The organism is Cupriavidus sp. 05N40 (genome assembly GCF_056397305.1).
Map to the genome: position 1 here is coordinate 1 of NZ_JBFTND010000029.1, position 42525 is coordinate 42525.

General features: G+C 68.6%; 43 protein-coding genes. 23 read left to right on the forward strand and 20 right to left on the reverse strand.

Annotation, left to right across the window (positions count from 1 at the left end):
* Positions 1-477: 477 nt before the first annotated feature.
* The 3 genes from AC1DO7_RS09085 to AC1DO7_RS09095 are packed head-to-tail and all read right to left on the reverse strand — an operon-like array spanning position 478 to position 2213.
* A complete protein-coding gene (locus AC1DO7_RS09085; protein ID WP_441618155.1) occupies positions 478-1134 on the reverse strand; it encodes a DUF799 domain-containing protein in 657 nt (218 codons plus the stop codon).
* Entirely contained in the window at positions 1131-1517 is a 387-nt protein-coding gene (locus tag AC1DO7_RS09090) for a DUF4810 domain-containing protein (RefSeq protein ID WP_441618153.1), read from the reverse strand. The genes AC1DO7_RS09085 and AC1DO7_RS09090 overlap by 4 nt, the downstream gene beginning before the upstream one ends.
* A gap of 33 nt (positions 1518-1550) precedes the next feature.
* Positions 1551-2213, reverse strand: coding sequence for a CsgG/HfaB family protein (locus AC1DO7_RS09095; RefSeq protein ID WP_441618184.1), 663 nt, complete (start codon positions 2211-2213; stop codon positions 1551-1553).
* A gap of 426 nt (positions 2214-2639) precedes the next feature.
* Between AC1DO7_RS09095 and AC1DO7_RS09100 the strand changes: the two genes are divergently transcribed.
* Positions 2640-2837, forward strand: coding sequence for a DUF3311 domain-containing protein (locus tag AC1DO7_RS09100; RefSeq protein WP_441618151.1), 198 nt, complete (start codon positions 2640-2642; stop codon positions 2835-2837).
* Positions 2834-4315, forward strand: a complete 1482-nt coding sequence (mctP, locus tag AC1DO7_RS09105; protein ID WP_441618150.1) for a monocarboxylate uptake permease MctP — start codon at positions 2834-2836, stop codon at positions 4313-4315. The genes AC1DO7_RS09100 and mctP overlap by 4 nt, the downstream gene beginning before the upstream one ends.
* On the opposite strand, the gene AC1DO7_RS09110 is transcribed toward mctP, so the two are convergent.
* The 3 genes from AC1DO7_RS09110 to AC1DO7_RS09120 are packed head-to-tail and all read right to left on the reverse strand — an operon-like array spanning position 4310 to position 6956.
* Positions 4310-4813 (reverse strand): GDYXXLXY domain-containing protein, encoded by a 504-nt coding sequence (locus tag AC1DO7_RS09110; RefSeq protein ID WP_441618148.1) that lies wholly within the window; start codon positions 4811-4813, stop codon positions 4310-4312. The two genes, mctP and AC1DO7_RS09110, sit on opposite strands and share 6 nt — an antisense overlap.
* Positions 4810-5928 (reverse strand): DUF4401 domain-containing protein, encoded by a 1119-nt coding sequence (locus tag AC1DO7_RS09115; RefSeq protein WP_477116017.1) that lies wholly within the window; start codon positions 5926-5928, stop codon positions 4810-4812. Before AC1DO7_RS09115 ends, AC1DO7_RS09110 begins: the two co-directional genes overlap by 4 nt.
* On the reverse strand, positions 5925-6956 hold the full coding sequence (locus AC1DO7_RS09120; RefSeq protein ID WP_441618144.1) for a DUF2157 domain-containing protein: 1032 nt from the start codon (positions 6954-6956) through the stop codon (positions 5925-5927). The genes AC1DO7_RS09115 and AC1DO7_RS09120 overlap by 4 nt, the downstream gene beginning before the upstream one ends.
* Positions 6957-7126: 170 nt before the next feature.
* Here AC1DO7_RS09120 and AC1DO7_RS09125 point away from each other — a divergent pair, with 170 nt between their 5' ends.
* Positions 7127-7912: a 5'-methylthioadenosine/adenosylhomocysteine nucleosidase gene (locus AC1DO7_RS09125; protein ID WP_441618142.1), complete on the forward strand. Its 786-nt coding sequence runs from the start codon at positions 7127-7129 to the stop codon at positions 7910-7912.
* A gap of 75 nt (positions 7913-7987) precedes the next feature.
* Here the strand turns inward: AC1DO7_RS09125 and AC1DO7_RS09130 are convergent, their stop codons facing one another.
* On the reverse strand, positions 7988-8224 hold the full coding sequence (locus AC1DO7_RS09130) for a hypothetical protein (protein ID WP_441618140.1): 237 nt from the start codon (positions 8222-8224) through the stop codon (positions 7988-7990).
* A gap of 284 nt (positions 8225-8508) precedes the next feature.
* On the opposite strand from AC1DO7_RS09130, the gene hemA reads away from it, so the two are divergent.
* The 6 genes from hemA to AC1DO7_RS09160 all read left to right on the forward strand — a co-directional run bounded on the left by hemA (position 8509) and on the right by AC1DO7_RS09160 (position 13757).
* Positions 8509-9813: a glutamyl-tRNA reductase gene (hemA, locus tag AC1DO7_RS09135; RefSeq protein WP_441618182.1), complete on the forward strand. Its 1305-nt coding sequence runs from the start codon at positions 8509-8511 to the stop codon at positions 9811-9813.
* A 153-nt stretch (positions 9814-9966) separates the two neighbouring features.
* Complete coding sequence (gene prfA / locus AC1DO7_RS09140; RefSeq protein WP_477116018.1) at positions 9967-11049, forward strand: peptide chain release factor 1; 1083 nt, start codon at positions 9967-9969, stop codon at positions 11047-11049.
* Between the two features lie 256 nt (positions 11050-11305).
* Positions 11306-11632, forward strand: coding sequence for a hypothetical protein (locus AC1DO7_RS09145; protein WP_441618136.1), 327 nt, complete (start codon positions 11306-11308; stop codon positions 11630-11632).
* Positions 11633-11779: 147 nt separating this feature from the next.
* Positions 11780-12685 (forward strand): peptide chain release factor N(5)-glutamine methyltransferase, encoded by a 906-nt coding sequence (gene prmC, locus AC1DO7_RS09150; RefSeq protein WP_441618134.1) that lies wholly within the window; start codon positions 11780-11782, stop codon positions 12683-12685.
* Between the two features lie 117 nt (positions 12686-12802).
* Positions 12803-13114: a Grx4 family monothiol glutaredoxin gene (gene grxD / locus AC1DO7_RS09155; RefSeq protein ID WP_441618132.1), complete on the forward strand. Its 312-nt coding sequence runs from the start codon at positions 12803-12805 to the stop codon at positions 13112-13114.
* A gap of 7 nt (positions 13115-13121) precedes the next feature.
* Positions 13122-13757 carry a UbiX family flavin prenyltransferase gene (locus AC1DO7_RS09160; protein ID WP_441618130.1) on the forward strand — a complete coding sequence of 212 codons (636 nt, stop codon included), beginning with the start codon at positions 13122-13124 and terminating at the stop codon, positions 13755-13757.
* Between the two features lie 29 nt (positions 13758-13786).
* Here the strand turns inward: AC1DO7_RS09160 and AC1DO7_RS09165 are convergent, their stop codons facing one another.
* The 3 genes from AC1DO7_RS09165 to AC1DO7_RS09175 form a co-directional block, all read right to left on the reverse strand.
* On the reverse strand, positions 13787-13999 hold the full coding sequence (locus AC1DO7_RS09165; protein WP_441618128.1) for a hypothetical protein: 213 nt from the start codon (positions 13997-13999) through the stop codon (positions 13787-13789).
* A 202-nt stretch (positions 14000-14201) separates the two neighbouring features.
* Entirely contained in the window at positions 14202-15722 is a 1521-nt protein-coding gene (gene amaB, locus AC1DO7_RS09170) for an L-piperidine-6-carboxylate dehydrogenase (RefSeq protein WP_441618126.1), read from the reverse strand.
* Complete coding sequence (locus AC1DO7_RS09175; RefSeq protein WP_477116019.1) at positions 15719-16912, reverse strand: saccharopine dehydrogenase family protein; 1194 nt, start codon at positions 16910-16912, stop codon at positions 15719-15721. The genes amaB and AC1DO7_RS09175 overlap by 4 nt, the downstream gene beginning before the upstream one ends.
* A gap of 218 nt (positions 16913-17130) precedes the next feature.
* Here AC1DO7_RS09175 and AC1DO7_RS09180 point away from each other — a divergent pair, with 218 nt between their 5' ends.
* Both AC1DO7_RS09180 and dapB read left to right on the forward strand, forming a co-directional pair.
* Complete coding sequence (locus AC1DO7_RS09180; protein ID WP_441618122.1) at positions 17131-17580, forward strand: Lrp/AsnC family transcriptional regulator; 450 nt, start codon at positions 17131-17133, stop codon at positions 17578-17580.
* 67 nt (positions 17581-17647) lie between these two features.
* Positions 17648-18457, forward strand: a complete 810-nt coding sequence (dapB, locus tag AC1DO7_RS09185) for a 4-hydroxy-tetrahydrodipicolinate reductase (protein ID WP_441618120.1) — start codon at positions 17648-17650, stop codon at positions 18455-18457.
* Between the two features lie 18 nt (positions 18458-18475).
* On the opposite strand, the gene AC1DO7_RS09190 is transcribed toward dapB, so the two are convergent.
* From AC1DO7_RS09190 to AC1DO7_RS09215, 6 genes are all read right to left on the reverse strand, one after another.
* A complete protein-coding gene (locus AC1DO7_RS09190) occupies positions 18476-19129 on the reverse strand; it encodes a hypothetical protein (protein ID WP_441618118.1) in 654 nt (217 codons plus the stop codon).
* Positions 19130-19190: 61 nt separating this feature from the next.
* Positions 19191-19526, reverse strand: coding sequence for a hypothetical protein (locus AC1DO7_RS09195; RefSeq protein WP_441618116.1), 336 nt, complete (start codon positions 19524-19526; stop codon positions 19191-19193).
* Positions 19527-19653: 127 nt separating this feature from the next.
* Complete coding sequence (locus AC1DO7_RS09200) at positions 19654-21198, reverse strand: chloride channel protein (protein ID WP_441618114.1); 1545 nt, start codon at positions 21196-21198, stop codon at positions 19654-19656.
* A gap of 95 nt (positions 21199-21293) precedes the next feature.
* Positions 21294-22274, reverse strand: a complete 981-nt coding sequence (locus AC1DO7_RS09205) for a Bug family tripartite tricarboxylate transporter substrate binding protein (RefSeq protein WP_441618112.1) — start codon at positions 22272-22274, stop codon at positions 21294-21296.
* A gap of 51 nt (positions 22275-22325) precedes the next feature.
* Positions 22326-23831, reverse strand: coding sequence for an acyl-CoA synthetase (locus AC1DO7_RS09210; protein WP_477116020.1), 1506 nt, complete (start codon positions 23829-23831; stop codon positions 22326-22328).
* The gene (locus AC1DO7_RS09215; RefSeq protein ID WP_441618108.1) at positions 23831-24742 is read right to left on the reverse strand and encodes an SDR family oxidoreductase; all 912 of its coding nucleotides are present in this window, start codon (positions 24740-24742) and stop codon (positions 23831-23833) included. The genes AC1DO7_RS09210 and AC1DO7_RS09215 overlap by 1 nt, the downstream gene beginning before the upstream one ends.
* Positions 24743-24878: 136 nt before the next feature.
* Between AC1DO7_RS09215 and AC1DO7_RS09220 the strand changes: the two genes are divergently transcribed.
* The 4 genes from AC1DO7_RS09220 (at position 24879) to AC1DO7_RS09235 (ending at position 29325) form a co-directional block, all read left to right on the forward strand.
* Positions 24879-25805 (forward strand): LysR family transcriptional regulator, encoded by a 927-nt coding sequence (locus AC1DO7_RS09220; RefSeq protein ID WP_441618106.1) that lies wholly within the window; start codon positions 24879-24881, stop codon positions 25803-25805.
* A gap of 154 nt (positions 25806-25959) precedes the next feature.
* Entirely contained in the window at positions 25960-26490 is a 531-nt protein-coding gene (locus AC1DO7_RS09225) for a winged helix-turn-helix transcriptional regulator (RefSeq protein WP_441618104.1), read from the forward strand.
* Positions 26483-27898 (forward strand): MATE family efflux transporter, encoded by a 1416-nt coding sequence (locus AC1DO7_RS09230; RefSeq protein WP_441618102.1) that lies wholly within the window; start codon positions 26483-26485, stop codon positions 27896-27898. Before AC1DO7_RS09225 ends, AC1DO7_RS09230 begins: the two co-directional genes overlap by 8 nt.
* Positions 27899-28191: 293 nt before the next feature.
* Complete coding sequence (locus AC1DO7_RS09235; protein ID WP_441618100.1) at positions 28192-29325, forward strand: metallophosphoesterase; 1134 nt, start codon at positions 28192-28194, stop codon at positions 29323-29325.
* Between the two features lie 144 nt (positions 29326-29469).
* Here AC1DO7_RS09235 and ettA read toward each other — a convergent pair whose 3' ends face one another.
* From ettA to AC1DO7_RS09255, 4 genes are all read right to left on the reverse strand, one after another.
* Complete coding sequence (ettA, locus tag AC1DO7_RS09240) at positions 29470-31137, reverse strand: energy-dependent translational throttle protein EttA (RefSeq protein ID WP_477116021.1); 1668 nt, start codon at positions 31135-31137, stop codon at positions 29470-29472.
* A 117-nt stretch (positions 31138-31254) separates the two neighbouring features.
* A complete protein-coding gene (locus tag AC1DO7_RS09245) occupies positions 31255-31980 on the reverse strand; it encodes a FadR/GntR family transcriptional regulator (RefSeq protein WP_441618096.1) in 726 nt (241 codons plus the stop codon).
* Between the two features lie 79 nt (positions 31981-32059).
* Entirely contained in the window at positions 32060-33133 is a 1074-nt protein-coding gene (locus AC1DO7_RS09250; RefSeq protein ID WP_441649733.1) for an Ldh family oxidoreductase, read from the reverse strand.
* A complete protein-coding gene (locus tag AC1DO7_RS09255) occupies positions 33133-33891 on the reverse strand; it encodes an SDR family NAD(P)-dependent oxidoreductase (RefSeq protein ID WP_477116022.1) in 759 nt (252 codons plus the stop codon). Before AC1DO7_RS09255 ends, AC1DO7_RS09250 begins: the two co-directional genes overlap by 1 nt.
* A 401-nt stretch (positions 33892-34292) precedes the next feature.
* Here AC1DO7_RS09255 and AC1DO7_RS09260 point away from each other — a divergent pair, with 401 nt between their 5' ends.
* From AC1DO7_RS09260 to AC1DO7_RS09295, 8 genes are all read left to right on the forward strand, one after another.
* Complete coding sequence (locus AC1DO7_RS09260; RefSeq protein WP_441618180.1) at positions 34293-35999, forward strand: IlvD/Edd family dehydratase; 1707 nt, start codon at positions 34293-34295, stop codon at positions 35997-35999.
* 33 nt (positions 36000-36032) lie between these two features.
* Positions 36033-36983 carry a C-terminal binding protein gene (locus tag AC1DO7_RS09265; RefSeq protein WP_441618091.1) on the forward strand — a complete coding sequence of 317 codons (951 nt, stop codon included), beginning with the start codon at positions 36033-36035 and terminating at the stop codon, positions 36981-36983.
* Positions 36984-37032: 49 nt separating this feature from the next.
* Positions 37033-38205, forward strand: coding sequence for an ABC transporter ATP-binding protein (locus AC1DO7_RS09270; RefSeq protein ID WP_441618089.1), 1173 nt, complete (start codon positions 37033-37035; stop codon positions 38203-38205).
* Positions 38202-39524 (forward strand): ABC transporter substrate-binding protein, encoded by a 1323-nt coding sequence (locus tag AC1DO7_RS09275; protein WP_441618087.1) that lies wholly within the window; start codon positions 38202-38204, stop codon positions 39522-39524. Before AC1DO7_RS09270 ends, AC1DO7_RS09275 begins: the two co-directional genes overlap by 4 nt.
* Positions 39525-39729: 205 nt before the next feature.
* Positions 39730-40629 carry a carbohydrate ABC transporter permease gene (locus AC1DO7_RS09280; protein ID WP_441618178.1) on the forward strand — a complete coding sequence of 300 codons (900 nt, stop codon included), beginning with the start codon at positions 39730-39732 and terminating at the stop codon, positions 40627-40629.
* Positions 40626-41501: a carbohydrate ABC transporter permease gene (locus AC1DO7_RS09285; protein WP_477116023.1), complete on the forward strand. Its 876-nt coding sequence runs from the start codon at positions 40626-40628 to the stop codon at positions 41499-41501. The genes AC1DO7_RS09280 and AC1DO7_RS09285 overlap by 4 nt, the downstream gene beginning before the upstream one ends.
* Positions 41502-41642: 141 nt before the next feature.
* Entirely contained in the window at positions 41643-41861 is a 219-nt protein-coding gene (locus tag AC1DO7_RS09290) for a hypothetical protein (protein WP_441618084.1), read from the forward strand.
* Between the two features lie 69 nt (positions 41862-41930).
* Positions 41931-42425: a M48 metallopeptidase family protein gene (locus AC1DO7_RS09295; protein WP_441618176.1), complete on the forward strand. Its 495-nt coding sequence runs from the start codon at positions 41931-41933 to the stop codon at positions 42423-42425.
* The last annotated feature ends 100 nt before the right edge of the window (positions 42426-42525 follow it).

The window sequence follows — 42525 nt, forward strand, 5'->3', positions numbered from 1 at the left end:
ACGTAGACCATCCCGACGGAACGACTACGTATCCCGCATGTGGTCGTTACATCGGTAACCCACCGGCCGCCGATGGCATTGTTCCGCCAGATACGCCTCAGCCATAACCAATTCTGCAAGCTCTCAGGGTAATGGGTGATATCGCGAGCCAGGAAGTGTGAGCACCGGATCGTCCTTGCTCGATGCGCCGGCTCGCGACAGCACAACCTCGCCACTAGCGTGCATGGTGTAGCGAATACAATCTCGTGCGGTGGTGGCCACGGGTCATCGAGCAGTCCGAAGGCATCAAAGGCGGTACAGCCTTCAAGGTTCCCTTCAATTTCTCGGGCAAGGGACAGTTCGAGCAGGTCAAGCTCTAGAACCGCGGCGACAAGCACCGACAGCACACCAACAAAAAGCCCCGCGGGTCCATCAACCCGCGGGGCTCCAAAGTTCAAGCGGCCTCTCGACCCAACCGCTCAAACCCAATCGCAAACCTCAATCCGTCGCATACCGGGGCGACCGAGGTCCGAACAGAATGCTCCCCGGATGCCCGGCCGACAGCAGTCGCGTGCTTGTCACGCCGGCTACCTTGTGCCCGGCTTCGGTGACGCTGTTGAGCACCTGCTTGACCGCCGCGGCCACCAGCGCGCCGATCAGCCCGCCGCCGCTGTTGCCCTGATCATCCGTCGCCGACGCGCTGCCGCTCCACAGCGTGGCGCCGGTCTTCAAGTCGACCAGCTTGGCGCTCGCGGTGACGACCGTGATGCTGTTGATGACCACGTACGAGGTGCCGTACTTCGATACCGTGACGTAGAGCGCGGCGTCGGCACCAAAGATCTCGCGCAGCTTGGCCGGTGCGACCTGGTGGATGTCGCCGGGAGTGGTGAGGCCGTTCTGCTTGAAGGTTTCGTCCACCAGCGTCACGGGCAGCACGTAGTAGCCGGACTCTGCCAGCGGGTAGGTGACCTGGGACAGCATGCTGTAGGTCGCCTTCACTTCGGGCGATTCGTTCAGCGGCGGCAGGACCACGATGGAGCGCGGGCGGCTGGCCTTGAACGCGGCGTAGTCGACGTTCTGTCGCGGCGCGGCGCAGCCGGCGGCCAGCACGGTGACCGCCGTGGCGGCAAAAAGGCGTTTGAACATGGGCTTCATTTCTTTTCTTCACCCCGCTTGACGTTCTTCATCAGGAAGTCGACATAGGTGGCCGACTCGGGGAACAGGGTCTTCTCGGTCTGGAATTCCTGCACCATCTGATCGTCTTTGCCGATGTCGGCGTACAGCAGGCCCAGGTGTGCGTGATAGCCCGGCGGCGGCGTGGCGCCGGCGGCCACGATCTTCTGCATGTCGCGCTCGAGCGCTTCGATCTGTGCCTGCTTGGGCTCGCCCTTGAAGTATTGGTAGACCTGGGGCTGGTAGCTTTCCCATTGGTACAGGGTCTTGGGCGACGCGCATCCGGCCAGCAGAACGCTTCCCGTCAAGGCCAGCGCCACCAGGCGCCACGGCCGATACTGCTTTGGCTTTTTGACTTCTTTCACTGCTTCTTCTCCTCTTCGACAATCAGACCGGCTTTACGGATTGCCGGGCTTCCACGCGCCGCTTTCGATGCCGGTGATCAGGTTGGTGACCGCTTCGCGCATGGCGAGGTCGAGCACCTTGCCGTTGAGCGTGGAGTCGTAGCTCTGCGTGCCGCCGAAGCCGATGATTTCGCGGCTGGACAGCGCGTACTCGCCGGCGCCCTGGCTGGAGAACACGACTTCCGAGGTGGTGATGTTGACCACGTTCAGTGCGACCTTGGCGTAGGCCACCTGCGACTTGCCGCGACCGAGGATGCCGAACAGTTGCTGGTCGCCGACTTCCTTGCGGCCGAATTCGGTCACGTCGCCCGTGATCACGTAGTCGGCGCCCTTCAGGCGCTGCGCCTGGCTTTTGATGGCTGCCTCGCGCCTGATCTCTTCCATGTTGTCGCGGTCGAGCACGTTGAAGCGGCTGGTCTGCTGCAGGTGCGTGATCAGCACGGTCTTGGCCTGGCCGCCGAGGCGGTCGATGCCGTCCGAGAACACGCCGCGCATGTAGCTGGAGCGGTTGTCGAACTTGCCCACGGCGATCGGGGTGCGCACGCCGGCGTATGGGCGGCTGGCGCTTTCCACCTTCGCCACGGGGAGCGCGGTCGATGTTTCCGTGGCGCAGCCACCGAGCAGAGCCAGCAGGGCCGCCGCCCCGAGCAGATGCATTGCATTCGCTTTTTTCACTAAGACTTCTCCTATCGATTGCCCCTTGAAACAAGGGATTTCCGCTTTGCGGGCCGGGTGCGGAAATCCAGTCACCCGAAAAGGGTAACGGCAATCGACAAGCAAGTACTCACCCTTCGACGGTTGGGTGTACAAGGGCAACGCGCAGCGCCTGCGGCCGCGCGGCTCTCTGCAAGCTGCGGTGAAATCTCTGCGTCGATCGCCTAGACTGAAGCAGCCATCAAGGCGCAAGCGGGCCGGGCTGCGATGCACCGGGCTCGCGGCCGGCGTGCAGCGTGGCGCCCATGTCTTGAAGACGATACCGATGATGGCCTGCTCGCATGGATGCGTTTTGTAGCAACGACGCGACACGCCGCGACGTGTCGTAAGAGCAGTCTTATGCAACGGACCAACCGAGAGAAAATACTCGTGGAACCTGCAAACCAGTCCAGCCATTCGTGGCTCTGGCTCATCCTGCTGCTCCCCTATATCGCCCTGCTGTGGCTGCCGTTCTACAACGATACGCAGCCTTCGTTCGCGGGCTTTCCGTTCTTCTACTGGTACCAGTTCCTTTGGGTGCCGCTCACCTCGCTGCTGATCTACATCGTCTACCGGTGCGTGAAATGAACGAGGTCCCGCCTGTCGATCCGGTGGCGATGACGGTCTTCGTCGCGTTCTTCGTGCTGGTCACGGTGGTCGGGTTCTTCGCGGCGCGCTGGAAGCGCGGGGACCTGACGCAGTTGCACGAGTGGGGGCTCGGCGGGCGGCAGTTCGGCACGCTGATCACGTGGTTCCTCGTGGGCGGCGATTTCTATACGGCCTACACGGTGATCGCGGTGCCGGCGCTGGTGTATTCGGTGGGCGCGTACGGCTTCTTCGCGCTGCCTTACACGATCATCGTCTACCCGTTCGTGTTCGCGGTGATGCCCAGGCTGTGGCAGATCGCGCATGCGCACAACCACATCACCGCGGCGGACTTCGTGTATGCGGAGTACGGCGGCAAGCTGCTGCCGGCCGCGGTGGCGCTCACCGGCATCGTGGCGACGATGCCGTATATCGCGCTGCAGCTCGTGGGCATGCAGGTGGTGATCAAGGGGCTGGGCGTGACGGGCGAGGCGCCGCTGATCGTGGCGTTCGTGATCCTGGCGCTCTACACGTACACGAGCGGGCTGCGCGCGCCGGCGATGATCGCCTTCGTGAAGGACATCATGATCTATATCGTGGTGATCGCGGCGGTGTGGCTGATCCCGTCCAGACTCGGCGGCTACGGTCACGTGTTCGAGGCGGCGGACCAGTTCTTCCAGGCCAAGGGCGGGGTCACGGGCATCATCCTCCAGCCGTCGCAGTACACGGCGTACGCGTCTCTGGCGCTGGGCTCGGCGCTGGCTGCCTTCATGTACCCGCACACGATGACGGCGGTGCTGTCGTCGTCGTCGGCCGCCACCGTGCGCAAGAACGCCATCCTGCTGCCGGCCTACACGCTGCTGCTGGGACTGATCGCGCTGCTTGGCTACATGGCGATCGCGGCCGGCGTGCACGTGAGCTCGCCGTCGGACGTGGTGCCCACGCTGTTCGGCAAGCTGTTCCCGGCGTGGTTCGTCGGCTTCGCGGCGGCGGCCATCGCGATCAGCGCGCTGGTGCCCGCGGCCATCATGTCGATCGGCGCGGCGAACCTGTTCACGCGCAACCTGTGGCGCCCGATGGTCTCGCCGGACATGTCGTCTTCCGCGGAGGCCTCGACGGCGAAGATCGTCTCGCTCGTGGTGAAATTCGGCGCGCTGCTGTTCATCGTGTTCCTGCCCACGCAGTACGCCATCGACCTGCAACTGCTCGGCGGCGTCTGGATCCTGCAGATCTTCCCCGCGATCGTGTTCACGCTCTACACGCAGCGGATGAACACGTGGGGGCTGCTGGCCGGCTGGGCCGTGGGCATCGTGCTGGGCACGTCGCTGGCCATGTCGCAGGGCCTCAAGCCGGTGTTCGCCATCCACCTGGGCAGCGCCACGTATCCGCTCTATATCGGCCTGATCGCACTGGTGGCCAACATCGTGGTCACGTTCGCGGTGTCGGCGGTGACGCCCGGCCAGCGTAGCGCCGAGCTATAGCGGCTGCAGGTTCTCGTCGCGCAGGCCCACCAGCAGGGCCTGGCCTTGCGGCCCCACGCGGAACTCGCCGTAGCGTGCTTTCCCGAAGCGCGCACCGTGCCCTTCCTGGAAGAAGTAAGCGTCCGTCGAGACCTGCACCTGCACGCCACCCCAGCGCGACGGCACGGTCTGGAAGCGCAGCAGTTGCTCGCCCGCGGCGAGCGGCGCGCCGGCGGTGTGCAGGCGCACCAGGCTGGCCTCGCCGTGCGCATCGCGGCGAACTACCGCGACCTGCTCGCGCTCGGCGGGCAGGCCCTGCCGCTCGCGCGCCGCGCGGATGGCATCGGCGATGGCGAAGTTGAGCGCCATGTAGTCGCCCTGCATCAGCGAGCGCGGATCGACCGGCGCCAGGCGCAGGTAGAGCGTATCGCCGCGCGCGAGCAGGTGTTCCTTGGTACCGATGGCGGCTGCCGCCACCCCGAGCGCGAGCACCCATGCGAGCAATATCCAGCGTTTCATGCCTGGCTCCTTGCGATGCCGCGCCGCAGTCCCGTGCGCAATGCCAGGACGGCGACACCGGCGGCGACCAGCGTGGCGGACTTGGCCAGCAGCGTCCAGTGCAGTGCGCTGTAGTACCAGATAAAGCCGGCGGCGAGCGTGGCCACGGCCAGGCCAAGCCAGGGCAGCGAGCCGCGGCGCAGCGCCAGGCCCAGCGCCAGCACGGCGGCCAGGACTGCCGGGGCACCGGCCAGCAAGGCGGCGAGGAGCGCCGCGCCCGYCACGGCGATCGCGCGTACCGGAGGGCGCAGGCGCAGGCGGCCGCTCTCGGCAAGCACCAAGGCGACGAGCACCACGCCGCACAGCGCGCCGGCCGTCCAGTACGGACCTGCCTGGTGCGCCGCGCCGTCATCGAACAAGAACGCATAGGGCAGGCCCAGGCCTGTCACCACCAGCGCCGCGCTCAGCGCAAACAGCAGGGTGGCATCGGCTGCCGGTTCGAGCCAGCCCTGCCGGCCCGCCGCGCTGAGCCGTCCCTCGGCCCACACGAAGCCGGTCAACAGGGCCAGCGCAAGCGGCGCCAGCCAGCCGAGCGAAAGCGCCATCGACTGCCAAAAGTGGCGCAGACCCGGCGTCATGCCAAGGTGCAGTGCCAGGGCAACGCCGGTCCATGCACCCAGCGCGGCCAGGCAACGATGCAGCCGGTTGGGCATCACGGCGTACAGCACGGCTTCGAGCATTGCCAGCGCCGCCCAGAAGGCAGGCGTCTCCAGCAGGCGGCTGCCGCCGTACGCCTGGCTCGCGCCGAACACCAGCAGCCCTTGCCCGCTGAGGCTGACCGCCAGCGCGAACTGTTCCAGCGCGGTTCCGCTGCGGCGCGCATACAGCACGGCGGCCAGCGCAATCATGGCGGCGCCGCACAGCGCCATCGCCGCGCCGTTGTCGCGCGCGGCCACGAAGACCGAGCCGAGCAGGAAAGCGAGGAAGAAGACCGCGCCCAGCCAGCCGGCCAGGCCCATCAGCAGCCGCACCGCCCAGGGCGTGCGGGCCGGGTCCTGCGCGGGCTGCCCATGCGCCAGCCCGCGCGCTGCGAGGTCTCGCCACAGGACCGTGACGACTTGCCGTTCGTCGCTCATGCCGGCTCTCCTTCGGCGCTGGCGCCGTCATGCTGGCGCCAGGCGCGCAACAGCCAGGTTGCGGCCACGGCGGCCAGGCCGATGATCAGCAGCCCCAGCAGCAGGAAGGCGCCGAATCCGCCATGGCTGACATCCAGCAGCAACCGCGCGACGGCGGCCACCACCACCACGATCAAGGTGAAGCTGGCCATGCTGAGCGCCACCACATCGAAGGCGCGCAGCCGGAACCAGGCCAGCAGCACGGCCGGCGCCAGCAGGGCAAGGCCGAACGCGGCGGCATCGACATGGTCATGCAAGATGCTGCCGAGTCCCAGCCAGCCGGCGTAAGCACAAGCCAGCGCGGCCAGGATGCGCGCGCCGGCCAACCCGCGGAAGCCCTGCGCGGGCCATGCCGCGCACAGCACGAACCACAGCGCCAGTTGTGCCAGCGTGGCGCCAAGCAGGAACAGGGGCGTGCCGCGCCCGCCCTGCATGCCGATCAGCAGTTCGAACATCCCGCCCGCGCCCAGCCGCACGCTGCAGTAGCGCAGCAACGCCACGTTGGCCAGCACGATCACCAGCCACCAGTGCGGCGCAGCGCGCGCGGCCAGCGCCCACGGCACCGCCAGCAGCGCCCACAGCGCAAACAGTTGCCAGGCGTCGGCGCCGGTCTGGTAGACCTGCCCGATCACCGCCAGCAGCACGCCAGCCACCACTTGCGCGCCGCACAGCGCGGCGCGGCCCGCCATATCGCCCGGCGGCCGCAAGAAGGCGAATGCCGCCAGCAAGGTCAGCGCGCCGGCCAGCAGGCCGAAGCGGGCGAATTTGTGCAGGTCCTGCCAGTTGAAGGCGAAGAAGACGATGACGCCGGCACAGAGCAGCGCCGCGCCCAGCGCCAGCAAGGCGCGGTCGAGCCAGTGCCGCCAGGCCGCCGCATCCGGCTCGGCGTGCGACCAGGCCGCGGCCACGCCGTCGGCAGCGATCGCGCCTTGCTCGCGCCAGTGCGCCAGCGCCTGGCGCATGGCGCGCCGGTCTTGCATGCTTTGCATCGAGGATGGCTGCATGGGTGTTCCGTGTGATGGATACGCCAGTGCACTGTAGCAAAGGCGGGGGCGCCTGCGCAGCTTTCGTGCGCATCCTCTGTGCTGCTTTGCGACGGTCCTGCGGGCCGGTATGCTGTGCGTTTTTCCGCATCCGCCCCGCCCGGCGCGCTCCAGACATGACCCTCGGTATCCTCGCCGCCATCCACGACGAAGTCGACGCCCTGGTGGCCGCCATGCGCCACGACGACGCCCGCGCCACCGTGCAGCGCATCGGCATGCGCGATTATCACGTCGGCCAACTGCACGGCCAGCGCTGCGTGCTGGTGCTGGCCCGCATGGGCAAGGTGGCGGCCGCGGCCACCACGGTGACGCTGGTGCGCGAGTTTGGCGTGGACGAGATCGTCTTCACCGGCCTGGCCGGCGGCATCGGGGCGCACACACGCGTCGGCGACGTGGTGGTGGCAGACCGCACGCTGCAGCATGACCTGGATGCCCGCCCCTTCTTCGGCCGGCACGAGGTGCCGCTGCTCGACCAGGCGGAATTCCCGGCCGACGCGGCGCTGACCGCCGAGTTGCGCGCAGCCGTGGAAGGCTATCTGCGCGAAGACCTGCCCAGGACCATCCCCGCGGACGTGCTCGCCCGCTTCGGCGTCAGCGCGCCATCGCTGCATGTCGGCATGATCGCCAGCGGCGACCAGTTCATCGGCTCGCCCGCCGCCGCGGCTGAATTGCGCGAGCGCCTGCCGGGCGTGCTGGCGGTGGAAATGGAAGGCGCCGCAGTGGCGCAGGTCTGCCACGAATATGGCGTGCGCCATGCGGTGATGCGGACCGTGTCGGACCGGGCGGACGATACCGCGCACGTGGATTTTTCCGCGTTTCTGACCAACGTGGCCAGTCATTATTCGGAAGGGGTTTTGGGCAGGTTCCTGAAGAACCGGGAAAAGGGGAATAAGCGAGATTAGGAAGGCAGATAAGGCGCCGGGATTAGTGGAGCCGCGGGTCCGGCAAGCCGGAAAATCCCGCCGCGGGAATCTCGCTCACCGCGCCCTGAACATCCCCCGGATTCCGACCAGTACGCCCGCGCCCAGAATGCCGGCAAACCAGCCGGCCATCTGGCCGTCGGCGAACCAGTGCATGGCGCGGCCGCCGTAGAAGGCAGCGAGCGCGCCGAGTGCCCCGAACACCACGGCGGCCAGCAAACCGACCCGCCCCGAGGGATGCAGCGACCGCGCCGCCAGACCGACCAACACGCCCACAACCAGCGTCCCCAGCATCACTTTTCCCCGATGATCTCGACAGTCGCGCGGTCTTCCCGGCACAAGCGCCGGCCGCGCGTGGTCCCGAGGATACGGTAAACCTGTCCGGGGACGGCCCCGGGCCCTCGCTTCGCCGGCAATTTTCGCGCCGGGCGTTATAATGTAGCCCGGTTCGGCGGCGCAATGCGCCGGAATCCGCCTCGTGGAAACCACGCCGCGGATTTGCCTTTTGAAGCCCGCGCGGCAGCCAGCCTGGAGCATGGCACCCCGCGGGGCCCGCGCCAAAAGACATGCCCTCCACCATGCAACTGCTTGCGATCGGTATCAATCACACTACGGCGCCCGTCTCGCTGCGCGAACGGGTGGCGTTTCCGCTTGAGCAGATCAAGCCGGCGCTGGGCGCCTTGCGCACCCACCTGGCGGGCCGGTCCGGCACCGAGGCCGCGATCCTCTCCACCTGCAATCGCACCGAGATCTACTGCGCCACCGACATCCTGGTCAACGGCGACGAAGGCTTCGATCACACGCTGCGCTGGCTGGCCCAGCACCACAACGTGCCGGCCGGCGAACTGGCGCCCCACCTCTACGCCCTGCCGCAGTCCGAAGCCGTGCGCCATGCCTTTCGCGTGGCCAGCGGGCTGGATTCGATGGTGCTGGGCGAGACGCAGATCCTCGGGCAGCTGAAGGACGCGGTGCGTACCGCCGGCGAGGCGGGCGCGCTTGGCACCTACCTGAACCAGCTGTTCCAGCGCACCTTCGCGGTGGCCAAGGAAGTGCGCGGCCAGACCGAGATCGGCGCGCATTCGGTGTCGATGGCCGCCGCCGCGGTGCGCCTGGCCCAGCGGATCTTCGAAAGCGTTTCGACCCAGCGCGTGCTGTTCATCGGCGCGGGCGAGATGATCGAGCTGTGCGCCACGCACTTTGCCGCGCAGACGCCGCGCCAGATCGTGGTGGCCAATCGCACCGTGGAACGCGGCGAGCGGCTGGCCGAGCAACTGGCCGGACAGGGCCTGACCACCGAGGCGATCCGCCTGTCGGACCTGGGCGCGCGCCTGCATGAATTCGACATCGTGGTGTCCTGCACCGCCAGCTCGCTGCCCATCATCGGTCTGGGCGCGGTGGAACGCGCGGTCAAGCTGCGCCGCCACCGCCCCATCATGATGGTGGACCTGGCCGTGCCGCGCGACGTGGAACCCGAAGTCGCGCGCCTGGACGACGTGTTCCTGTACACCGTGGACGACCTTGGCGCCATCGTGCGCGAGGGCAACGCCATGCGCCAGGCCGCCGTGGCCCAGGCCGAAGCCATCATCGAAAGCCGCGTGCAGAACTTCATGCACTGGCTCGAGACCCGCAGCGTGGTACCGGTCATCCGCGACCTGCAGGCGCAAGGCGAGGCCATGCGCCAGGCCGAGCTGGAACGCGCGCGCCGCATGCTGGCGCGCGGCGACGACCCAGAAGCGGTGCTCGAGGCACTGTCCGGCGCGCTCACCCGCAAGTTCCTGCACGGTCCTACCCACGCACTCAACCATACCCAGGGCGACGACCGCGAAACCCTGCTGCGCCTGGTGCCGGGCCTGTTCCGCCACAGCAGCCACTCCGAGCGCTAGCAGCGCTCTTCGTCCGGCGGTGCGCGTCCTGCGCACTGCCAGCCTTGCCTGCCGTGGCTTCTGGTCCGGGCATGCAATCCCGACGCCGCCCTAGCCGGCATCCGCCTCAACCCAGCTGCGACCCCGCATCATCGCGACCCTGCCCGGATACCCATGAAAGCCAGCATGCTAGCCAAGCTCGACCAACTGGCCGAGCGAATCGACGAAGTCAACGCCCTGCTCGGGCGCGAAGACGCCACCGCCAAGATGGACCAATACCGCAAGCTCACGCGCGAGCATGCGGAGCTGTCGCCGGTGGCCGAGCAATACGGGCAGTACCGCCAGGCGCAGGACGACCTGGCCACCGCGCAGGCGCTGCTGGACGATCCCGAGATGAAGGATTTCGCCGCCGACGAGATCGATGCCGCGCGCGCGCGCCTGGCGGCGCTGGAAATCAGCCTGCAGAAGCTGCTGCTGCCCAAGGACCCCAACGACGACCGCAACCTGCTGCTGGAAATCCGCGCCGGCGCGGGCGGCGAGGAAAGCGCGCTGTTCGCCGCCAACCTGCTGCGCATGTACACGCGCTATGCCGAGCGCCAGCGCTGGCAGGTGGAAGTCATGAGCGAATCGCCCTCCGACCTGGGCGGCTACAAGGAAGTGATCATCCGCATCGCGGGCGACGCGGCCTTCTCGCGCCTGAAGTTCGAGTCCGGCGGCCACCGCGTGCAGCGCGTGCCGGCCACCGAGGCCCAGGGACGCATCCACACGTCGGCGTGCACGGTGGCAGTGATGCCCGAGGCCGACGAAGTGGCCGAAGTCCAGATCAATCCGGCCGACCTGCGCGTCGATACCTTCCGCGCGTCCGGCGCGGGCGGCCAGCACGTGAACAAGACCGATTCGGCCGTGCGCCTGACCCACATCCCCACCGGCATCGTGGTGGAATGCCAGGACGACCGCAGCCAGCACCGCAACAAGGACAAGGCCATGAAGGTGCTGGCCGCACGGCTGATGGACGCGCAACTGCGCGCCGCGCAGGCCAAGGAAGCCAGCACCCGGCGCAACCTGATCGGCACCGGCGACCGCAGCGACCGCATCCGCACGTACAACTTCCCGCAGGGCCGGGTGACGGACCACCGCATCAACCTGACGCTCTACAAGATCGAAATGATCATGGACGGCGACCTGGAAGAACTGCTGTCCGCGCTGGCCGCGGAACACCAGGCCGATCAATTGGCGGYGCTCGGCGAAGACCATTAATGGCGTAAATCGGCAGCGAGGGAGCGGCATTATCGCGGGGCGGGATTACAGCGGCGAGGGGTAATAAACCGGCCCGCCGGAATCAAACTCATACCGCACGGCATAAATCGAGCGGGCCGAGGAAAACCTTTGTATCTGTTGTAAATGCTTGCAACAGCACTAGCGTGACATTTTTCGCTGTCTATAATCCATTTCGACTGAGCCGCCGCGCAAAGGACGGCGTGTCGACCCTCCTACCGGACAAAAGGACAAAATCATGAAAAAAATGCTCGCGCTGTTGATGATCACCGCTGCCCTGGCTGCCTGCAGCAAGAAGGAAGAAGCCCCCGCGACGCCTAGCGCCGACAGCGCCATGCAAAACGCGGCCGAATCCGCCAAGGCCGCCGCCAGCGATGCCGCAGCCGCAGCCGGCAATGCCGCCGACGCCGCCAAGGCCGCTGCCAGCGGCGCTGCCGCCGATGTCTCCGCCGCCGCTGAAAAGGCCAAGGTAGATGCCGGCAACGCAATGCAGCGCGCCAAGGAAGCCTCCAAGGACGCTGTCAACGCCGGCGCCGACAAGGCCAAGGACGCCGTCAACAAGTAATGCCATGCCGCTGCCGGCGGCGGGGCGGGAAAACCGCCCGCTCCCGCAGCGCGGACAAGCGCGTTACACTGCAAACCCCGCCCAGGCGCATGCCGGCGGGGTTTTCGCTTTTATCCCCGGCATATTTCCGCTAGCCAGCCTGCGTCCATGTCCAGCCCCTCCCCGCTAGTCCCGCCCGCCGTCCCGCCCGCCGTCCTGCCCGCAGCCGTCACGGTGCACCAGGCCCTGGCGCTAGCCACCGCAGCCGGCCTGCCGGCGCTGGAGGCGAGGATGCTGCTGACGCACGTGACCGGGCTGACGCGCACGCAACTGATCACGCGCGACGGCGACACGCTGGCGCCGTCCGACCGCGACAGCTTTGCCGGCCTGCTGACGCGCCGGCTCGCCGGCGAGCCGGTGGCCTACCTGCTCGGCGAGCGCGAGTTCTTCGGGCGCATGTTCCGCGTGACGCCGGATGTGCTGATTCCGCGGCCCGACACCGAGATCGCGGTGGAAACCGCGTTGCGGCTGCTGGCACCGCTGCGCGCGCCGCGCCTGCTCGACATGGGCACGGGTTCGGGTGCCATCGCAGTCACACTGGCCTGCGAGCGACCCGACGCCGAAGTCTGGGCCACGGATGTCTCGGCAGGCGCATTGCAGGTGGCGCAAGACAACGCGCGCGCGCTCGGCGCGGCCAATGCGCGCTTCCTGGCCTCGGACTGGTACGCCGCGCTGCCGGCCGGACTGCGCTTCGACTTGATTGTCAGCAACCCGCCTTATATCCCCGCGGGCGATCCGCACCTGACCCAGGGCGACCTGCGCTTCGAACCGGCCGATGCGCTGACGGACCACGGCGACGGCCTGTCCGACCTTGCCGCCATCGTCAGCGGCGCCGCCGGTCGGCTGCATGCGGGCGGCTGGCTGCTGATGGAACATGGCTACGACCAGGGCGAGGCGGCCCGCAGCCTGCTGGCGGCGGCCGGCCTGGGCGACATCTTCACCGCGCGCGACCTCGCCGGCCACGAGCGCTGCAGCGGCGCGCGGCTGCAGCCCGCGTCCGGTGGCGTCGCCTGAAGGCAACGGCCGATTCCGGTAAAATCCATTCCTTGATGGCGTGCACCTCGCATGCCTGCCGATTTCCCGATTGCGGCGTCCGGCGTGGACCGGCCCCGCTCAACCGAAAGAGACATCATGAGTGACGTGCAACAACGGATCGACCAGATCGTCAAGGGCAGCCCGGTAGTGCTGTTCATGAAGGGCACCGCCCAGTTCCCGATGTGCGGCTTCTCCGGCCGCGCCATCCAGATCCTGAAGGCCTGCGGCGTGGACGCGCCCACCACGGTCAACGTGCTGGAAGACGACGGCATCCGCCAGGGCATCAAGGAATACGCCAGCTGGCCGACCATTCCCCAGCTGTACGTCAACGGCGAATTCGTCGGCGGCTCGGACATCATGATGGAGATGTACCAGAACGGCGAACTGCAATCGCTGCTCAAGGCCTGAGCGCGAGATGTCCGCAGCGGGTGATGCAGGTGGCCCCGGTGGTCCGGGTAGCCCGGGGGGCGGCAAGCCGCGGCGCCTGATCGTCGCCATCACCGGCGCCACCGGCGCGGTCTACGGAGTGCGGCTGGTGCAGACGCTGCGCGCCGTGCCCGGCGTGGAGACCCACCTGCTGATCTCGGCCGCGGGCGTGATGAACCTGCAGCACGAACTGGACATGGGCAAGGCCGAAGTCGAAGCCTTCGCCCACGTCGTGCACAACGTGCGCGACATCGGCGCCACCATCGCCAGCGGCTCCTTCGCCGCGCATGCCATGGTGGTCGCGCCCTGCTCCATGCGCACGCTGGCAGCCGTGGCGCACGGCCTGTCCGACAATCTCATCACCCGCGCCGCCGATGTCACGCTCAAGGAGCGCCGCAAGCTGGTGCTGATGGTGCGCGAAACGCCGCTGAACCTCGCCCACCTGCGTAATATGACCGCCGTCACAGAGATGGGCGGYATCATCTTCCCGCCCGTGCCCGGCTTCTACCAGAAGCCCCAGAGCGTGGCCCAGCTGGTGGACCACACCGTCGGGCGCGTGCTGGACCTGATCGACATCCCGCAAACCCTGGCACCAAGCTGGGGCGGCCTCAACGGCCAGGCCTGAGGCCCCGCGCGGGCCGGGGCCCGCTGGCCTCAATGCCAGTAGCGGTAGCGGCGGCCACCGTAGTAGCCGCGATAGCCGTAGTACCCGCCGTAATAGCCCGGCGACACCACGACCGACGGCGCCGCGTACACCGGCGCCGGCGCCACGGCCACTTCGCCGCCGCCATAGCCGTAAGCCGGATAGGCCGGATAGACTGCGCACCCGCCGAGCATGGCGGCACCCGCCACTGCGATCCCAATCATCCACGTTTTCATTTTCATTGTCCTTTGCGGGCAGGTTGTTGCCTGCCCTTAAGAACGTTATACGGGGCTGTTTGGTAATACAGGGTCAATGTGCTGTAACCGTTGTTACGAATGGAAACGGGTTGGTGTCGGTATGTGGGGAATGGGACGGGGCCGGGCAAGCGGCCGCGGCCCCGGTCCGGACCCGATTCGAAGACAAAGCTCAGACCTCGAAACGAATGCCCTGCGCCAGCGGCAACGCATCCCCATAGTTGATGGTGTTGGTGGCCCGCCGCATATACCCCTTCCACGCATCGGATCCCGACTCGCGTCCGCCGCCGGTTGCTTTTTCGCCGCCGAACGCGCCGCCGATCTCCGCCCCGCTGGTGCCGATATTCACGTTGGCGATCCCGCAATCGCTGCCCGAGGCGGACAGGAAGCGTTCCGCTTCGCGCAGCGATTCGGTGAAGATGCAAGACGACAGGCCATGCGCCGCGGCGTTGTTCAGCGCGATGGCCTCCTCCAGCGTCTTGTAGGGCATCACATAGAGAATCGGCGCGAAGGTCTCGGTCAGCATGGTCTCATGCTGGCGGTCGGTCAGCACCAGCGCCGGACGCACGTACTCGGCATTCGGGTAGCGCTCCGCCAGCACGCGTTCGCCGCCGTGCACGACATTGCCATGCTGGCGGCAGCGCAGCAGCGCGCCGGCCATGGCGGCGCCGGCGGCACCGTCGATCAGCGGGCCTACCAGTGTCGACTCGGCGAGCGGATCGCCCACCGGCAGGTTGTTGAAGACTTGCATCAGCCGCGTGGTCACGGCGTCGAACAGATCGGCGTGGACGAAGGCGCGCCGCAGCGTGGTACAGCGCTGCCCGGCCGTGCCGGCGGCAGAGAACGTGATGGCGCGCACGGCCAGTTCGATATTGGCCGAAGGCGCGATGATCGCCGCATTGTTGCCGCCCAGCTCCAGGATGGCGCGCTTGAACTGCCCGGCGCAGGCGATGCCGACCTCGCGGCCCATGCGCGTGGACCCCGTGGCGCTGATCAGCCGCACATCGGCATGGCCGACCAGGTGCTGCCCCAGCGCCTGCGCACCCGCCAGCACGGTGGCGATGCCGGCGTGATGCGGCGCGGCGATCTCCAGCACGCCATCCAGCAGCCCCTGCACGGCCAGCGCGCTCAGCGGCGTCTTCTCCGACGGCTTCCACACCACGCCATTGCCGCACACCAGTGCCAGCGCCGCGTTCCAGGCCCACACCGCAACCGGGAAATTGAAGGCAGAGATCACGCCGCACAAGCCATAGGGATGCCAGGTCTCGCGCATGGCATGCTGCGGCCGTTCCGAGGCGATGGTCAGGCCGTGTAGCTGGCGCGACAGGCCGACCGCGAAATCGCAGATGTCGATCATCTCCTGCACCTCGCCCATCCCCTCCTGCAGGATCTTGCCGGACTCGAGCGCGACCAGCTGGCCGAGATGCTTCTTGTGCTCGCGCAGGACCTCGCCAAAGCGGCGCACCACCTCGCCACGTACCGGCGCCGGCACCAGGGCCCAGCTGGCCTGCGCCGCGCGCGCGCGCTCGATGCGCGCGTCGGCCTCGGCCGCGCTGCAGGCGGGCAGGTGGCCGAAGGCTTCTCCGTCGATGGGCGAGCGCACCGGCAGCGCACCCGCGGGTCCTTCACCCTCGCGCCACGGCGCGGACAAACCGAGGGCCTGCCAGCAGGCCGCGAATTCCCTGGTCTTCATGCCATTGCCTCCTGTAGCGGATGACGCGTGTAGTGTCTGCCGAAACGGTTGGCGAGGAAAGCGTCCAGCGACATCGCCTCCTGCGGCACGAAGCCCGCCTGCGGCAGCGCGCCGCCGGCCACCAGGTCCAGCGCGGTGCAAATGCCCGCGGCGGTGGTGAGCTGGATCGCGTTGACATGGCCGGCGTCGGTGTCGGCCCCGCCGATGCGCGCCGAGAACGAGGCCTGCATCAGGCGGCCGCGCGCGCCCTGGCTGCCGGCGGCATGGCCGGTGGCGTTGGCGAACACGATCACCACATCCTGCTGCGTGGCGGGAATCGYGCTGTCGAAGATCTCGCGCATCCAGTCGCGCCGCTCGCGCAGGCGCAGGTCGTTGAGCAGCAGCTTCATCACCGCGCAGTGGCCCGGATAGCGGATCGACTTGTAGTCCACGTCGCGCGCGCGGCCCGCCAGGGTCTCGGGCAAGGTGCCCAGCCCGCCGGAAGTATTGAAGGCCTCGTACTCGATGCCGTCCAGCGCAAAGCTCTCCAGCCCCTCCAGCGCCGGCACTTCCACCCGGCGCCCGTCGACGATGGCCTCGCACGGATTGCAGTATTCGTTGATCAGCCCTTCCGTGCTCCAGGTCAGGTTGTACTTGAGCGCGTTGCTGGGATAGCGCGGCAGCGCGCCGACCCGCATCTTGAGTTCGAGCAGTTCGCCGCCGTCCTTCAGGAAGCGTTGCGCCAGGTCGTTGCCGACCACGCCGATAAAGCCCGGCGCCAGCCCGCACTGCGGCATCAGCACCGAGCGCGCGCCGGCCGCCAGGCCGCGGATGGCATGCGTGGCGGCCACGTCTTCGGTCAGGTCGAAGTAGTGCACGCCCAGGCTGGCTGCCACCGTGGCCACGCCGAGCGCGGCGTGGAATGGCAGCGCGTTGAGCACCGCGTCGGCGCCTTGCAACAGGGCCGCGCAATCCTCGGCGCGGTCCGGCGCGCCCTGGCGCACGACAATGCCTTGCGGCAAGTCGTCGAGTTGCGCAGGCTCGCGGTCGACCAGGGTGACGCGGTAATCGCCGCTGTCATGGAGCATGACGGCGATGGTGCGGCCGATCTTGCCCGCGCCTAGCACCACCACGCGCAGCGGAACCTGCCGGACAGCGCCGGCGGCATACGTTGCGACGGCGGCACGGCCGGGTGGAATGGGTCTGGTCATGATGTCCCCTGGGTGGCAGTTGTTCGTTCGTCGGTCGTTCGTCGGTCGTTCGTCGGCATAAGCCCATGGCTGAAGTATGGTTGCGGGCACGGTCGGAATGAAGGGACAAGAATGACGAAAACACCGCATAATCGAGCGAATCGACAACGCCGGCAGTCGAAACGGCATCAACGCCAGACCTAGACCAGACCTAGTCCACCGCGAGGCCACCGCGCGCCATGACCGAACTCGACCAGACCGACCGCCATCTGCTCTCGCTGCTGCAGGCCAACGCGCGCGAGAACGCCGCCAACCTGGCGCGCAAGCTGGGCATCGCCCGCACCACCGTGGTGGCGCGCATCGCACGGCTCGAGCGCGACGGCGTGATCGCGGGCTACGGCGTGCGGCTCGGCCAGCAGATGGAGGACAATGCCATCCTGGCCTTCTGCGGCCTGTCGGTCATGCCCAAGACCGCGCCTGCGGTGGTGAAGGCGCTGCAGCGCTTTCCCGAGATCGAGGAGCTGAATTCCGTGAGCGGGCCGGTGGACTACATGGCGGTGATCCGCTGCGACACCCACGCCCGGCTGGACAAGCTGCTCGACGAGATCGGCGCGCTCGACGGCGTCAACCACACCACCACGTCGATCGTGCTGGCGCGCAAGATCGACCGGCGCCGCGCGGCGGGCTGACGGCAAAGGCCCTGCAAAGGCCTGAACTGCCCGGCACGCAGACCAACAACCAGAGGAGAACAGCACGATGAGCAATCGCATCCGAGTCGCCGTGGGCGGCGTGACCGGCTGGGCCGGCGGCGAACTGGCGCGTGGCGTGGCGCATGCGGACGACATGACGCTGGTGGCCGGGCTGTCGCGCGGCGCGGCCGGCCAGACCCTGGCCGAGCTGACGGCGCACAAGGGCACGCCCGGCCTGGCAGTGGCCAGCATCGACGAGCTGGCCGCCGGCAGCTTCGACGTGTATGTGGAGTACACCAAGCCCGACGTGGCCAAGCGCAACATCCTGCAGGCGCTGGCCAAGGGCGCGCATGTGGTGGTTGGCACCTCGGGCTTGTCCGACCAGGACTACGAGGAGATCGACGCCGCCGCGCGCCAGGCCGGCCGCGGCGTGCTSGCCTGCGGCAATTTCGCCATCACGGTGGTGCTGCTGCAGAAGTTCGCCGAGATGGCCGCGCGCCACCTGGAGCACTGGGAAATCATCGACTATGCCAAGGCCGGCAAGGTCGACGTGCCCTCCGGCACGGTGCGCGAGCTGGCCTATCGCCTGGGCCAGGTCCGCCAGGCCGCGCAAACGGTACCGGTCGACCAGGTAAAGGGCCCCAGGGAAACGCGCGGCGCGACCATGTCCGGCAGCCAGGTGCACGCGGTGCGCCTGCCTGGCTACCAGCTCGGCGTGGAGGTGATCTTCGGCGCCGACGGCCAGCGCCTTCACCTCAAGCACGAGGCTGGCGACGGGTCCAGGCCCTACGTCACCGGCGCGCTGCTGGCGATCCGCAAGGTCAGCGGGCTGCAAGGCCTGGTCCGTGGGCTGGACAAGGTGATGGAGGGGCTTTGAGGCCCCGTCCCCTGCCGGCTACCAGCCCTTCTTTTCCACCGGTTTTCCTGCAGGCGCCGCCTTCGGCGCGGAGGCGGCCTGCGGATTGAGCTGCTGCGCCATGGCCGCGTCCTGGCTGGCCATCAGCGCGCGTGCCTGCGGCAGCAGCAGTTCCACCGTGCCGGTGTTCGGGTCTTCGGGTATGGCGTACAGCTCCACCGTCAGCGGACGCTTGGTCCAGCCGGCGTGAATGGTCTTGACGGGCTTGCCGGCCTTGTCCTTGAGCTCCACCGCTTCAGAGCGGAAGGGCTTGCCGTAGCGCGCGGTCAGGCTCTGCACCACGGCCTGCTCGGAGCGCACGCCGTCGGTCGGCACGATCAGGCCCACCAGGGCGCTGCGGTCGACGAAGGCGACCACGTGCGGGCCGTCCATGAAGGCGGGGCGCTTGTCGCGCGGTACGCCGACCTGGCGCATCGTGCCGTCGCCGCGCACTTCCACGCACAGCGCGGTCACGTCCCGGCCGTCCGGCGTGCGCTTGTCGGCGCAATCGGGAAGCGTGGGCAGCGGGCTGCCGATTTCCAGGGTATCCAGCATTGGCGCCAGCGCGTCGGCGCTGTCCTTGGCCGCGGCGCCGGCCAGCGGCGACAGCAGCAGCAGGCTGGCGGCGGCCAGCCCGGCGAGGGGGTATTTCATCCAGACTCCTGAGAAAAGCTGCGGATTGGAGCGCCCCCCGCGCGCGTGGTTCCGCCAGGGGCTAATGCGTCATACGGAGCACCGCGTTGGCCAGCACGGCCAGCAGCAGCACCAGCAGGGTCCACAACAGCAGGCGCGGCACGCGGCTGGGCGGCAGTTGCCGCTGCGGCGAGCGGGCCGTGCGCGCGGTCGTCGTGCGCAAGCGGGTATGGCCGTGCAGGCCGCGCGTATGCCAGACGGTGTCCGGGCCAAGATCGCGCACGGCGGTGCTCTCCCGGCCGGGCGGCCTGGCCGCCTTGTGCGACATGTGCGGCCGCGGGCCCTGCGCGCCGGCCGGACGCCGGGCGCCGGTTGACGGTTGGGTGCCGCTACTGCCGTGCGGTCGTTGCGTGGCCATCTGTGCTCCCCGGTTTGTGGTGCCGGCGCGGATCATCGTGTGCCGCCGGGGCACAGCACCGGACCATGGCCCGGGCGCCGCCAATGGTAAGACAAAGCGGCACCGCGCACCATGTCCCGAACGCGCCTTATGTGGTCTGGGCCACTTTGCGCGTGGCGTCCAGCGCCTCGCGCCGGAATGCATGGGCCACATGGTGGTAGAACGGATTCGGACAGAACTGGCGGGCCACGAAGGAGGCCAATAGCGCTGCCGCCAGCAGGAACACCGTGAGATCCTGCGAACGCGTCATCTCCATCACGATCACGCTGGCGGTGATGGGGGCCTGGGTGGCGCCGGCCAGGAAGGCGGCCATCGACACCAGCGCCAGCACGCGCGGCTCGGCCAGCGGAATGGCGAGGTAGGCCACCACCTGCTCGAGCCCGGCGCCGATGCCCGCGCCGATCGCCAGGCAAGGGGTGAAGATGCCGCCCGGGATGCCGGCGAAGTAAGACACCACGGTCGCCACCAGCTTGGCCAGGCCGAACCAGAGCGTGGGCGGCACATCCCCGTTGATCAGTCCGTTGGCCTGCTCGTAGCCGGTGCCGAAGGTGGCGCCGCCGGTGGACCAGCCGATCGCCGCGGCCACCAGCCCGCACAGGAAGGCCACCAGCACCGGGTGCTCGCCCGGCCACATGCGCAGCTTGCCCGGCAGCAGCCCTTGCACGCCGCCGGTCAGCGCCTTGGCGAACACGCCGCCAAGCACGCCATTGACCAGCGCGCACAGCAGCACCGGCCCCCAGGCGTTGTGCAGGGCGAGGATCGGTGTCTTGACCGCGAAATACGGGTTGTTGCCCAGCAGCGCCAGCGAGAGGAAACCGGCGGTCAGCACGCCCGAGAGCACCAGCCGGTCCCAGCGCACGGCGGTACCGCGCCCGAGCTCCTCGATGGCGAACACCACGCCGGCCAGCGGCGTATTGAAGGCGGCCGCCAGCCCGCCTGCGGCACCCGCGGCAATCAGCGCGTTGGGATGGAAGCCGATGCGAAAGCGCAGCCGTTCCTGGCACCAGCGCCCCCAGCTCAGCATGGCCGCCGCGCCCACCTGCACCGACGGCCCTTCGCGGCCGATCGAGGCGCCGGCCAGCAGGCCGCCGGTGGTCAGCAGCACCTTCCACATCGCCTGGCGGAACGACACCAGCAGCGTCTGCGCCGGCCCGGACGGCGGCAGCGAGAAAGACGCGATGACCTGGGGGATGCCGCTGCCGCGCGCCTGCGGCGCCAGGCGCAGCGTCAGCCAGCGCAGCGCGGCCAGCCCGAACGGCAGCAGCACGAAGGCCAGCCAGGGCGTGGCCCCGGTGAGCTTGTGGTTCCAGCCCAGCGCCAGCTCGGCGACCCAGGCAAAGACCAGGGAGAACAGCGCCACGCAGCCGGCGCCGCACATGAATACGGCATAGCGCAGGGTGGTGCGGGAGATGCGCCACATCTGGCGCGACTTGCGGCCGGCGGCAAGGCGGGCGCGGCGGCGCAGCGCACGCAGGCGGTCGTGCGCCGCATTGGCGTGCGCCTCCGCCCGGGCTTCGGCCCGGGCTTCGCGCACGACGTCCTGCGGCCCGCCCGGGTCCGGGCCCGGACCGGAATCAGGCCGGGAAGGCGGCAGATCTGCTTCGGGACTCTGGTCTGGCGCGGCGTCTTTCATGAAAGCGGCGGTCGGGGCGACAAAACACCGTGAGCGGCCCGCGGGCCGGGCGCATCACGGCGTCCCGGAACTATACGCTTTTCGCCGCGCCGGCTTCAGTCGAGCGAGATATGGTTGGCCTGGATCACGCCGCCCCAGCGCGCGCGGTCCGCGTCCACATAGCGCTGCACCTCGGCGCTGTCGCGCGGGCGCTGGATCACCAGGCCGAGCGCGGCAAAGGTCTGGCGGAACTGCGCGTCGCCGGTGGCCTTGGCCGCCGCTGCCTGCAGGCGTGCGATGGCTTCGGGCGGCGTCTGCGCCGGCACCGCCAGCCCGAACCAGGTGGCCGCCTGATAGTTGGGATGTCCGCTCTCGGCCACGGTGGGCACGTCGGGCAGCACCTCCAGGCGCTCCTTGCTGGTCACCGCCAGCGCCTTGAGCTTGCCGGCCTTGATATGCGGCAGCGAGGTGCTCACCACATCGATCATCAGCTGCACGTCGTTGGCCAGCAGCGCCGCCAGCGCGGGCGCGCTGCCGTTGTAGGGCACGTGGGTGAGATTGATGCCCAGCTCGGTCTTGAGCATCTCGGTGGCCAGCTGCAGCGGGTTGCCCAGCCCGACCGAGGCATAGTTCAGCTTGCCGGCGTTGGCCTTGGCGTAGCTGGCGAACTCGCGCACGTTGGCGGCCGGCACCTGGGTATTGGTCACCACCACCAGCGGGAGCTCGGCGGCGACCGAGATCACCTTGAAATCGCGCCTGGCGTCGTAGTTGACCTTCTTGTAGAGCATCGGGTTGAGCACCATGCTGGCATTGCTGGCCAGCAGCACCGTGTAGCCGTCGGCCGCGGTGCGCGCCACGCCGGTGGCGGCGATCATGGTGTTGGCGCCCGGGCGGTTCTCCACCACCACCGGCTGCTTGAGTTCGCGGCCCATGCCATCGGCCAGCGCGCGGGCCAGCTGGTCGGCCGAGCCGCCGGGCGTGTACGGCACCACCAGCTTGACCGGCCGGTCGGGAAAGGCGCCGGCCGTGGCCAGCTGCGCGCAGGCCAGCGCGCCCGCGCCGAGCATGGCGCGCCATGCGGGAATCCAGCGTTGCATATCGTCTCCTTGATTGTTTTTTTCCTTGCCGGCGGTGCCGGCTTGTCCTTCTCAGACGCGGCGTGACCGGCCTTCCCAGTACTTGTCGCGCAGGCGGCGCTTGGCCAGCTTGCCGGTGTCGTCGCGCGGCAGCTGCGCCTCCACCACGATGGTGCGCGGCACCTTGAAGCCCGACAGGCGCTGGCGCAGCCACTCGATGATGACGCCCTCCTCCAGGCTGGCGCCCGGCACCGGCTGCACCATGGCGAGCAGGCGTTCGCCGTATTCGTCGTCGGGCACGCCGAACACCACGCAGTCGGCCACGCCGGGATAGCGCACCAGCTCATGCTCGATCTCGGCCGGGTAGATGTTCACGCCGCCGGAGATCACCATGTCGGAGGCTCGGTCGCAGATAAAGAGATAGCCATCCGCGTCCACGTAGCCCATGTCGCCCAGGCTGACCAGGCCGCCGCGGTCGATGGCGCGGCGCGCTTCGTCGTTGTTGCGGTAGCTGAAGTCGGGGTAGGCCGRCTGGCGCACGTAGACCAGGCCGATTTCGCCGGGCGCGCAAGGCTTGCCCTGCTCGTCGAGGATGCGCACCTCGGCCTGGTCGACCGCGCGGCCGGCGGTGCCGGGCCTGGCGGCGGCGTCTGCCGGCGTGGCCACGGTGATCATGCCGGCCTCGCTGGAAGCGTAGGTTTCATGGATGACCGGGCCGAACCAGTCGAGCATGGCGCGCTTGACCTCGGGCGCGCACGGCGCGCCGGTGGAGGCGACGAAGCGCAGCGACGACAGGTCATAGCGCGCGYGCAGCTCGGCCGGTACCTTGAGCATGCGCACGTACATGATGGGCACCAGATACAGCACGTCGATGCGGTGCTTTTCCACCAGCGCCAGCACCTGCTCCGGATCGAAGCGCGCGCACAGCACCAGGCGCTCGCCCATCTGCAGCACGTTCTGGATGAACACACCCGGCGCGCTGTGGTACAGCGGCGCGGCCATCAGCGCGCGGCAGCCGGGCACGATGCCCATGGTCTGCGCCACCACCGAGCGCATGCGCTCGAGCTGCGCGTCCAGCGTGCCCAGCGGCACCGGCGCGCGCAGCACGCCCTTGGGGCGGCYGGTGGTGCCGGAGGTGTAGGCCATGTGGCCGCGCGGCGCCACGCGGGGGCCGTCATAGGGTTGCTGCGCGGCGAGCCAGCCGTCGTAGTCGGTGGCGCCGGCGGGCAAGGCTGTGTCGGCTTCCGCCACCGCCAGCACCTGCACGCCTTCCGGCACCACCGCGCGCACGCCGTCCAGCAGGCCGGCATGGACGATCAGCGCGCGCGCGCCGCTGTCGGTCAGCAAAAAGCGGATTTCCTCGGCGGTGAAGTGCCAGTTGATCGGGCAGTAGTAGGTGCCGGCGATGCGGCAGGCATGCACGATATCGGCGAAGACCGGATCGTTGCGCAGCAGCACGGCGACCACGTCGCCCTCGGCCAGGCCCAGCGCGCGCAGGCCGCCGGCCAGGCGCGCGCCGCGCTCGAGCAATGCGTCGCCGCTGCGGTGGGTGTCTTCGAACCAGAGGTCTGCGGCCATCAGTCGTCTCCTGCTTGCGTGGGGGTGGGGGCGTTCACGGTGCGGTTGGCGCGGTCGGCGGCGTTCTTCGCCGCGATGCGCTCGCGCGCGGCCTGCCACTCGGCATCGCCCCAGCCCAGGTACTGCTTGAAATAGGCGCCGTTGGCGAGGTAGTCGCCGCCGTCCAGCGCGATGGTCTGCCCGTTGATCCAGGAGTTGTCGCGCGCCAGCAGGAAGGCGGCCAGGTTGCCGATGTCCTGCGGCTGGCCGATGCGGCCGGTGGGGTTCTGCCCGCTGAGCTGGTCCTGCTGCGAATCCTGCGGGCGCAGGCGCGAGCCCGCGCCTTCGGTCGGGATCACGCCGGGCGCGATGGCGTTGCAGCGGATGCCGTGGCGGCCCCACTCCACCGCCAGCGACTTGGTCATCGCGTCCACGCCGGCCTTGGACATGGCGGACGGCACCACGAACGGCGAGCCGGTCCAGACCCAGGTCACCACGATCGACAGCACGGAGCCGGGATGGCCGTCGCGGATCCAGCGCTTGCCGACCGCCTGCGTGGTGTAGAAGGTGCCGCGGAAGACAATGTCGGAAATCGCGTGGAAGCCGTTGGGCGAGAGATCCTCGGTGCGGCTGATGAAATTGCCCGCGGCGTTGTTGACCAGGCAATCCAGCGGGCCGTGCGCGGTCCAGATGGTCTCGATCATGGCATCCACGGCGGCGGCGTCGCGGATGTCCACGGCATGGGTCACCACCTTGGCGCCGTGCCGGTCGCGCAGCATCTGCGCTGCCTCGTCGAGCACCGGCAGGCGGCGCCCGCACAGGTGCAGTTCGGCCCCCAGGCCGGCCAGGCGCTCGGCCATGATCAGGCCCAGCCCGGTGCCGCCGCCGGTGATCAGCACGCGCTGCCCGGCGAAAAGATCGTCCTTGAACATCTTGTCTCCTGTTTGGCCCCGCGCATGCCTGACCGGCGGGGAAAGCACACTGTAGCCCCGTCATGCGGCATCGACAATTCCCGCTCCCCGACTCACAATGTTGCGCCATATGTGACAATCCTCCATGGAATCCCGGATGGACCTGAACCTGATCCAGGCTTTCGTCGACATCGTCGAAGCCGGCAATTTGTCCGAGGCCGGCCGCCGGCGCGGCGTCACGCGCTCGCAGGTCAGCCGTCAGCTGCGCGAACTCGAGCACCAGGCCAACGCCCAGCTGCTGCGCCGGACCACGCGCCGGCTGGAGCTGACCGAGCCGGGCCACGCGCTCTACCAGCACGGTTTGCGCATCCTGCAGGAGGTGGCTTCGGCCCAGGCCGAGATCGACAGCCTGGGCAAGACCCTGCGCGGACATGTGCGCGTGAGCGTGCCGACCGGGCTGGGCGACACCTTCATCGCGCCGCTGCTGCTGGAGTTCGCCGGGCAGCACCCTGGCATCTCGCTGCGCGTGTTCTTCGCCAACCGCGTGGTGGACCTGATCGCCGCGGAAATCGACGTGGCCCTGCGGGTCACCTCGAAGCCGCAGCTGGACCACGTGGCGCGCGACGTCTGCGCGATCGACTGGCAGCTCTTTGCCGCGCCCGCCTACCTGGCCCGCTGCGGGACGCTGCGGGCGCCGGCGGACCTGGCGCGCTGCCAGTTCCTGTGCCCGCCCTATGCCGCGCGCCGCTTCGTGCTCACGCTGGACCGCGGCGAGCAGCGCGAGCAGGTGGCGCTGGTGCCGCACCTGCAGTCCGAGCATTTCCCCTTCCTGATGCGCGGCGTGCGCGACGGCCACGGCGTGGGCCTGCTGCCGGTCTACGCCGCCTGGGAGGACATGCGGGACGGCCGGCTGGTGCGGGTGCTGCCCGAATGGAACGCCGAAGGCCTGGGCAACCGGCTCTACATCATCACCACGCCCAACCTCCACCCGTCCATGGCCACGCGCGCCCTGATCGACTTCCTGCGCGAGCGGATCCCGGCGCTCGACGTGTTCGCCGCCGGGGGCGGCGGGCCGCCTTCCTGATCCGCCGCGCGCGGCGCGGCGGGAAAGGCACTGCGGGAAATCCGGCAAGCTTTCAAATTGCAAGTTAATATGCGTGGAACTGGCTTGCAAAACGAAAGCTACGGTGCGGATCCGATCCCGCCGACCCGCAAGCCGCATGGAGAAGACAAGGAATATGGGACACACAGACTTTGCCAGCATGCCTTGCCCGATTGCCCGCTCGATGGCGGTGCTGGGCGAGCGCTGGGCCATTCTCTTGCTGCGCGAGGCGTACTACGGCAGCACGCGTTTCGACGAATTCCAGCGGCACCTGGGCATTGCGCCCAACATCCTGAGCGCACGCCTGAAGACGCTGGTCGAGCACGACATGCTCGAGCGTGTGCCTGTGCCCGACAGCACGCGGCACATGTACCGCCTGAGCGCGAAGGGCCGTGACTTCTTCCCGGCATTCGTGGCGCTCAAGGCCTGGGCCGACCGCTGGATGAACGACGAGCGCGGCCCGATGACCTTGTTGCTGGACAAGCACACCGGTGAGGAGATCAAGGCGCATGCGCTGACGCGCGCCGATGGCCGCGCGCTGACGCTGGACGATCTTCGCGTGGCGCCTGGCCCGGCCGCCAACGGCTACCTGCGCCGCCGCTTCGGCGAGGCGGACCACGCGAAGGGCGAAGCGCAGACGAGCGCAACGGTGGCCGGCGATGCGTGAAGCGCAAGCCAACCCGCTGGCTGCAGCGGTACTCGCATCCGCCGCATCCGCCGCATCAGCCGCATCCGTCGCGGCTGCCGGCGCGCCCGCCCTGCAACCGCCGTTGCGCGAGTTGACGCGCCGTATCCTGGTGCTGGCCGCGCCCACCAGCCTGATCGCCCTCCTGCAGGCCACCGCGCAACTGATCGAAACCTGGCTGGCGGCGCGCCAGGGCACGGCGGCACTGGCCGGCTGGGCAGTGGTGCTGCCCTTCGCGCTGTTGCTGCAGCAGATGTCCACCGGCGCCATGGGCGGCGGCGTGGTCGCCGCCATCGCGCGCGCGCTCGGCGCGGGCAAGCGCGACGAGGCTTCCTCGCTGGTACTGCATGCGCTGATCATCGCGCTCACCGCGGGCCTGGTGTTCGCCGTGACGCTGGCCGGTTTTCCGCGCGGCATCCTCGGCGCGGTGGCCGGGCAGACCGCCGCCGACGCGGCCGCCACCTACGCGATCTGGCTGTTCGGCGCCGGCGCCGTGCCGGCCTGGCTGGCCAACACGCTGGCCTCGGTGCTGCGCGGCGGTGGCCGCCATGCGCTGGCGGCGCGCGTGCTGTCGCTGATGTGGATCGCCTTCCCGGTGCTGGCCTGGGCGCTGGCGGAGCCGGCCGGCATGGGCCTGGCGGGCATCGGCGCGGCGCTGGCCACGGTGTCGTGGGCAGCGGCCCTGGCGATGGCCGCCGTGGTGCTGCGCGGCGGTGCGGGCTTCGCGCCCACGCTGCGCGTGCGCCCGTCGCGTGCGCTGTTCGGTCGCATCCTGTCGGTGGGGCTGGTGGCCTGCCTGCTGGCCTCGGTCGCCAACCTGACCACCATCCTGGTGACGGCGCAATTGCGTCACTACGGCACCGCGGCGGTGGCCGCCTACGGCATCTCCGCGCGGCTCGAGTTCCTGATGATTCCGCTGGCCTTTGGCGTGGGCTCCGCGCTGACCGCGCTGGTGGGCCGCGCAGTGGGCGCGAACGACTGGACCACCGCGCGCCGCACCGCATGGGCCGGAGCCTTGCTGGCGCTGGCGGTGGCCGGCGCGGTGGGGGCTGCGGTGGGGCTGGCGCCGGCCGCCTTTGCCGGGCTCTTCACCAGGGATGCCGAAGTCGCGGGCATCGCCGCGCGGGCCTTGTCCTGGGTGGCGCCGGCCTTCGGCGGCTTCGGCCTGGGCATGGCGCTGTACTTCGCTTCGATGGGCGCGGGCCGCATGGGCTGGCCGGTGGCGGCCGGGGTCTCGCGCATCGCGCTGGCCGCCGGCGGCGGCTGGGTGCTGGCCAACATGGCCGGCATGGGGCTGGACGGGCACTTTCTTGGGGTGGCGCTGGGCATCAGCGCCTACGGCGTGGTCACCGCCTTCGGCGTGCGCGGCGGGAGCTGGGCGCCGCGCTGAATGGCGCGCCGCGCCGGGCCATTCAGGCTTTTTCTTGCAGGCGATGCGGGGGCATTCGGCAAGCGGGCCGGCGCGGCGCACGATGTGGACAATTCCCGGCTCGYCCTTGAATCTGCGCTCGCCCAGCCTCACCTAGTGAGTTCGCGCGCGGCGCACTGCGACGGCACGGACCGGGCATGGCGATGACGGCGCCGATGGCGGCACTGATGCCCGCCAAGGCGGCCCGGCAATGCGCGCAGCGGCTCCCCGGACCCGGCATGCGCCGGATCCGCCTCTCACTCCCTGGAGGTGGCATGCCCCCTCGCACCACCGTTTTCGTGGCCGCCCTCGTGGTCGGCTTGCTGCATGGCTATATCGGCCTGCGCCTGCTGCCCGACCTGCCGGTGGCCTTCGCCTTCAAGGCGCTGGCCGTAGCCTGGCTGGCGCTGTCCTGGCCCCTCATTCCCGCCGGCCTGCTGGCGCGGCGCCTGGACCAGCCCTGGTCCGACGCGCTCACCTGGGTGGGCATGCTGGCGATGGGCTTCTTCTCCTCGCTGCTGGTGCTGACGCTGGCGCGCGACGTGCTGCTGCTGGCCAGCGCCGTCACCGGCTGGCACCCTGCCTGGCTGCTGCCGCGCACGGCCGCCGCGGTGCCGGTGCTGGCGCTGGTGGTCACGGCGCTGGGCTTCTTCAACGCACGCCGGCTGGCGCAGGTGGTGGACGTGGAGGTGCCCATCGCCGGGCTGCCCGACGCGCTGCACGATTTCACCATCGTGCAGATCAGTGACATCCACGTCGGTCCCACCATCAAGCGCCCCTACCTGGAGCGCATCGTGGCGCGCGTCAACGGCCTGAATCCGGACGCCATCGCCATCACCGGCGACCTGGTCGACGGCACCGTGCGCGAGCTGGCGGCGCACACCGCGCCGCTGGGCAGCCTGCGCGCGCGCCACGGCACCTACTTCGTCACCGGCAACCACGAGTACTACGCCGGCGCCGATCCCTGGATCGCCGAACTGCGCCGGCTGGGCCTGCGCGTGCTGATGAATGAACACGTGGTGATCGGGCAGGACGAAGAGGCCCTGGTGCTGGCCGGCGTGACCGACTATACCGCCCACCGCTTCGATGAAAGCCATCGCAGCGACCCGGCTCGCGCGCTGGCCGGCGCCCCGGCCGTGGCCGCTGCGCGCGTGCTGCTGGCGCACCAGCCGCGCACCGCGCAGGCCGCCTCCGACGCGGGCTTCGACCTGCAGTTGTCCGGCCATACCCACGGCGGGCAGTTCTGGCCCTGGACGCTGTTCGTGCCGATGCAGCAGCCTTACGTTGCCGGGCTCAAGCGCCATGAGGCGATGTGGGTCTATGTGAGCCGGGGTACCGGCTACTGGGGGCCGCCCAAGCGCTTCGGCGCGCCGTCGGAGATCACGCGGCTGCGGCTGGTGCGCAAGTAGGCGCGGCCGGGCAATCGAAGAAACGAAAAAGGCCTCGCATTGTGCGAGGCCTTTGTGCTTGCGGCGACGGTGGCTTGTCGATGGCTGTCGCCCCGCTCCCGTTTATCGGAGCGGGGCGACAGCCGTGCCTTCGATACGCCAGTCTCAGCGTGCGATCGGCTTGTAGCGGATACGCTTGGGCTTGGCGCCTTCCTCGCCCAGGCGGCGCTTCTTGTCCGCCTCGTATTCCTGGTAGTTGCCGGGGAAGAACTCCACGTGCGACTCGCCTTCGAAGGCCAGGATGTGGGTGGCGATGCGGTCCAGGAACCAGCGGTCGTGGGAAATCACCATCACGCAGYCGGCGAATTCCAGCAGTGCGTCTTCGAGCGCGCGCAGGGTTTCCACGTCGAGGTCGTTGGACGGTTCRTCGAGCAGCAGCACGTTGCCGCCGGCGATCAGCGTCTTGGCCAGGTGCAGGCGGCCGCGCTCACCACCGGAGAGCGTGCCCACGTGCTTCTGCTGGTCCGAGCCCTTGAAGTTGAAGCGGCCGATATAGGCGCGCGACGGCGTTTCATAGCGGCCCACGGTAAGCACGTCGGCGCCGCCGGAGATTTCCTCGAACACGGTCTTGCTGCCGTCCAGCGCGTCGCGGCTCTGGTCCACGTAGGCCAGCTTCACGGTCGGGCCGACCTTGATCTCGCCGCTGTCCGGCGTTTCCTTGCCGGTCAGCATGCGGAAGAAGGTCGACTTGCCGGCGCCGTTCGGGCCGATGATGCCGACGATGGCGCCGGGCGGCACCTTGAAGCTGAGGTCGTCGATCAGCAGGCGGTCGCCGTAGGCCTTGCTCACGCCGTTGAACTCGATCACCTCGTTGCCCAGGCGCTCACCCGCCGGGATGAAGATTTCCTGGGTTTCGTTGCGCTTCTGGTATTCCTGGCTGTTCAGTTCGTCGAAGCGGGCCAGACGCGCCTTGGACTTGGCCTGGCGGCCCTTCGGGTTCTGGCGTACCCACTCCAGTTCCTTGTGCAGCGCTTTCTGGCGGGCCGACTCGCTCGACTCTTCCTGCTTCAGGCGCGCTTCCTTCTGGTCCAGCCAGGAGCTGTAGTTGCCCTTCCAGGGAATGCCGTGGCCGCGGTCCAGTTCCAGGATCCACTCAGCCGCGTTGTCGAGGAAGTAGCGATCGTGGGTCACCGCCACCACGGTGCCRGGGAAGCGCGTGAGGAACTGTTCCAGCCAGTCCACCGATTCCGCATCCAGGTGGTTGGTGGGTTCGTCGAGCAGCAGCATGTCGGGGCGCGAGAGCAGCAGGCGGCACAGCGCCACGCGGCGCTTTTCGCCGCCGGACAGGTTGCCCACCTTGGCGTCCCATGCCGGCAGGCGCAGCGCGTCGGCGGCGATCTCCAGCTGCAGCTCAGCGTTGTTGCCGTCGCTGGCCGAGAGAATGGCTTCGTACTTGGCCTGCTCGGCGGCCAGCGCGTCGAAATCCGCGTCCGGCTCGGCATATGCGGCATAGATCTCGTCGAGCTTCTTGCGCGCTTCGAACACGCCGCCCAGCGCCGCTTCCACGGACTCGCGCACGGTCTGCTCGGGGTCGAGCTGCGGCTCCTGCGGCAGGTAGCCGATATTCAGGTTGGGCATGGGCGTGGCTTCGCCCTCGATCTCCTTGTCGATGCCCGCCATGATCTTCAGCACGGTCGACTTGCCCGAGCCGTTCAGGCCCAGCACGCCGATCTTGGCGCCCGGGAAGAAGGACAGCGAGATGTCCTTGAGGATGTGACGCTTGGGCGGAACGATCTTGCCCACGCGGTTCATCGTGAATACGTACTGTGCCATGCGAATCCGATGGAATTGAGATAACCGGTCAAGTGTAGCAAAGCCGCTCCGGCCCCGGCCCGCCGGGACGGCCATGACGGTCTTTTCGGGCCGTTTTTCAGGCCCGTGGCGCGGCCGTCAGGGCGCGGGTCGCGCGCGCCGGCGCGCGCGGGTCAGGCTGGAGGTCAGGCGGCGGTAGGCGATATCCATATGCCGCTGCATGGCCGCGCGTGCCAGTTCGGGGTCCTTGCCGCGCAGCGCCGCCAGCACTTCGCGGTGCTCGGCGATCGCCTGGGCCCACACCTCGGGCGTCTCGAAGTGGCTGTGCAACTGATCGAACAGCGCGCCCAGGCGCAAATCGAACAGCCGCCGGACCACGCCCGCCAGCACGCTGTTGCCGGTGGCTTCAGCCACCCGCACATGGAACAGGCGGTCGGCGTCGAGCGGCTTGATGCCGGCGGCGGCATCCTCCGCCATCTGCTCGATCGCCCGCTCGATCGCATCGAACTGGGCCTTGCGCCCCGTGCGCGCGGCCAGCGCGGCGACCTCGCCCTCGACCAGCGCGCGCGCGCGGATCAGTTCGAGCGGGCCTTCCTCGCCGGACAGGTCAAAGCCGCCATTGGCGGGCGACGGCGGCGCGCAGACATAGATGCCCGAGCCCATTCGCACTTCGATATAGCCTTCGACCTCGAGCGCGATCAGCGCTTCGCGCAACGACGGGCGGCTCACGCCGAGCTGCACCGACAGGTCCCGCTCGGCCGGCAGGCGCGAGCCCACGGGGAACTCGCCTGCCAGGATGAGCGCACGCAGCTGGTTGCTGATCTGGCGGTAGAGCCGTTGCGGTTCGATCGATTGGATAGGCATGGACAAGCGGACCGGGTGGCCTGGGACGAAGCATCAGGGCGCGGATTATACGCTGGCGGTTCCCTCCGGCCGGCGCCCTTCAGCCAGCCAGCGGCGCGGGGAACGGCACCCCGTGGCGGGCCGCGCAGGCCCGCAGCGCGGGGGCAATGGTCGGATACAGCAGCACGCCCTCGCGCAGCTGGCGTTCGCGCAGCGCCAGACCGCGATCGCCCGGCATGCGCACGGCGGCCACGCCGGGGCGCGGCGGGTTGCGCCGGCAGGCTTCGCCGATCCAGTCGGCCTGGCGCAGGAAATCCGCCAGTCCGCCAAAGGCATCGGGGTCATAGAGCGCGATAAACACCGTGGCGCCCCAGCCATCGCCGCGCGCGGCGTCGTCGGCGCGGCCGCGGCCGGCCAGCGCGCCGGTCAGCGCCTCGACCAGCAAGGCCAGGCCGAATCCCTTGTGCCCCGCCTCCAGCCCGCCCAGCGGCAGGATGGTGCCGGGCGGACTTGCCGCGAGCACGGCCGGGTCGCGGCTGGCATGGCCCTGCGCATCGAGCATGCAGGCCTGCTCGTATTGCTGGCCGGCCTGATGCAGGCGCGCGCTCATGCCATTGGTGACGAGCGAAGCCGAGATATCCACCAGGAAGGGCGTGGTGGACGTTGGAATGCCGGCGGCGATCGGGTTGGGCGTGAACACGGCGCGCGTGCCGCCGTGCGGCGCCACGCTCTGCACCGACGGATCGGAACTGGAGAGCAGCATCATGAAGCCCTGGCCAGTGGCACGCAGCAGGTAGCTGGCCAGGCAGGCGATATGGTGGCTGCGCCGGATCACCAGGGTGGCGCTGCCGTACTGGCGCGCGCGTGGCACCAGCGCATCGATGCCCTGCGTGACCAGCCACGGCCCCGGCAGGCGCCGCCCGTCCCACAGCAGCGAAGGGCCGCGGTCCGCCAGTGTCTCGGCCATGCCGCCGCCGGCCATGGTGCCGTTTTCGATTTCCTTCAGGTAGGGCGCCAGCAGGGCCAGCCCGTGGGTATCGTGGCCCAGCAGGTCACCGTCGACCAGCACCTCGGCCACGGCCTGGGCCGGTGCGGCCTCCATGCCCGCGGCGCGCAGCAGCGCGCTGGCGAAGCCGGTGAGCGCGGACGGGTTGTAGCGTTCGGAGGCGTTCATCAGTAAGTGGCCCGGCCGCCGGAGATGTCGAACACGGCGCCGGTCGAGAAGGAACACTCGGACGATGCCAGCCAGGACACCAGTGCCGCCAGCTCCTCCACCTTGCCGAAGCGGCCCATGGGGATCCTGGACAGCATGTAGTCGATATGCTGCTGCGTCATCTGCGCGAACATGCCGGTCTGCACCGCCGCCGGCGTGATGCAGTTCACGGTGACGCCGCTCTGCGCCAGTTCCTTGCCCAGCGATTTGGTCAACGCCATGACGCCGGCCTTGGATGCACTGTAAGCCGAGGCATTGGGGTTGCCCTCCTTGCCCGCCACCGAGGCGATGGTGACGATGCGCCCGTAGCCGCGCGCGCGCATCTGCGGCGCCAGCGCACGGCAGCACAGGAAGGTGCCGCGCAGGTTGATCTCCATGACGCGGTCCCACTCCTCCACCGGATACTCCCAGGTGGTGGTGTTGGCGCCGGTGATGCCGGCGCTGGTGACCAGGATATCGACGGCGCCCGCCGCGCGCAGCGTGGCATCGCGCGCTGYGTCGACCTGGTCCGCCTTCGCCACGTCGACGCAGAGCAGATGAGGCCGTGCCTTGCCGAAGGCCGCGCCCGCCGCCTCCAGCGCCGCGGCATTGCTGTCCCACAGGCTGATGCTGGCGCCGCCTTCGGCAAGGCGCTGCGCGACAGCCAGCCCGATGCCCGCCGCGCCACCGGTGACGACCGCGTGACGACCTGAAAAATCGTATCGATTGCGCTCCGGCACGTCGTTCCTCCTGGATTACCCTGGGTTGCGCCAAGGGCGGCTCGCGCGGCCAGATTGGTTTGACCAGTTGGCCAGTGCGCGGAAGGTCCGCTGGATTCTAGGCAGCACATCGGCGAAAGTCCAGGTGCAATTCGGGCCGCCGCCCCGATTGCGTCGCCGCTCCCGACGCGCGTCATTGGTAATACCAGTTTACCTGTTGAAGCTCCTGAACTAGACTGCGCTCACTCGGCATGCGCAGCCGCAAGGCAGCGGCTGTCGTGCGCATCCGTATCTGCATTGCACAATAAAAGCAGGCATCGGCAGTCACGACAGCAAGGCGCTTGTCGTTGCTGCGCGGGTGCCGCAGAACGCAGGAGACCCGAGTGAACGACGAAAAGCCGCCGGCGCCCCCGAAACCCCCGATGCGCCGCAGCCAGGCCTGGTTCGGCCGCCTAGACCGCGACGGATTCATCTACCGCTCGTGGCTGAAGAACCGCGGCATCCCCCACGATCAGTTCGACGGCCGCCCCGTCATCGGCATCTGCAACACCTACTCCGAGCTCACGCCCTGCAACTCGCATTTCCGCACGCTGGCCGAGCAGGTCAAGATCGGCGTGTGGGAAGCCGGCGGTTTCCCGCTCGAGTTCCCGGTGATGTCGCTGGGCGAGACCATGCTGCGCCCGACCGCGATGCTGTTCCGCAACCTCGCCAGCATGGACGTGGAGGAATCCATCCGCGGCAACCCCATCGATGGCGTGGTGCTGCTGATGGGCTGCGACAAGACCACGCCGGCGCTGATGATGGGCGCGGCCTCCTGCGACCTGCCCACCATCGGCGTCTCGGGCGGCCCGATGCTCAGCGGCAAGTTCCGCGGCGGCGAGCTCGGCTCCGGCACCGATGTCTGGAAGATGTCGGAAGAGGTGCGGGCCGGCCAGATGTCGCAGGAAGACTTCTTCGAGGCCGAGAGCTGCATGCACCGTTCGCATGGCCACTGCATGACCATGGGCACCGCCTCGACCATGGCCAGCATGGTCGAGGCCCTCGGCATGAGCTTGCCCGGCAACGCCGCGATTCCCGCCGTGGACGGGCGCCGCAACGTGCTGGCGCGCGCCTCGGGCCGGCGCATCGTCGAGATGGTCAGGGACAACCTGGTGATGTCGCAGATCCTGACGCGCCCGGCCTTCGAGAATGCGATCCGCGTCAACGCCGCCATCGGCGGCTCGACCAACGCCGTGATCCACTTGCTGGCCATTGCCGGACGCATCGGCGTCCAGCTCGGCCTGGACGACTGGGACAGCATCGGGCATGAGCTGCCATGCCTGCTCGACCTGCAACCGTCCGGGCGCCACCTGATGGAGGATTTCTACTATGCCGGCGGCCTGCCGGCGGTAATCCGCGAACTGGGACCGGTGCTCGCGCGCGACACGCTGACAGTCAACGGCAAGACGCTGTGGGACAACTGCAAGGACGCGCCCAACTGGAACCGCGAGGTCATCCTCGCCTTTGATGCGCCCTTCAAGCCCAGTGCCGGCATTGCCGTGCTGCACGGCAACCTGTGCCCCGATGGCGCGGTCATCAAGCCCAGCGCCGCCACGCCGGCGCTGCTCAGGCACACCGGCCGCGCGGTGGTGTTCGAGGACAGCGAGCATATGCACCAGCGGCTCGACGACGAAACCCTCGACGTCGACGAAAACTGCGTGCTGGTGCTGAAGAACTGCGGCCCGCGCGGCTACCCCGGCATGGCCGAGGCCGGCAACATGCCGCTGCCGCCCAAGCTGCTGCGCAAGGGCATCACCGACATGGTGCGGGTCTCCGACGCGCGCATGAGCGGCACCGCCTACGGCACGGTGGTGCTGCACGTGGCCCCCGAGGCCGCGGCCGGCGGCCCGCTCGCACTGGTGCAGGACGGCGACCTGGTGGAGCTCGACGTGGCCGCGCGCAAGCTGCACCTGCATGTCGGCGATGAAGAGCTGGCGCGCCGGCGTGCAGCCTGGCAAGCGCCCCCGCTGCCGATGACGCGCGGCTGGACCCGGCTCTACGTCGAGCACGTGCAGCAGGCCAACCTGGGCGCCGACCTCGACTTCCTGGTGGGCAGGAGCGGGGCCGGCGTGCCCAAGGACAATCACTGAGGCATCGCCACCGAGACGCGAGCGAGCACAACGATGAAAATCCTGATCACGGACTACGATTTCCCGGATGTGGATCTCGAACAGGCGCTCTACCGCGACGCCGGCATCGAGGTCGTCACCGCGCAGTGCCGCAGCGAGCAGGATGTGATCGACGCCGCGGCGGGCTGCCAGGGCCTGCTGGTGCAATACGCGCCGGTCAATGCACGGGTGTTCGCCGCGCGCCCGGAGATCCGCGTGGTGAGCCGCTACGGCGCCGGCTTCGATACGGTGAACACCGCGGACGCGCGCGCGCACGGCATATGGGTCGGCAACTCGCCGGACTATGGCGTGGGCGAGGTGGCCACCCATGCGCTGGCGATGATGCTGTCGCTGCTGCGGCACATTCCCTTCTACGACCGCGACGTCAAGGCCGGCACCTGGCATTTCGGCAGCGCCGGCGAGCTACGGCGGGTCGGCGACATGACGCTGGGCATCCTGGGCCTTGGCCGCATCGGCAAGCGCATGGCGCATATCGGCCGCAACAGCTTTGCCCGCGTGATCGCATGCGACCCCTACCTGATCGACGGCGACTTCCCGCCCTATGTACAGCGCGTGGACCAGGAGACCCTGTTCGCGCAGGCCCACGCCATCTCGCTGCACGTGCCGCTGAACGATGAAACGCGCGGCATGGTGGGCGCCGCGCTGCTCGATCGCATGCAGCCCGGYGGCGTGCTGGTGAATACCGCGCGCGGGCCCGTGGTCGACATCGACGACTTGCTGGCGGCGCTGGACTCGGGCCGGCTCGACGGCGCCGCACTGGATGTGCTGCCGGTCGAACCGGCCGCCGACGCACGCCTGCTGCGCCATCCGCGCGTCGTGCTGTCGCCGCATGCGGCCTTCTACTCGACGGTGGCGGAAAAGGAATTGCGGCGCAAGGCCGCGCAGAACCTGGTCGACTGGGCCGTGCGCGGCCGCCCGACCTATGTGGTGGTGGCAGGCAGCTAGCTGGGCTGCAGGCAGGCCCCGACAAGAGCGGTAACCGGAGACACGAGGCATGGCATCGGTACAGATTCGAGGCGTCGAGAAGGTCTTTGGCGGCACCCAGGTCATCCGCGGCGTGGACATCGACATTCCCGATGGCCAGTTCACCGTGCTGGTCGGGCCGTCCGGATGCGGCAAGTCCACCTTGCTGCGCATGATCGCGGGCCTGGAGGAGATCACGACCGGCGAGATCGCCATCGGGGACCGGGTGGTCAACCAGTTGCCGCCCAAGGAGCGCGACATCGCCATGGTGTTCCAGAACTATGCGCTCTACCCGCATATGACGGTCTACGACAACATGGCCTTCTCGCTCAAGCTGGCCAAGGCGCCGCGCGAGGAGATCAAGCAGAAGGTGGACAAGGCCTGCGCCATCCTCGGCCTGGGCGCGCTGCTGGAGCGCTATCCCCGCCAGCTCTCGGGAGGCCAGCGCCAGCGGGTGGCGATGGGGCGTGCGATCGTGCGCGACCCGCAGGTGTTCCTGTTCGACGAGCCGCTCTCCAACCTCGACGCCAAGCTGCGCGTGCAGATGCGCGCGGAGATCAAGGAGCTGCACCAGCGCCTGCGCACCACCTCGGTCTACGTGACGCACGACCAGATCGAGGCCATGACCATGGCCGACCAGATCGTGGTGATGCGCGACGGCCGCGTGGAGCAGCGCGGCAAGCCGCTTGAGCTCTACGACCGGCCCGACAATCTCTTCGTGGCCGGCTTCATCGGCTCGCCGGCGATGAACTTCGTGCCAGGCACACTGCGCCGCCAGGGCGGCACGGCCACGGTCGAGTTTGCCGACGGCAGCCGCGTGCCCGCTCCCGCGCGCCTGGACAACAGCGCCGGCACCGACGGCCAGCGCGTGATCTACGGCGTGCGTCCGGAGCACCTGGACCTGGGCCCGCCCGGCCAGGGCCTGCCAAGCCGCGTCGCGGTGGTGGAGCCCACCGGTGCCAACACCGAGGTCTACTCGCGCTTCTGCGAGACCGAGTTCATTTCGATCTTCCGCGAGCGCCACAACTTTGCCGCGGGCGACATCCTGCACCTGGTACCCGACCACCAGCACACCCACCTGTTCGATGCCGATTCGGGCCAGGCGCTGTTGCGGTACGACGCGCCGCCGCCGGCGGGCGACCAGGGAAACAGGCATGACCAGCACGGGGCAGAACCCCTGACCACGGAGGAGACAAAGCAATGAGCACGACGACCCGCTTCACCAGACGCGATTTCCTGGCATCCACGGCTGCCGTGGCTGCCACCACGGCGCTGGGCGGACATGCCTTCGCCGCCCCGGCGCCGTTGCAGTACAAGCCGGAAGCCGGCGCCAAGCTGCGCGTACTGCGCTGGAAGCGCTTCGTGCAGGGCGACGAAGACCTGTGGAACGCCAACACGAAGAAATTCACCGAGCTGACCGGCATCGAGGTACGCGTCGACAACGAAGGCTGGGAAGACGTGCGGCCCAAGGCCGCGGTGGCGGCCAGCGTGGGCAGCGGCCCGGACATCATCGTCGGCTGGTTCGACGACCCGCAGCAGTACCCCGACAAGCTGGTCGACCTGTCCGACCTTGCCGGCTACCTGGGCGGCAAGTATGGCGGCTGGTACGACGTGTGCCGCAAGTACGGCACCCATAACGGCAAATGGATCGGCCTGCCGCTGGGCGTGGTCGGCAATGCGCTGGTCTATCGCGAGAGCCACGTCAAGGCTGCCGGCTTCGACACCATTCCCAAGGACACCGCCGGTTTCCTCAAGCTCTGCCAGGGCCTCAAGGCCAAGGGCACGCCCTGCGGCTTCGCGCTCGGCAAGGCGGTCGGCGACGGCAACAACTGGGCGCACTGGCTGCTGTGGTCGCACGGCGGCATGCTGGTCGACACCAAAGGCAAGGTGGTGGTCAATTCGCCCGAGACCTGGGCCGCGCTGGAATACGCCAAGCAGCTCTACGCCACCTTCGTGCCCGGCACGCTGTCATGGCAGGATCCGTCGAACAACAAGGCCTTCCTCGACGGGCAGGTCAGCCTGACCGCCAACGGCATCTCGGTCTACTACGCGGCCAAGAATTCCAAGGAGCCCAAGTTGCAGGAGATGGCGCAGGACATCCAGCATGCGCACTTCCCCATCGGCAACTCCGGCAAACCCACCGAGCTGATGCAGATCACGCAGATGATGCTGTTCAAGTACTCCAAGTACCCGAACGCGGCGAAGGCCTACCTGCAGTTCATGATGGAGCCGGAACAGTACAACCCGTGGATGGAGGCCGCCATCGGCTACGTCAGCCAGCCGCTCAAGGCTTACGAGGCCAATCCGATCTGGACCGTCGACCCCAAGCACACCGTCTATCGCGACTCCGCCGCGCTGATGCTCGACAACGGCCACGCGGGCCCGCTCGGCACCGCCTCGGCGGCATCCATGGCGGACTACATCGTGGTCGACATGGTGGCCGAGGCAGCCAGCGGCTCCAAGACCCCCAAGGAGGCAGCGGCGCGCGCGGCGCAGCGTGCCACGCGCTACTACAAGGCCTAGCGCTCGCCGGCGCTTGCCGCGCGGCATCGCCCGTGGCTAGCTCCCGCCCCCCGCCGCGCGGGGGAGGGAGCGAGGCAGCGTGCAGCTGGGCACGCCGGGCAAGCGGCGGCCACATGAAACCAGGCCCCTGGGACAAGGAGCTCCGATGGAACAAGGCATCGACAAGGCAATTGCCACGCCACGGCGGCCACCGCCGCGCGCACCCATGCTGTCCAGGCTGATGAACCACCGGCATGCGCTCGGCATGCTGTTCATGCTGCCGACCGGGCTGTTGCTGCTGCTCTTCCTGACTTATCCGCTCGGGCTTGGCGTCTGGCTCGGCTTCACCGACACCAAGATCGGCGGCGCCGGCGAATGGATCGGCCTGGCCAACTACGACTACCTGGTTGGCGACTCGCTCACGCAGCTGGCGCTGTTCAACACGATCTTCTACACCGTGGTGGCGAGCGTGCTGAAGTTCGTGCTGGGCCTGTGGCTGGCGCTGCTGCTCAACAAGAACCTGCCGTTCAAGTCCTTTTTCCGCGCCATCGTGCTGCTGCCGTGGATCGTGCCGACGGCGCTGTCCGCGCTGGCCTTCTGGTGGATCTACGATGCCCAGTTCTCCGTCATCAGCTGGACCCTGGTCAAGCTCGGCCTGATCGACCGCTATATCGACTTCCTGGGCGATCCCTGGCTGGCCCGCTTCTCCACCATCGCCGCCAATGTGTGGCGCGGCATTCCCTTCGTCGCCATCTCGCTGCTGGCCGGGCTGCAGACCATCTCGCCCACGCTGTACGAGGCGGCATCGATCGACGGCGTCACACCCTGGCAGCAATTCCGCTATGTCACGCTGCCGCTGCTCACGCCGATCATCGCGGTGGTGATGACCTTCTCGGTGCTGTTTACCTTCACCGATTTCCAGCTGATCTATGTGCTCACGCGCGGCGGCCCGCTCAACGCCACCCACCTGATGGCCACGCTGTCCTTCCAGCGCGCGATCTCGGGCGGCTCGCTGGGCGAAGGCGCGGCGATCGCCACCATGATGGTGCCCTTCCTGCTGGCGGCGATCCTGTTTTCTTACTTCGGCCTGCAACGGCGCGGCTGGCAACAGGGAGGCGACAAATGAAAGCGACCACCGCGCCCGAGCAACAGGGCATGGACTACCTGCAGTCGCTCCCGCGGCGCTGGGYGACGATCTACATCCCGCTGGGCATCTTCGTCTTCGTGCTGCTGTTCCCCTTCTACTGGATGGCCATCACCGCCTTCAAGCCGGACGGCGAACTGCTGATGGGCACCGCCAACCCGTTCCTGGTGATCGCGCCAACCCTGGCGCACTTCAAGAAGCTGCTGTTCAACACGCCGTATCCGGCCTGGCTGCTCAACACCGTGATCGTCTCCACGGTTTCCACCTTCGCCTCGCTGGCGGCCAGCGTGCTGGCCGCCTACGCCATCGAGYGGCTGCGCTTCCAGGGCGCCAAGCAGGTCGGCCTGGCCATCTTCCTGGCCTACCTGATCCCGCCCTCGATCCTGTTCATCCCGCTGGCGTCGATCGTGTTCCAGCTCGGCCTGTTCGATACGCGCTGGGCACTGATCCTGACCTATCCGACCTTCCTGATCCCGTTCTGCACCTGGCTGCTGATGGGCTACTTCCGCTCGATCCCCTATGAGCTGGAAGAATGCGCGCTGATCGACGGCGCCACGCGCTGGGAGATACTGGTCAAGATCATCCTGCCGTTGGCGGTGCCGGGCCTGATCTCGGCCGGCATCTTCGCCTTCACGCTGTCGTGGAACGAGTTCATCTACGCGCTGACCTTCATTTCCTCGTCCGAGGTGAAGACGGTGCCGGTGGGAATCGTCACCGAGCTGATCGAGGGCGATGTCTACCACTGGGGCGCGCTGATGGCGGGCGCCCTGCTGGGTTCGCTGCCGGTGGCGCTGGTGTATTCCTTCTTTGTCGAGTACTACGTGTCGGGCATGACCGGGGCGGTCAAGGAATAGGCGCGGGTGGCAGTGGCAGGCAATGGCAGGCAATGGCACGCAATCGCACCGGGCAGGCTAAAATGCGGCCTGCCCTGCCGCGCACGCCGCGGYGCCATTTGACACCGTTGCCCCCAGGCAACCGCTTCGCCACCCCGCCCGATGAGCAAACCCGCCCGCACGCTTACCTTCAAGTGCACCAAGTGCACCAAGCCCGTCACGCTGTTTCTGCAGAAAACGTCGGCCTGCTCGCATCTCCAGCCCTACCAGGGCTGGTGCAAATGCGGCGAACTGATGCGCCACGCTACCGGAGAGCAGGACGCCGTCCAGGCTTTCGTGGCGACCGGCGAGATCAGCCACCACCATCACCACCATCACTAAGCCACGGTGAGCCAAGGCAGCAGCCCCGCCTTCGCCGGCAATACCTGGCGCCCCGGCGCCAAGGATCCGCTGCGCTTTCTCGGCGGCTATCCGCCGGACGTGCTCGAACAGGTGCGCCAGATGGTGGCAGCCAACCGGCTCGGCGATCACCTGAGCAAGAAATATCCCGAACGCCACGCCATACAGACGGACCGCGCGCTGTACGAATACACCGGTGAGCTGAAGCAGGACTTCCTGCGCAGCGCGCCGCCGCTGCACAAGGTGGCCTTCGACGCCAAGATCGACACGGTGCACCGCGCGCTCGGCCTGCACACCGCGATTTCGCGCGTGCAGGGAGGCAAGCTCAAGGCCAAGAAGGAAATCCGCGTGGCTTCGGTATTCAGGCAAGCGCCGCCGGAGTTCCTGCGCATGATCGTGGTGCACGAGCTCGCGCACCTGAAGGAAAGCGATCACGACAAGGCGTTCTACCGGCTCTGCGAATACATGGAGCCGGCCTACCACCAGCTCGAGTTCGACACGCGGCTGTTCCTGGCATGGCGGGAGCTGGAGCCCGCGCAAGACTAACTAGCCGGCCACGGCCGCTGTCTTGCAGTAGCTTCCCTGCGCCGCCACCCGGTGCCGCATGCACACCTGCACCTCGCCCGCGGGCGCAGCCGCTTCCACC

Excerpts from the sequence above, each read along its gene's own strand:
- AC1DO7_RS09165 (WP_441618128.1), bottom strand. The coding sequence starts at position 13,999 with ATGATTGGGATCGCAGTGGCGGGTGCCGCCATGCTCGGCGGGTGCGCA.
- AC1DO7_RS09180 (WP_441618122.1), top strand. The coding sequence starts at position 17,131 with ATGACCGAACTCGACCAGACCGACCGCCATCTGCTCTCGCTGCTGCAG.
- mctP (WP_441618150.1), top strand. The coding sequence starts at position 2,834 with ATGAACGAGGTCCCGCCTGTCGATCCGGTGGCGATGACGGTCTTCGTC.
- AC1DO7_RS09125 (WP_441618142.1), top strand. The coding sequence starts at position 7,127 with ATGACCCTCGGTATCCTCGCCGCCATCCACGACGAAGTCGACGCCCTG.
- AC1DO7_RS09220 (WP_441618106.1), top strand. The coding sequence starts at position 24,879 with ATGGACCTGAACCTGATCCAGGCTTTCGTCGACATCGTCGAAGCCGGC.
- hemA (WP_441618182.1), top strand. The coding sequence starts at position 8,509 with ATGCAACTGCTTGCGATCGGTATCAATCACACTACGGCGCCCGTCTCG.
- AC1DO7_RS09095 (WP_441618184.1), bottom strand. The coding sequence starts at position 2,213 with ATGCATCTGCTCGGGGCGGCGGCCCTGCTGGCTCTGCTCGGTGGCTGC.
- prmC (WP_441618134.1), top strand. The coding sequence starts at position 11,780 with ATGTCCAGCCCCTCCCCGCTAGTCCCGCCCGCCGTCCCGCCCGCCGTC.
- grxD (WP_441618132.1), top strand. The coding sequence starts at position 12,803 with ATGAGTGACGTGCAACAACGGATCGACCAGATCGTCAAGGGCAGCCCG.
- AC1DO7_RS09195 (WP_441618116.1), bottom strand. The coding sequence starts at position 19,526 with ATGGCCACGCAACGACCGCACGGCAGTAGCGGCACCCAACCGTCAACC.
- AC1DO7_RS09205 (WP_441618112.1), bottom strand. The coding sequence starts at position 22,274 with ATGCAACGCTGGATTCCCGCATGGCGCGCCATGCTCGGCGCGGGCGCG.
- AC1DO7_RS09085 (WP_441618155.1), bottom strand. The coding sequence starts at position 1,134 with ATGAAGCCCATGTTCAAACGCCTTTTTGCCGCCACGGCGGTCACCGTG.
- AC1DO7_RS09145 (WP_441618136.1), top strand. The coding sequence starts at position 11,306 with ATGAAAAAAATGCTCGCGCTGTTGATGATCACCGCTGCCCTGGCTGCC.
- AC1DO7_RS09235 (WP_441618100.1), top strand. The coding sequence starts at position 28,192 with ATGCCCCCTCGCACCACCGTTTTCGTGGCCGCCCTCGTGGTCGGCTTG.
- AC1DO7_RS09230 (WP_441618102.1), top strand. The coding sequence starts at position 26,483 with ATGCGTGAAGCGCAAGCCAACCCGCTGGCTGCAGCGGTACTCGCATCC.
- AC1DO7_RS09215 (WP_441618108.1), bottom strand. The coding sequence starts at position 24,742 with ATGTTCAAGGACGATCTTTTCGCCGGGCAGCGCGTGCTGATCACCGGC.
- AC1DO7_RS09270 (WP_441618089.1), top strand. The coding sequence starts at position 37,033 with ATGGCATCGGTACAGATTCGAGGCGTCGAGAAGGTCTTTGGCGGCACC.
- AC1DO7_RS09260 (WP_441618180.1), top strand. The coding sequence starts at position 34,293 with ATGCGCCGCAGCCAGGCCTGGTTCGGCCGCCTAGACCGCGACGGATTC.
- AC1DO7_RS09275 (WP_441618087.1), top strand. The coding sequence starts at position 38,202 with ATGAGCACGACGACCCGCTTCACCAGACGCGATTTCCTGGCATCCACG.
- AC1DO7_RS09245 (WP_441618096.1), bottom strand. The coding sequence starts at position 31,980 with ATGCCTATCCAATCGATCGAACCGCAACGGCTCTACCGCCAGATCAGC.
- AC1DO7_RS09280 (WP_441618178.1), top strand. The coding sequence starts at position 39,730 with ATGCTGTCCAGGCTGATGAACCACCGGCATGCGCTCGGCATGCTGTTC.
- AC1DO7_RS09190 (WP_441618118.1), bottom strand. The coding sequence starts at position 19,129 with ATGAAATACCCCCTCGCCGGGCTGGCCGCCGCCAGCCTGCTGCTGCTG.
- AC1DO7_RS09120 (WP_441618144.1), bottom strand. The coding sequence starts at position 6,956 with ATGCAAAGCATGCAAGACCGGCGCGCCATGCGCCAGGCGCTGGCGCAC.
- AC1DO7_RS09110 (WP_441618148.1), bottom strand. The coding sequence starts at position 4,813 with ATGAAACGCTGGATATTGCTCGCATGGGTGCTCGCGCTCGGGGTGGCG.
- AC1DO7_RS09200 (WP_441618114.1), bottom strand. The coding sequence starts at position 21,198 with ATGAAAGACGCCGCGCCAGACCAGAGTCCCGAAGCAGATCTGCCGCCT.
- amaB (WP_441618126.1), bottom strand. The coding sequence starts at position 15,722 with ATGAAGACCAGGGAATTCGCGGCCTGCTGGCAGGCCCTCGGTTTGTCC.
- AC1DO7_RS09250 (WP_441649733.1), bottom strand. The coding sequence starts at position 33,133 with ATGAACGCCTCCGAACGCTACAACCCGTCCGCGCTCACCGGCTTCGCC.
- AC1DO7_RS09130 (WP_441618140.1), bottom strand. The coding sequence starts at position 8,224 with ATGCTGGGGACGCTGGTTGTGGGCGTGTTGGTCGGTCTGGCGGCGCGG.
- AC1DO7_RS09225 (WP_441618104.1), top strand. The coding sequence starts at position 25,960 with ATGGGACACACAGACTTTGCCAGCATGCCTTGCCCGATTGCCCGCTCG.
- AC1DO7_RS09290 (WP_441618084.1), top strand. The coding sequence starts at position 41,643 with ATGAGCAAACCCGCCCGCACGCTTACCTTCAAGTGCACCAAGTGCACC.